Source organism: Arthrobacter sp. Soil_C_60 (assembly GCF_057656375.1).
The window spans coordinates 1-50365 of sequence record NZ_JBDGKM010000012.1; the positions used below are offsets into that span (position 1 = coordinate 1).

Here is a 50365-nt window from a genome sequence, read left to right on the forward strand (position 1 = left end):
GGAGAGTAGGTCACCGCCGGACATCTTTTGAGCGTGAAGGGCTCCACCATGACGGTGGAGCCCTTCACCCATTTAAGCCGCAAATAAGTTGGGTCGATCCCGCTAGGCTTGGGGTATGAGCCCATCGCTGTTCTCGCACGCTGCTGAGGAACCTCAGCCTTCCAAAGCCTTGGAACCGATTACCTTTGAAGTCACGGTTCCGCACCCGCCGGAACAGGCTTTCGAGGGTTTCACCGACCTCATCCATCTCTGGTGGCCGGTAGATACCCAGAGCATCTTTGGCCACGGCGCACATATTGAGTTCGAAGAGACAGTCCTGACAGAGACATCGGACCGGGACGAGGTCCGCAACTGGGGCGACATTCTTGAATGGGAGCCGGGCCGGCTGCTATCCCTGACCTGGCATCCCGGAGCCGGGCCCTTATCAGCCACCAGACTCGAAGTCCGGTTCACTGCGGAGGGCCAAAGCACCCTCGTCCGGCTGCGACACTCAGACTGGGACCAAACAGCCGATGGCGCAGAACGCCGACTAAAGTACCAGCAGGACTGGCCTTCCGTGCTGAGCAAATATGCGAGGTTCATGGGAGCCATTCGCTGAACTAACGCTCCCCGGACATCGATACGGCATGGACCTCTGGCTCTGACAGTTTTCCGCGCCGTGCACAGCTCGCCTCCTCGGACCGAAAATATTGAACGACGAGATTCGGAAGGCCCTACTTAATGACTGACTCAATCATTAGCGCATTGCAAGCTGCACTGCCAGCAGAACAGGTGAGCGTACGGGAGGACGTACTGGCCGCGCATGCGCTGGACCAAGGTCCCGTGATGGCCCACGAGCTGCCCATCGCCGTCGTGTGGGCGCAAAGCGTCGAAGACGTGCAGGCCGTCATGAAGGTGGCCTACACGCACAGTGTTCCGGTAGTTTGCAGAGGCGCCGGTACAGGAGTGTCCGGCGGGGCCCATGCCACGACCGGCTGCCTTGTCCTGAGCCTGGAACGAATGGACCGAATACTCGAGGTCCACCCCGAGGACGAAATTGCCCGTGTGGAGCCCGGAGTCATCAACGCCGATCTGAACACGGCAGTGGCGGAATACGGGCTGATGTATGCTCCCGATCCGGCCAGCTACAAAATATCCACGATCGGCGGCAACGTGGCGACGAACGCCGGAGGCCTGCGCTGCGCCAAGTACGGCGTTACCCGTGAATCAGTCCTGGCTCTCGACGTCGTCCTTGCTGACGGCACGCTTATCCGAACCGGGCGACGGTCCTTCAAGGGCGTAGCGGGATATGACCTGACGGGTCTTTTTGTGGGATCCGAGGGCACCTTGGGCGTCGTGGTGGGAGTTACGGTGCGGCTGCGCTACCTTCCTGCCGATGTGCAGACGATTGCCGCATTCTTCCCCGAGGTGACGACGGCGGCGGCCGGTGTCCTGGCGGTCGGCAAGGCGCGTGTGCAGCCGGCCATCATGGAATTGCTCGACGGCAATACGCTGGTCCAGCTGGACGCAGAACAGGGCTCTGACCTGCGCCAGCGTGGCGGTGCGCTGCTGTTGATCCAGACCGATGGCTTTGCGGCAGAGACCGAAGCGAAGATCGTCCGGCAGGTGCTGGGGGATATCGGTGCCACCGTCACCGCTGAAGTCAGCGAGGAAGCAGTCCGATTAGTGGAGCTGCGCAGGCACAGCCGGGGCGCGGAGGTGGACGATGTCTTTCGTGTGGGTGAGGATGTTGCCGTGCCTCGGTCGCAGCTGGTCCATTACATTGCGGAACTCGAACGGATAGCCGCCGACCACGAAGTGGGGCTCAAAGTTGTGGCGCATGCGGGCGATGGGAACCTCCATCCAACCTTTTGGGTATCGGCCGGAGAGGTCGAAAAAGTCCCGGTGCTCAACGCCGCTTTGGATGAGTCCATCGAGGTGGGCCTTGCGCTGGGCGGTACCATCACCGGCGAACACGGCGTCGGTCAGTACAAAGTGCGTTGGCTCCCGCTTGAACAGCGGGAGGAAGTGCTGGAGCTGCAGCGCGGGATCAAGGCATTGTTCGATCCGAAGGGGCTGCTGAACCCGGGCAAGGCCTTGCCGGAACGGATCGAGGCGTAGGCTGTGGTTGTGCGTAAAGAGACATTATGGGAAGCCCAGAAGCGTGAGAACCCGGGCCATTCGGCCTGGTACATCAAGCGCTTCGAGAACATGCGGGCCCAAGGAAACGACCTTCACGGCGAGGCCCGGCTGATCGATGCCATGGCAGAGCGCGGCAGCAGGATTTTGGACGCCGGCTGCGGTCCGGGCAGGCTGGGCGGTGAGCTGGCGGTCCGCGGGCACCACGTGGTGGGTGTCGACGTGGATCCGGAACTGATTGAAGCCGCGCGGCGCGACCACCCCGACGTCAACTGGTTCGTCGGGGACCTGGCGGAGCTGGATCTGCCTGCACAAGGGATTACCGAAGCCTTCGACCTGATCGTCTGTGCGGGCAACGTGCTCACCTTCCTGGCACCGGGGACCGCTCCGGAAGTCCTGGCCAGACTGGCGCGGCATTTGGCGCCGGAAGGCCGGCTGGTGACCGGGTTCGGCGCGGGCAGGGGATACGACTTCGACACGTTCATGGCGGACGCCGCCGGTGCTGGCCTAGCCGCGGACCACAAGTCCGGGACCTGGGACTTGCGCCCCTTCAGACCGTCATCGGACTTCCTGGTGGCTGTCTTCAGCCTGGCCGCGTAAAGTCAGCGGGCGCGCCCCGGCAGGAGGCTCCACGACGGCCATACGGTTCCGGGGCCTCCACGCCGTTCCGTGGGGCTCCCGGGCCGGGCCTATTCGTCGTCGTCGTTGTCGAGTGCGTTCGCGGCGAGTAGCCGGGCGGTCTTGTCGTCGGGGTTGAGTAGAATCGCCGCCTCGTCCCGGCGGTGGCGCAGCACGTCGTCGATGTAGGCCTGGACTGCCTCCGCCAACGGCACGTTGCGGCGCTGGCTTTCAGAGATGTACCAGCGGTGCTCGAGCACTTGGTGGACCACCTCGGCCGGTTCCAGCTTGCCCGCCAGCTCGCGCGGAATGGCCCGCACTACCGGCTCGAAGACGTGGCGGACCCACGCGTGGGCGCTGATTTCCTCGTCCAGATCCGGATTGTTGTCCGCCCGGTAGCCGTCCAGGTCATTAAGCAGCCGCCGCGCCTGGTTTTCCTGCACGTCCAGCCCGGTCAGGCGGATCAGCCGGCGCTGGTGGTGCCCGGCATCCACGACCTTGGGCTGGAGCTGGATCTGGGACCCGTCCGGCGTCGTTTTGATGGAGAACTCTTCGACGTCGAAACCCAGATCATTCAGTCTGCGGATACGGGCATTGACCCGCCAGCGGTCGCCCAGCTCGAAGGACTCCTTCTCGGTTAGTTCTGCCCAGAGCTTGCGGTAGCTGTCCATGATCCGCTCGCTGGTGGCCAGCGGGTCGACCTTGTCCTCGATCAAGCCGCCTTCGAGCAGATCCATCAGCTCGCCGGCAATGTTGACCCGTGCTATCTCCAGGTCGTACTCGCGCTGGCCGGTGGAGAGCTTCGGGTACAGCTCGCCCGTTTCCGCGTCCACCAGGTAGGCGGCGAATGCACCGGCATCCCGCCTGAACAGGGTGTTGGAGAGGGACACGTCGCCCCAGTAGAAGCCGACAAGATGCAGCCGGACCAGCAGTAGGGCCTGGGCATCGATCAGCCGGGTCAGCGTGTCTTTGCGCAGGGTCTGGGAAAACAGCGCACGGTAGGGGAGCGAGAATTTCAGGTGCCGGGTGACCAGCACCGGATCCAGCTCCGCACCGTCCGTGGTGTGCCGGCCGCTGATGACGGCTACCGGCTCCACGCAGGGCACGTCCAGCCGCTGGAGCTTGCGGAGCATGTGGTATTCGTGCCGGGCGATATGCTCGCTGGTTTCCTTGATGGCAATCACGGAACCGCTCAGATGCGCGAACCGGACAATATGCCGGGAAATACCGCGCGGAAGAGCGGCCAGGTTTTTCGCCGGCCACTCTTCCAACGCGATATGCCAAGGCAGGTCAAGCAGGCTCTCGTCCGTGGTGGCAGAGGTGATGTTCAGCGAACCCAGAACTGCGGCCGCTCCGCCATTGTGCGGGCGCGGCAGTTTTCCCACCTGGCCGAAGTCGGTGGGTTCGTTGTGCCAGTTGGCGTCCATCTGCACCGATCCGTCGAAAGCGCTGCCGGAACTCAGGCCTTGTCCGCCTCCAGCGGCCGGTCCAGATCAGCCAGGGATGCGTGGGGTGCCGCCGGCGCATTATCGCCTAGCCGGAGGCCGGTCTGGGTGTCGAACAGGTGCACGTGGCCCTGCTTCGGACGCACGTACACGGTGGTGCCGGCCTTCGGCGGCGTGCGGCCGTCCACGCGGCCCGTGATGTCGTGGCGGCTGCCGTTGACTTCAGTATGGCCGTACACGTAGGCGTCGGCACCGAGTTCTTCGACCACATCAATCTCCACGGCCAGACCCTGGCCGTCCGGGGCCTGCTCCAGATCCTCCGGACGGACTCCGAGCATGACGGTGCTGCCGTGCGCCGCACCGAGAACGTCCCGCGGCACAGGATAGACCGTTCCGCCGAACTGGACGCCGCCGTCGGCCACGGGCAGTTCCAGCAGATTCATGGCCGGCGAACCGATGAACCCGGCCACGAAAATGTTGGCCGGGGTGTCGTAGAGGTTGCGCGGGGAGTCCACCTGCTGCAGTATGCCGTCCTTGAGCACGGCGACGCGGTCGCCCATGGTCATCGCTTCGACTTGGTCGTGGGTGACATAGACGGTGGTGACGCCGAGGCGCCGGGTCAGCGAGGCGATCTGCGTCCGGGTCTGGACGCGCAGCTTGGCATCCAGGTTGGAGAGCGGCTCGTCCATCAGGAAGACCTGCGGATTACGGACAATCGCGCGGCCCATGGCTACGCGCTGGCGCTGGCCGCCGGAGAGTGCCTTCGGCTTGCGGTCCAGATATTCCTCGAGGTCCAGCAGTTTGGCTGCCTCGCGGACGCGCTGGGCGCGCTCCTCCTTGGCGATGCCCGCGATCTTGAGGGCAAATCCCATGTTGTCCGCCACGGACATATGTGGGTAAAGCGCGTAGTTCTGGAACACCATTGCAATGTCCCGGTCCTTCGGCGGAACGTCGGTGACGTCGCGGTCGCCGATCAGGATCCGGCCCGAGTTCACATCTTCCAGGCCCGCCAGCATCCGCAGGGAGGTGGACTTGCCGCAGCCCGAGGGGCCGACGAGGACCAAGAACTCGCCGTCCGCGATTTCCAAGTCAAGCTTGTCCACCGCCGGCTTCTCTGTGCCCGGGTACAAGCGCGTAGCATTATCGAACGTTACCGTTGCCATGGTGTTTCCCTTCACGGGCAGGTACGTGCCCGACGATCCGTTGTGATGGGTTGATATTCAGTTAGGTGAGCTGGCTCACGGAACCAAGTATGGCATGCGGAGGCAAATTCCGAGGTTTTGCGGGCGGAGGCTCAGTTTTGTGGGGAGGCCCGGCGCAGTTCCGCCAGGGTCTCGAGTACCCGGGCAAAAGCGTCCGGGGAGTCCACCCGGAAAGCCGCTCCCGACTCTCCGGGGCCGATTTTCACACCTAAATCCTGCGGCTGCAGGGCCTTGATGGCGTCCTCGTCCGTGACATCGTCGCCCGCGAAGAAGACCGCCGTAGCCTCCGTAAAGGCGCGCAGGAGCTCCAGTCCCTGCCCCTTGTCGGAGCTCAGGACCGAGGTCTCGAGCACCCGCTTGCCGTCCGTCAGGTGCAGTCCCTCGATGGAGGACAGCTGGCGGCGTGCTTCCTCGGTGGCCGCTTCGGCCACCGAATCTTCCGCGGTGCGGGTATGGAGAACGACGCCGGCCGGCTTGGCTTCCAGCCTCGTTCCGGGGTAGGTAGCGACCACCTCTTCAACCACCGCGGTGGCCTGGCGCAGCGCCAACGCCTGTGCCTGATCCAGGGTCAGGGCGGGGCTGCCGGGGCCGGTAAAGACTTCCGCGCCGTGGGAACCGATGAGCAGGGTTCTATCGTCCGGCGAGGCAACCAGCCGCAGACTCTCGAGAGCGCGGCCGGAAATGAACGCCGTCGTTGTTTCGGGTAGTTCGAGCAGTTCCCTCACGGCAGTGGCGGCGGCTGGCAGTGCCCGAGCGTCTTCGGCACGCGCGACAATTGGCGCCAGCGTGCCGTCGAAGTCCAGCGCCACGAGCAGCCGCGGCGTGCTGCTGATTTTCTCCAGCGCACGCCGCAGCGCCGGATCCAGCTCCCCGCGGTTCTCGCTCGTTGCGGCAGGGTTCTCATTCATTGCCGCGTGCTCCTTACTCATTGCCGCTCCCCGCGGTTTTGCCCAGCGTTTCGCCATCGAGGGCGCGCAGGAAACTCTGGGACCATTGCTCGACGTCGTTCTGCAGGATCTGGCGGCGCATGACGCGCATCCTGCGGGTGGACTCGCCGGGCGCGATTTCGACGGCGCGCATGATCGCGTCTTTGAGCCCGTCGATATCGTGGGGGTTCACCAGGATGGCTTGTTTCAGGTGGTCGGCGGCGCCGGCGAACTCGCTGAGCACCAGCGCACCGTTGACGCCGGTCCGCGACGCCACGTATTCCTTGGCCACCAGATTCATCCCGTCGCGCAGGGCCGTGACCAGCATGACGTCAGCCGCAAGGTAGAGCGCCACCATCTCTTCCTTCGGATAGCTGTGGTGGAGGTAGCGGATCGCAGTGTTGCTCAGGGTGTCGTAGGTGCCGTTGATCCGGCCCACAGCGCCCTCGATCTCCTCGCGCAGCAGCCGGTAGGACTCGACGCGCTCGCGGCTGGGGCTTGCCACCTGGATCAGGGCCGCATCCTCCACGGTGACGCGGCCGTCTTCGAGCAGTTCGCCGTACGCCTTGATCCGGTGCTGGATGCCCTTGGTGTAGTCCAGCCGGTCCACGCCCAGCAGTACCGTCTTGGGATTGCCCAGCTCCTCGCGGATCTGCCGGGCCCGTTCGATCACCTCGGGGCTCTTGGCCAGCTGGTTGATCTGGTCCACGTCGATCGAGATCGGGAAGGCGCCCGCGCGGCAGATTCTGTCGCCGTCGTCGGTCCTGATGTTCACATGCTGGGACTTGATTGTGTGTCCACTGAAACGCCGGACGCAGCGTAGGAAGTTGCTTGAGTCGCTGGGACGCTGGAAGCCCACCAGGTCCGCTCCCAGCAGCCCCTCGATCACCTGGCGGCGCCAAGGCAGCTGGGCAAATATCTCCAACGGGGGGAAGGGGATGTGGTTGAAGAATCCGATCTTCAGGTCGGGCCGCAGCTCGCGCAGCAGTTTGGGGACCAGTTGCAGCTGGTAATCCTGGACCCAGACGGTGGCTCCTTCCGCCGCGGATTCGGCGGTGGCCTCGGCGAAGCGCCGGTTGACTGCCTTGTAAACCTCCCACCAGGTGCGGTGGAACTCCGGCGGGGCGATGACATCGTGGTAGAGCGGCCAGAGCGTCGCGTTGGAGAATCCCTCGTAGTACAGCTCCACATCATTGGCACTGAGCTCAACCGGCACCAGACGCATATTGTCGTGGTCGAAGGGCTTCAAGACTTCATCCGCGGCACCGTGCCAGCCGATCCAGGCCCCCTCCGTTTTCGCCATCACCGGTGCCAGGGCGGTGACCAGGCCTCCCGGCGACCGACGCCAGCTGTTGTCGCCGTCCTCGCCTGTAACGCGGTCTACCGGCAACCGGTTGGAGACTACGATGAAGTCATAGTCTCCATAGCCGGATCCGTCCGACGCGCCAGAATTGTTCGCCTTGGTTTTCGCCATGTGACTCTCCTGACCGTAGTGAATCCTGATATTGACTCTATAAGACAGGAACCATCCGGCCGGCCCGGTGCGTTAATAATGAGTGTAAGTGCGGTGAGCTCCACCACGAGAGCACTGCGAATATTGTAGTTTCAACTAAGCTGTTGCTCGGGCGGCCGGACGTGGCCGTCAGCAGAGCCGAAAGACTTGAGGACATATGGCATCCCAGAACACCCCCAGGCCCACCAAGGCCGAGCGCACTGCCGAGGCGCGTGAAAAGGCCCGTCAAATGCGTGAAACGCAGCAACGCAAGGAAAAGCGCAGTTCGCTGCTGGTCCGCTGGGGTGTTATCGGAGCTGTTGTCGCGATCGTCGCCATTGTTGCCATCATCGTGGCCACCAACCAGCGCGGCGACTTCCCGGATGCCGGCCCCACTCCAGCCAACGGCAACGAATACGGCGGCATCACGCTGACGTCCAGCACCGAGCTGGAGCCGACCACACAGACCACGGTGGACGTGAACAGCATCGACGCCGAGGCAGAGCCGCCGGCCGTGCCCAGCGGCATCGCCGAGGCCCCCGCGGGCGAGCCGGCCCAGATCGTCATCTACGTGGATGCTGCCTGCAGCCACTGTGCCACCTTCGAAGCCACTTACAGCGATCAGCTGAAGGAGTGGCTGGACAATGGCGACGCCACGGTTGAATACCGCGCTGTGGCATTCCTCGACCAGCCGGCCACCGGGAACTACTCTTCCCGCGGCGCCAACGCCCTGGCTTGCGTGGCCGAGTCTTCGCCGGAGAACTACCTCTCCTTCATGGAACTGCTCTTCGAGAAGCAGGTACCCACAGGTCTCTCAAGCGATGAGCTCGCGGCCACTGCTGCCGAGGCCGGTGCCGAAGGTGCAGAAAGCTGCATCCAGGACGGGACCTACCGCCCCTACGCCGCGTACACCGATGCTCTGGCCCGTGCTGACGGCGTCGGCGGAACCCCTGCTGTTTACGTCGACGGCCAGGTCTGGGACAACGCCGGCGACTTCGTTGAGTTCGCCCAGCCGGTCATCGACGCCCGCTCCTAGTTCACATTCCGAAGGGGACGCCCGGTTGGATGCTTTGCGTTTCGCGCGAAGCGCCCAACTGGGCTAACCTTATCTAGCTGGAATTTCCAGCAGAGCTGGCTGCGAAGCCAGCACGCCTCCTTAGCTCAGTTGGCCAGAGCACCTGTCTTGTAAACAGGGGGTCGCCGGTTCGAATCCGGCAGGGGGCTCCACCGCGAGAGGCTTCGGTTCCTGAAGGTTGGGGACTGGAGCCTCTTTCGTTTTTGGGCAGGTCCCGGTTTGCGCGGCCGCCCTGATGACTCTCCATGTGGCCCGGCGGATGGGCAGTGCTTCCCCGGCAGCTCATCGAGGGGAAGAATGAAACGATGACGGGCGCGTACGTTCAGGCGGTAGTACCCGGGAGCGCAGATCGATGAAACCTCTGCCGGTTGGTCTCATTCTGGTCATCGGTGGGACATTCATCGGCGCCCTCGTCGGCGCGCTCTACGGGTTCGTGCCCACAACATTATTTGTGTTCGCCAACGCGCCGGCACCAGGTCGGGCCGGCGGCGCCGACATGGGGCATTTTGCCTTGATCCTCGGTGCCATTGCCGGGGCGTTCATGGGGATCACGGCCAGCGTCGCATCAATCACGGTGCTTCTCATCGGCGGGCGTTGGCTGCAGGACAGGCGGTGGATCAGGGCGGTTGTTGCCGCGGTCGGAGCACTGCTGGGTGCAGCTCTCGCGTTCATCCTGATGATGACAGTGCTGGGTGGCGGGGTTCCGTCCTGGGCTGAGCTGCCCTCGGCCGCACCAATCTTCCTCGCCGCGGCAATGTTGGCGGCCGTGGCCGTCCTGCTTGTTGACCAAATATCGGGAGCAAAACCGGACACGCCGGAGCGTCATCCTTGACCAGAGGGAGAGAAATGGTTAAAGGATTTCCAAAAAACGTTCCATCGTGAGAAGTAAGCATCTAAGCTTCTACTTGTGCTAAAAACTGTTAAACCATTCATTGCCTTGACTGTGCTCCTGATGATGCTCCTGTCGGGCATAGCGCCGGCGTCCGCGGTGACCCGGACGGCCAGCGACCCCTTCGTCAAAGAGGTGCTGCGGCTAATCAACGAGGAGCGTGCGGGCCATGGCCTGTCACCGGTGGTCTGGAACCAGAGCGTCGGCAATGTCTCCCAGCAATGGGCGGAAGAGCAGAACAACCGCATCAACCGGGACAAGTACAGCCTCTCGACGATCCATCGTCCGGGGTATGGAAGCCTGCAAATCCCCGACGGTTACGACTGGTACACGGAAATCATCGGCATCAACAACAACGCCCAGCAGATCGTGGACTGGTGGATGAACTCTCCCGTGCACAAGGCAGGCATGTTGAGCCCAAGCGCCACGGACATCGGCATTGGCTACATGAAGACGACCAAGTCCGGCTGGTACGGCATGTACGTCGTCGTTGCCAATATCGCCGGCTATCCCGATACGCGTGCGGAACTGCCGCCGCATCCCGGTATCGACATGGCGTCCTTCAAGGACGGCGACATTGCCGCCGTCGATTCCGCCGGAAACCTTTATGCCTATCCCACCGCCTTCGGCGGCGACCTGTGGCGGCGCAGCTATATCGCCTCGGGGTTCAAGGGCGCGCTTGAAGTTGAAGTTGCAGACTGGAACGCTGACGGCATCCAGGACATCGTGGCGAGATGGAGCTCAGGGAAGCTGACCGTGCATTACGGGCTGGCGCGAGGAGGTCTGGCGGCTGCCCGTACCGTGGGCAGCTCCGGCTGGGCCAACTATGACATTACGGTGACCGATTGGAAGCAGGGGGACCTGTACCCGGCGATCGTTGCCAAGAACCAGTCAAACGGCAAGCTCTACTACTACAACAATCCTTACGGCGAACGGCACGGCTCCCGCTTACAGATCGGCGCCTCGGGATGGGCGAACCTGGAAATATTCACGCTTGACTTCGACTACGACGGCAGGATGGACCTGGTCGCCAAGACCCCGCGGGGCCAGCTGAAGCTGTACCGCACCCACGGCAATGCAAGGTTCGTTTCCGAATACCGCAGGATTATCGGCGCGTCCGGCTGGAACACCATGCACCATCTCTCATCCATCAACAATCATCTGGGAAATAGCAGGCCGGGCATTCTGGCTCGGGATAAGTACGGGAACCTGCATCACTACCCGGTCTCGCCGAACCAGGTCAACCGGCGCAGCACCATCGGCCAGGGCGGCTGGGACACACTCATGCTCGGTAGCTAGGAGCGGGCTTGATCCGTCCAGGTTTCGCGGTTTCGCCCCCAGTCTCAGCAGGTCCGGCTTATAGTGGCGGAGAGAGCGCCAAGGAGGCGGATTGTGAGCGAAAATAAACCGGAGCTGGATCCGGAGATTCACCAGCGTGAAGACGGCGTGGTTATTGAACCCGGGTCGGAGATTGACGAGGATCTGCATGACACGGTGCCCCCGGCTTCCGAGGGACTGGGCGACGCAAGGTCTGACGGCGGTGCCCGCGGCGCTGGGTCACCGGCCTAGGCCCTGCGCCCGTCCGGTCAGGAAGCCTTGGCTAGGGACGGGTAATGGCTCCAGTTGCCATGGTCCACTTCGAGGACCGTACCGTGCTCGCCGTAGAGGACGTTGACCGATTCTCCGAAGTGCTCGCAGTCTTCATCCGGGCACGTGTCCGAGAGGTCTCCGGCGTAGTCGTTGGCGAACCGCTGTTCCCATTCGTCTACTTTGGCCATGGCCCAGGCGTTGCCGCCATCCGCCAGGACTTCAAGCTCTTCGATGCTGTACCGCCGGCCCCGCTGGGGATGCCGGGCGGCTGCGGTTCCGCTGCCGTGTTGCATTGATCCGGTGCTGGATGTGTTCTTCGTGGTCATGCTCCCAATTTACGTCCCGCTACTGACAGTATTTGGTCCCGGCGTCGGCGCGTCCGGTATCAGGGACGCTCAGGCCGAATGCCCGGCGTCCAGATCCAGCACCTGGGAAAAGTGCAAGGGCTCTGTTCCCGGATCAGCCTCTACCTGGGAAGGGGCCAGCAGGAAGCCCACATGGTCGCCCAGATCAAAGTGGTGCAGAACGTCCGCGATCATTCGGCGGGGGCAATCCGTCAGGATCGGAACGCCGCCCGGTCCCTGCCGCCAATTGCAGGAGGCAAACTTATCCACCTCATCGCCGGTACTTTCCCCGAACAGGGCAGCAAGCCCACGTTGGCCGGAACCGGGGACATGAACGCCGAGCACGGTGGCGTTCCGCGCCACGCGGTAGGTGTGGTTCTGCTTTGAGAGGCACATCATGAACCTGACGGGGCTGATGCTGCACTGGGTGGCAAATCCGACCAGGCAGCCGGACAGCGACGTCTCGCCGCCTTCGGTCGAAGCGGCCGTGACGATGTACATCGGATAATCTTGCCCGGCGACAAAGGCATCCGTATCCACTTCAGTGCTCATGGGTCCTCCCACCTCTCGTCAATGCCAGATACCGGTGCCCGGCGGTTCAACGTCCATGCTACGGGTGTGCCGTGTCGGTCTAGGAGCCGTCCTCGTCATGAGGAAACACCGGTTCTTCAGGGTCGCTGCCACGGAGGAAGAACGCCCCGACGGCGCCTGCCAAAGTGGCGAAAACGGCCACCGAATAGACAGCCAGCAGCACTTCCAGCAGGCGGGCGAAGCCATCGGCGGCAGTCAGCTCGCTGCCAGTAATGGTCGACATGGCTGCTTGTTGCAGCGCATCCCCGTAGCGCTGGTAGGAACCGGATACATAGAGCAACTGGCTGGAGACCATAATGACCATGGCAGTGACTGCTGCCAGCCAGCCGATCCGGCTCGAAAGCAGTCTGCCGGCTGAACGTCCGCCGCGGATCCCGGCCGAGAGCACACTGCCGAATCTGGCCAGACGTGCCGCCCGGAACACCCGGAGCGCCTGCAACGCACGGAAAAAGCGCAGGAAGGGCACCAACAGGAAAATGATCTGCCACCAGTTGCGCTTCCAGAACCGGCGCTGGAACCTGGCGATATAGGCGCGCAGCAGGAATTCCGCGACGAAGATACTCCAGAAAAGCCAGCCGAGAACCGACAGGAACGTCAGCAGCCCGGGCCGGGTGGCCAGCATCTGGCCGAGGACGACGAACACAAACAGCAGGCCCAGGACGCCCATCGGCCGGTCGAGCCGGGCGGCCAGTGCCTCGGCTCGGTCCAGCCGTGCCGCTGTTTCCAAATCGTCGCGTGGCTGCGCCATCTACCCTCCAGCTCGTCCGTGCTGTGAACGCCCGGTCACATGCCGTGCCATTCCCTGCCAACGCTAGCGACTGGACAGGGCCTCGACCAGCCGCTGAATCCAGGTCCTGCCAAGGCACGGGCCGGTTTTGCCCATTCTCCGCCTGGGCCTTGACGTCATTACGACGACGGCGTTGGCTGGTGACAGTGCGAAGGAGACAATGATGCGGCTGCATTTCCAGACAAGGCCAGTACCCAACGGCGCGCCTGCAGACAGCGGTGGCAGCGGTGCTGGCAGCGGTGGCAGCGGTGCTGGCAGCGCCAGGGAGTACAGCCGCAACGTAAGGCGGACCGGCGCAGCGGCCGCGGTCGCCGCCGTCGTGCTTCTATCCGGTTGTACCGCAACGGAGCAGGAGCCGGGCACGCAGACGGAGGGTGCAGCCTCATCCCCGGCAGCAGTAGAGGCGCCCGAACAAGGCGGCAGCGAAGGCGTTTCCATCCCGGACATCGTTGCCAGCGTGGAGCCATCCGTGGTGACCATCTTTACCGCGAGAGGTGGCCTGGGCAGCGGCGTCATCTACAGCGCGGACGGACTGATCCTGACGAACGAACACGTGGTCCGCGGGGTGGATGAGGTTGAAGTTGGTTTTGCCGATGGCAAGCGCGAGGCCGGTACCGTGGTGGCGGAGGACCCGGTGACGGACCTGGCCTTGGTCCAGGTGGAGCGGACCGGGCTGCCCGCGGCGGAATTCGAACCGTCGCTGCCCAGGGTGGGGGAGTTGGCGGTGGTGATCGGGTCTCCGCTCGGCTTCGCGAACACGGCGACGGCGGGGATCATTTCGGGGCTGCACCGCGAAATTCCCGGCTCGGCTTCCAACAGCCAGTCGCTGGTGGACCTGATCCAGACCGATGCTCCGATCAGCCCGGGCAACTCGGGCGGGGCCGTGGTCAACGGCGAGGGGAAAGTCATCGGCATCAGCGAGGCCTACATCCCGCCGCAGGCGGGGGCTGTAGCGCTGGGCTTCGCGATTCCGGCGGCGACTGCGATGGAGGTTGCCGAACAACTTCGCGAGGACGGCAGCGCCGAGCATGCGTTCATGGGGCTCGGGCCTGCGGGCATCACGCCCCAGATCGCGGAGCAGTTGGGCCTGCCGGATACGCAGGGCGCGCTGGTGCTGTCCGTTATGGACGGTGGTCCGGCCGCGGAAGCCGGACTGGAGCCCGGAGATGTGATTGTGGGGCTGGGCGGCGAAGAGATCCAGACACCCGAGGACCTGCTTGCGGCCTTGCGCGGCCATGCACCGGGCGACAAGGTGGAGGTGGAGATCAGCCGGGGCGGTGAAGCCAGCCAGCTCACCGTCACGCTCACGGACCGTCCCTCCGCCGAATGAGGCGGAGACACAGCAGGCCGCATGACGGCAACGCACCAGCAGGATGGGGCAACGCAGAGCAGCCGGAATAGAACAGGCTGCGGGCCGTTATGACTGGTGTGCCGCTAACGAAAATTCCCGTCTCCATTCTCGACCGTGCCAACTCCCGTTCCGGAGGAACCGAGGCGGAGGCCTTGAGGGCGACGGCGAACCGGGCACGCCGGGCGGAGTCACTGGGGTACCACCGGTTCTGGGTAGCCGAACACCATGGCGTGCCGGGGATTGCCGGTTCGGCACCCACGGTCCTGATGGGGATCATTGCCGCGCAGACGGAGCGGATCCGCGTCGGCTCCGGCGGCGTGATGCTGCCCAACCACCAGCCGCTGGTGGTCGCCGAACAGATTGGGACGCTGCAGGCGCTCTTTCCCGGCCGGATTGATCTTGGGGTGGGCCGCTCCGTCGGGTTCACTCCGGCTGTCCGGCAGGCGCTGCGGCAGGACAAGGACGGCGCGGACCGCTTCGAGACGGATCTGGCCGAGTTGCTGGAATTCCTGACCGGGGAGGCCGCGGTCACCTCCCGGCCGTACGACGGTGGTGCTACACCGCCTTTCGTGCTGGCCACCGGCCAAGGTGCCGACATCGCTGCCAAGGCGGGACTCGCCGTCGTCGTTGGTGGTCCTGCCTACACCGGGCGCACGGGAATGCCGGCGGCGCTGGCCCGGTACCGTCGGAATTTCCGCCCCTCCCGGTGGTATCCGGAACCGTATGTCGTTGTTTCGGCCAATGTTGCCGTGGCGGCGACGGCCGGGCAGGCTCGCGAGCTCCTTCTCCCAGAGGCCTGGGCGCTGGCCCAGTCCCGCACCCGTGGCGAGTTCCCGCCGCTGGAACCGGTGGCAACTATCCTCCAGCGCCAGCTGACGGGGCGGCAGCAGAAGCTGATCGACGAAAGCCTTACCTCATCGATCTACGGCAGTCCTGGGGAGGTCGCGGAGCAGCTCGCCCGCTTGCTCGACGCTACCGGCGCCGACGAGTTCATGGTCACCGGGAACACCTTCGACCCAGCTGCGCTCGCAGACTCGGACGCCGGACTGGCGGAGCTGATGGGGCTGCACAGCCGCAGCCCCGCTTAACCAGTCCGCCCCCGTTCCAGTGAGCGGGAGCGGACCGGCAAGGAAGTGCCAAGGATCAGGACTGGGAGACGCGGCCCGCCAGTTCGGTGGCATCGTCGGGGATGGACGGTGCTGACCGTTCATCGGCTACGTCCGGCGCATCTTCCATGCCGGACGACTTCATGAAGTAAGCCACCAAGCCGGAGATGAGGCACCCGGCTGCAAGGTACACAGCCACCAGGTACCAACTGCCCCCGCCGAAGCCGACCAGCGCTGCGGCGATGAACGGGGTGAAGCCGCCGGCGATTGCACTGGCCACCTGGTAGCCCACGCCAGCGCCGCTGTTGCGGTGCTCCGCGCCGAACATCTGGGTGATCAGCGGCTGCTGGACGCTGACAGCCATGTCGTGGGCAACGTTGACCAGCAGAATGGAGAAGACGATGACGCCGACCAGGGAGCCTGCCTCCAGGAAGATGAAGAACGGCACGGAGCTCAGGACACCGATCACGCTCGCAGCCAGGTAGATCTTCCGGCGTCCGAACCTATCGGACAGATACGCGAAAGTGGGAATGCTGATCATACCGATCGCGCCCACGATCAGGCCGATGTTCAGCATGAAGCTGTTGTCCATGCCCAGTGTGTTCACCGAATAGCTCAGCGCAAACGTCGTCACGATGTACATGGTGAATAGCTCGATCAGGCGCAGGCCGATGATCTGGAAGAAGGCCTTGGGGTTCTCCTTGATCGCGTTGACGATCGGGAGCTTGTGCTTGCCCTCCGCACGCTCCTCTTCCGGAGGAGCTTCGAACGTTTCCACCACCTTGCTCCGGATGATCAGGCCGACGCCGACCAGCACGATGCTGGAAATGAAGGGTACGCGCCAGCCCCACTCAGCGAACTCATCGCCGGCAACGTTGCCCATGATGGTGACAAAAGCGGTGGCGAGCATCAGGCCTACGGAAAAGCCGATCTGGACGCCGCTGGAGTAGAGCGCCTTCTTGCCCTTCGGCGCGCTTTCCACCGCCATCAGGGCGGCGCCGCCCCATTCACCGCCGACGGCGAAGCCCTGCACGGCGCGCAGCAGCACCAGTGCCAGCGGGGCGAGCCAGCCGATCGTCTCGAAGTTGGGGATCATGCCGATGCCGGCCGTGGCGAAGCCCATGATCGTCATGGTGATCACCAGGGTCCGCTTGCGGCCAATCCGGTCGCCGTAGTGCCCAAAGACCAGGCCGCCCAGGGGGCGGAAGAGGAAGCCGACGCCGAAAGTTGCGAACGCGGCCAGCACGCCGATGGCGGGCGAGACGTCCGGAAAGAACTGGGTGTTGAAGACTGTGGCGGCAACGAGGCCGTAGAGCAGGAAGTCATACCACTCGATGACGGCACCGGCGAAGCTGCTGACGGCCGCCCGCCGGGCCTGCATCTGGGGGTTCTGAATCTTGGTCATAGGCTCGTACTTTCACTAGGGATGGAGTCTCTTGTGCGCAATGTGAACAGCTGTGCGCTTTGTGGACTGCTAAGTGATCGTAGTCACCTTTCGGCTTGCTGGTCAATAGTGTTAACCGATTGGTCAGCGAAGGATGCATGACCGGTGAATCCGCGCTCGGGGCAAGGCGGCCGGGGAGGGATCGGGAACTGGGCGCGCGGCAGCTCGGCGCTGGCACCGGGTGGCGCAGATGGTGCAGCCGGGTGCTCAATAACGACGGCGGCAACCGCCGAAGGTCTGTGTCACGCGGACAGGGGCAGGCCCAATGCGAGGGCGTTGCCGGTGGGCTGCTGACCTGCCGGGGCGGCGGAGAGCGGGCCGCGCTGACTAAGGCCTAGGCGGTGCGCTGGCGTCCGCCGAAGTCGTCGGCGATACGCTCCGCTGCCGCTTGCAGCCGGGGCAGGATCGTTTCGGCGATGGTCTCTTCCTGACCGCGGTGGGTCTGCAGCGAGACATTGAGCGCGGCGATCAGGTCTCCGCCGCGGCGCACCGGAACAGCCAGCCCGCGCAGGCCGTCGTCGAGCTCCCGGGAGACCAGGGACCAGCCGCGCTCGGCCGTGCGTTCCACCTCTTCCCGCAACTCGGCGATACTGCTGACCGTGTGCTGGGTGTACTTGGTGATCTCGATGCCGTCGAAGAACGCTTCGCGGCTGGCCAGCGGCAGTCCGGCGACGAGTACGCGGCCCATCGAAGTGGCCCAGGCCGGGAACCGGGTTCCCACGTTGACTGAAACCCTGAGCATCCGCGGCGCCAGCACCCGGGAAATGTAAACCACGTCGGTGCCGTCCAGGATGCACAGCGACGCCGTCTCATCCAGGTCCACGGCCAGTTGCTTCAAATGCGGTTCGGCGATTTGCGGCAGGGTCAGGCTGGAGAGGAAGGTGGCGCCGATGTCCAGCGCCCGCGGGGTCAGTTCGAAGACACTGCCGTCATTGCGCAGGTAGCCCAGGTCGGTCAGCGTCAGCAGGAAGCGACGGGCCGCGGCGCGGCTGAGGTCTGCCTTCGCGGCGGCCCTGGTGATGGTCAGGCGCGGTTCGTCGGCGCTGAATGCCAGCAGGATTGCGAGGGTCTTCTCCGCCGACTTGACCCAATAGGCAGGGGTCTCCTCGCTGACGGCTTCGTCGAGCTGTTCCATGGTCCTAACTTTCCTTGCGGGCAATCCCAGTGATTCTAGCCGTGTTTGCTCAGCAGGTACTGCGCGGAGAGGCGGACCGGGGCGTTGGGCGCGCCGTAACCGTCGTAGCTGCTGCGGCGTTCGACAACTTCGAAGAACACGCTTCCCACGGTGGCTGTGTAGAAGTGCAGGAACTCGCCCTGGTCGTCCCTGTCGTAGAGCAGGTTCAGTTCCTGCAGTGTGGCCAGCAGCTCCGGAGCCAGCCGGAAGCGGGCCTGAAGGTCCGCGTAGTAGTTGGCCGGGATCTTCAGGAACTCGAGCCCGCTGGCTACCGCGTTGCGGGCCAACGCGATCAGGTCGGTGCAGGCGAAGGCGATGTGCTGCGGGTAGGCCGACTCTGCCGAGGGGCCCGGCTGTTCCATCACCAGCGGGGCGATGTTCAGCGCGAGGCGGACGTTGCCGTCCTCGGTGCGCATGACCTGGCTGCGCACCAGGCCTACCGGGCTGGGGACCTCGGTGGACGGCCGCGGGGCCAGGGACAGCGTGCTTTCGTAGAAGAGGACGCTTTCGTCGAAATGCTGCCAGGGCTGGGCGAGATTGACGTGATCGATATGTGTGATCAGGTCCTGTCCCGACCGCTTGGCGCCGTCGGTAGCGAATTCGTCCGTCCAGGCCGCCGTTCCGTCCGGCGTCGCCTCGCAGAGGAAGATTTCCGTGGAGTCCGGTGCCTTAACCGCCTGGAGCACGGCCTCATTGGCCTGGCTCTGGCGCGGCACGGCGGTGGCCTTGAGCTGGAGGGCGCGGGAGGCGGCGACCAGCGGGTCTTCGACGTCGAAGGCCAGGGCCGCGATGGTTGGTTCAAGCCCGCGGGCCTGCTGTTCGTTGATGATGATGCGGGCCTGGCCCTGCGTCCACAGCTGCACCGGCTTGGTGCGGTGCCGGCCCCGGAACGTGAAGCCGAGCTGGGAGAGCAGTTGTTGGACGTGCTCCGTGTTCTCCGCTTTGACCTCGGCGAAGTTGAAGCCGGTGGGTTCGGCGACCTGCGGCAGGGTGGCCAGCTGCATCGGGAAGCGGGCGTCCGGGCCGTCGGTCTCGAGGAGGTGGACCGACGTGCGTTCCTCGAGCCAGATCAGTGAACGCATGGCATCGACGGCGGTGCGTTCCTCGTCGGCCTGGCGGAAAACGTCGTTGAAGATCTCCAGCGACACCGGCCCGTTGTAGCCGCTGCGGACCAGGTGGCCCATGAACTTGTCCAGTTCCCAGGCTCCCTCGCCCGGGAAGACCCGGTAGTGCCGGCTCCAGGAGAGGATGTCCATGCTCAGCTGCGGTGCGTCGGCCAGCTGGACGAAGAAGATCTTCTCCGCCGGGATCTTTTCGATTCCGGCCGGATTCCAGCCGCGGGAGAGGATGTGGAAGCTGTCCAGGCAGGTGCCGATGTTCGAGTGGTCCGCCAGGTCCACGATCCGCATGGCATGTTCGAAATCGTTGACGAACGTGCCCCAGGCCAGTGCCTCGTAGGCGATGCGGATGCCGTAGCGGGCGGCGAGGTCGCCGAGGCGGCGGAGCTGGGCCGCGGCGAGTTCGTCGTCGTCGATCGTGGCGGTGCCGACGTTGCTGCAGAGCAGCATCAGGTCCATCCCGAGGCTGCGCATCAGCCGGAACTTCGCCTCGGCGCGGTAGAGGTTCTCCGCCAGCAGCTCTTCGGGCACGCCCTCGAAATCCCGGAACGGCTGGTACAGGTCCAGGCTGAGGCCGAGCTGGGCGGCCAGGGTCCGGATCTCCTCGGGGCTGTGCGGGGAGACCAGCAGGTCCTGTTCGAAGATTTCGATGCCGTCGAAGCCCGCGTTGGCGCAGGCGTGCATCTTTTCTTCGAGCGTTCCGCTCAGGCAAACGGTGGCAATGGAGGTGCGCAACAGGGGACCTTTCGGAGGCAATGGAGAAATGCTAGAGGCCTTGGGCCAGGAGTTCGAGGAAGTGTCCGCGCATGCGGGCCGGATCCGGCTCCAGCCCGGTGATGTACCGGAAAGCGTCGACGGCCTGGCCGACAGCCATGTGCCCGCCGTCGAGCACGCGGCAGCCCTTGGCCGCGGCGGTATTGATCAGTTCGGTCTCCACCGGGCGGTAGATGACGTCGGCGACCCAATGTCGCGGCTCAAGCAGCTCGGTGTCCAGCGGCAGGCCCGGGTGGTTGTACATGCCCACCGGCGTGGCGTTGAGGAGCCCGTCGGCATCGGCGAGGACGGCGGGGAGGTCTTCCGTCGGCGCGGCGGCGACTTGTTGCTGGGGGAAGAGCTCGGCCAACGCGGCGGCGCGTTCGGTGGCGCGGGCCGGGTCAAGGTCCAGCAGCGTCAGTCTCCGCGCGCCCTTCTTAAGCAGGGCGTAGGCGACGGCGGAACCGGCGCCTCCGGTGCCCAACTGCACCACCGAACCGAGTTCCGCGTCCGGCAGCCCGTTGTCCATGCCCATGCTGAAACCGGAAAAATCCGTGTTGTGGCCGAGGAACTTGCCATCCCGGATCAGGACGGTATTGACGGCGCCAAGCCGGCGGGCGTCGTCGGAAATCTCATCCAGGTGTTCCATCACCAGCTGTTTGCAGGGATGCGTGATGTTGAACGCGTTGTAGCCGAGCTCGCGGCCCTGCCGCAGCAGTTCGCCGACATCTTCCCCCGGACGGCCGAGCGATGTCAGGTCAATGGGCCGGTACAGGTAGCGGATGCCGTGGTGGTCGGCCTCGCGCTCGTGCATGGGCGGCGTCAGCGACACCGTGATCCCGTCGCCGATCAGGCCGACTAAATAGGACTCCGACACCGTGCTCATGTGACTACCTTCCCTCGTTCGGTTTCTGCACAATTGTACGCATATCGCACAGGAGATGGAAGACCGGAAGCGCGGAAGGGGTGCGGGGGATGGGCGAAGCTGGACCTCGGTGGATTGAAGGTAGGCAGTCCATGTCTTGCGCATGGCCTGTGAGGTGGGCTACCTTTTTAACGACCGTTCGATTTGTGCACACTCGTGCGGAATGCGCACAAACTACTTAGGCGGGACAGTCCGCCTCCGACCGTTTCCCCGGTCCGCCAGATCCCGCAGCAGTTGCAAGGAGCACTTCATGACCGCCGTTCACCAAGAGGATGAGGCTTTTGCCCATCACGGCAAGACGCCGAAGCGGGCTGCCATCGCCAGCTTCATGGGCAGCGCCGTCGAGTACTACGACTTCTTTATCTTCGGCTCCGCCGCGGCCCTGATCTTCCCGCATGTGTTCTTCCCGGACGAAAGCGCGAATGCCGGGATCATGTCGCTGGCGACCTTCGGCTTCGCCTACATCGCCCGCCCGGTCGGCGCCATTTTCGTGGGGCACTTCGGCGACAGGATCGGCCGCCAGAAGGTCCTGATGTTCACGCTGGTGCTGATGGGTGCCTCCACGTTCATCATCGGCTGTATCCCGGACTTCCAGACCATCGGCTGGTGGGCGCCGGCCATCCTGGTACTTTGCCGCCTGATGCAGGGGCTGTCCGCCGCCGGCGAGCAGGCCGGTGCCAGCTCGCTGACGCTGGAGCATGCCCCCGACAACCGCCGGTCCTTCTTCACCTCCTGGACCCTGACCGGTACCCAGGGCGGCCAGATCCTCGCGGCCCTGGTCTTCATCCCCGTGGTGGCCCTGCCCGACGAGATCAAGTACGGCATTGGCTGGCGCATCCCGTTCTGGCTCAGCGCCATCGTTGTCATCGTCACCTACTTCATCCGCCGTTCGCTGCACGAAACCCCCACCTTCGAGGCCGCCAAGGCCAACAACGAAATCGCGAAGCTCCCGGTTGCCGTGCTGCTGAAGAGCCACTGGCGCGACGTCCTGCGCGTGATCTGCTGCGCGTTCATCGCCGCCGTCTCCACCGTCTACGGCACGCTGGCGATCAAGTACGGCGCCGAGGTCGGCAGCGTCGATGAAGGCATTACGCTGTGGCTGGTGGTCGCCGGCAACATCGGTGCCCTGTTCACCCAGCCGCTCTTCGGCAAGCTCGCGGACCGGATCGGCCGCAAGCCGGTCTTCATCTACGGGGCCGTCGGCAGCGCGGTCTTCATGCCGTTCTATCTGCTCTCGATGGAATCGGGCAACACGCTGCTGCAGTTCACCCTGTCCGTGCTGACCTTCTCCTGCGCCTACGCCGCGGCCAACGCCGTCTGGCCCTCGTTCTACGCCGAGATGTTCAGCGCCAAGGTCCGCTTCTCCGGACTGGCCATCGGCACCCAGCTGGGCTTCCTGATGGCCGGGTTCGCCCCGTCCATCGTGGCGGCCATCGGCGGGATCCAGGAAGGCGGCTGGGTTGCCACCAGCATCTTCACCGCGGCCATCTGCGCCATCGCGGCAATCTCCGCGCTGACCGCCCGGGAAACCTACAAGGTTCCAACCGAAGAGCTGGGCAAGCGCAAGCCGGTCACCGTCTAAATCAGATGCAGTAAAAGCCAGCGAACGACGCCGGCGGGAGACTTTTGTTCAAGTCTCCCGCCGGCGTCGTGCTTGGTTGGGCATTAGTTGGTTGGTCCTGGCTGGTTGGCCTGGTTTGTTGGTCTATTCCGCGGCGAGCTGCTCGCGGACGGCGGGGGCAACTTCCTTGCCGTAGAGCTCGATGCTGCGCATCAGCTTCTCGTGCGGGAGTGTGCCGAGGCTGTACTTCATGTCCCAGCGGTCCAGTCCCAGCCCTTTGGCTACCTTGACGATCTTGGTGGCCACGGTCTCGGGTGAGCCGACAAACAGGGCGCCGTCCGGGCCGGCCTCCGCCTCGAACTGTCCGCGCGTCATGCGGCTCCAGCCGCGCTCGCGGCCGATGCGCTCCTGCATGTCCACGTAATGCGGCCACATCTCTTCCTTGGCCTGCTCGTCCGTGGCGGCGATGTAGCCGGGGGAGTGGGCGCCGACGGGCAGCCGGGGCTGGCCGAACTGGTTCAGGGCCTTGTGGTAAAGCTCCACGAAGGGCGCGAAGTTCATCGGGGTGCCGCCGATAATGGCGAGCATGAGGGGCAAACCGTAGTGGGCGGCCCGCACCACGGACTGCGGCGTGCCGCCCACGGCGATCCAGGTGGGGAGGGAGCCCGAGGCCGTCGGCGGGTAGACAGTCTTGTTGTCCAGCGGCCCCCGCGTCTGCCCGGCCCAGGTGACCGGCTTTTCCTTGCGGAGTTCGGTGAAGAGCTGGAGCTTTTCGTCGAACAGGATGTCGTAGTCGGCCAGCTCCAGGCCGAACAGCGGGAATGACTCGGTGAAGGAGCCGCGGCCCAGGATCACTTCGGCGCGTCCGTTGGAGACGGCATCGAGCGTGGAGAAACGCTGGAAGACGCGCACCGGGTCATCGGAGGAGAGCATGGTGACGGCCGAGCCCAGCCGGATGTTCCTGGTCTGGCCGGCGATGGCTGCGAGGACCACATCCGGTGCGGAGATGGCGAAGTCCTCGCGGTGGTGCTCACCGATGCCGATAAAGTCCAGTCCGACCTCGTCCGCCAGCACCGCCTCGGCGACGACATTGCGGATCACCTGGTCCTGCGGGAGAGGCCTGCCGTCGGCGTCGTAAGTAACGTCCCCGAATGTATCCAGACCCAGTTCGATTTTCCGTGCCACGCTGCGGGTGCCTTCCTGAAGATTGATCAATGCGTTTGCATCATTCTTGGCAACCGCGGGGTAAGGGATCTTATTCCGGCCGGGTTAATCCGGCCGTGCCGCGGGGTTCTTCATCGGTGCCACGAACGTGCCGACCGGCCGCCGGATCCACCACAGCCCGGTCGCCTTCTTTTCCTGCCGGGTGGAGTACCGGTAGTGGTAGACCAGCGCCCTGACCTGCCGGGGCTGTTCGCCATGGAACGGATCGATTCGGAGTAGTTTGAGGGTCGCCCGGTCTGCGGCCAGCAGGCGCCGCAGGAACGGAATAAACCAGCTGTCGCCCGGTGCGCCGAGGGCCAGGAACCACATCAGCCAGTCCAGCCTCAGGTGGTAGGGCGCGAACTGCCGCGGCATGCGTCCCGGGTCCCCGGGCTTGCCCTTGAACTCGTATTCCTGCCAGCTGACGCCGTCCGCCGATCCTTCGACGATGATTTCGTAGCGCTCGCGGGTGATGCTGCCGAAGGCGCCGTAGGCATTGGCCAGGTGCCAGCGGTTGAAGCTGGTGTTCATTAACTGCCGCTTGGAGACCAGATTGCGGGCCGGCCAGTAGCTTAGGTAGACCATCAGGGCGGTCATGGCCAGGACGACGACGGCGAACCAGATCGGCGTGGGCGCGTAGTCCGGCGTGAGTTCCGGACTGCCGGGCAGTACCGCGGAGATGGCGTCGTCGCTAAGGGCCGCGGCGGCGGCCAGGATGGTCAGCCAGTTCAGCCACGCGAAGTTGCCCGAAACCACCAGCCACAGCTGCGTGACGATAATGATGGCCGCGGCAATGCTGCCCACGGGCTGCGGGAAGAACAGGAAGAACGGCACCACCAGCTGGGCGAAGTGGTTCCCGATGACTTCGGCCTTGTGCAGCGGCTTGGGCAAATGATGGAAGTACCTGCTGGCCGGGTTCGGCATTGGCTGCGTCTCGTGGTGGTAGTACAGAGCGGTCAGGTCCCGCCAGACCCGGTCCCCGCGGATCTTGATCATGCCGGCCCCGAATTCCAGCCGGAATGTGAGCCAGAGGAAAAGCCAGAGCACCGTAACCGGCGGCGCGATTTCGTTGGAGCCTAGGAACGCGGCCAGGAACCCGGCCTCGAGCAGGAGTGTCTCCCAGCCGAAGCCGTAGAACGTCTGGCCAACGTTCACGATGGACATGTAGAGGCCCCAGAGCAGCAGGAAAGCAAGCATCGGCAGCCACGGCGGCCCCAGCTGCGGCAGCCCGGCCACCAGGGCTGCGGCCACGGCGGCGCCGGTCCACGCGACCGCGAGCAGCAGCTTGTCCGAATACCGCCAGCTGAACAGCGTCGGACCGCGGGCGGCGGAGCGGGCCAGATACCGCGGCACGGGCAACAGTCCATGCTCGCCGAGCAGGGCACGGAACTGCGCGACGGCGGAGAGGAACGCGATCACGTAGACGGCGGCGATCCCGCGCTGCAGCACCTGCCGCGCGACCTCGAAACCCTCGGCGTCCAACCAGTTCATGTACTTCCAACGTTAGGACCGCCGGCAACACTGTCAAGGCTTACCCGGCCCGAGGGGTTACATCCCCCGTAGCCCCGGGCCACAATGAAGGCATGAGGGATGCGGCGCAGGCAGAACACAGGCGGGCCGTCCTCGGAACCGCGGCCTTCGGGGTGGCTCCGGTGGTGGCCGCCGGTGTTGTGCCCTGGCTGCTCACCTGCTGGCAGGCCCGGGTCCCGGTGCCCGGCGGTTTGCCGGCCAGAGCCGCCGGTGCGGTGTTCGCCGCCGGAGGCGCCGCCGTCGTTGTTGAATCTTTTGTGCGGTTCGCGCGGGAGGGCCTGGGTACGCCTGCACCGATCGCGCCGACGAAGTACCTGGTGGTCACTGGGCCGTTCCGCTACGTGCGCAACCCGATTTACGTGGCGTTGCTGTCAGTGGTGCTCGGCGAGGCGCTGATGCTGGGCCGGCCCAAGCTGCTCGGCTACTGCGCCGTGATGTCCGTTCCCGTGGGGCTTTTCGTCAGGCTGTATGAGGAGCCGGCCTTGGAGCGGCAGTTCGGTGATGAATACCGGCGCTACAAGCGCAACGTGCCAGGTTGGCTCCCGCGGCTGACGCCGTGGCGTGCGGAGGGAAGAAGCGGCATCGAAAATTAGCCATCCGGCCCGTCGAGGATAGCGCAGCGGACGCCGCATGTGATGCGTTTCTCGACGCTTTCACGGCTTGCGGCAATGGCCGTGTGGGAGGATGAAACCGGCCAAAAATTCACCCCGAAAACACAGGAACGGAGGGGCAGTGCAGGACAAGGACGGCCAGCAGGATTCAGGTACTCCGATGTCGCCGCGGGTCGGCAGCCTGCCCATCATCAAGATCCCCCGCAAGCCCGCCGACATGCCGGAAAACGGGGCCGGCGGGGAGGCCGGAGAGCGCCCGGAACCGGGTTCGGGGACACCGCCGACGGCGAAGCAGTCGGTCGGCAAAAACGCGCCCCCGAAGCGCGGGGGAACCAAGCCCAAGGCCAAGCCGGCTATCCCCAGGAAACCGGTGGCCAAAGAGGCCAAACCGGTTCCGTTCGGCACCGCTCCGCTGCCGATGCCCAAGGGCCAGCAGCGCACCAACGCCGCTGCCCGCCGGATGCTGCGCAAACTGGTGCAGGGCGAGGCGCCGCCCACGGCCCCGATGAGCATTGTTGAGCGGCTCGCGGGGAGCCCGTACGCCAACCCGATGATCCAGGCCGCCGGTGTGGATACCTCCGCCCGGCTCACCCTTGATTTTGCGCTGGATCTGGCCGAGACCATGTTCCGCTACGGCGCCGGCGCCCTGGAAGTGGAAACGAGCATCATTGCCGTGACCGCTGCCTTCGGCCTGCGCGAGATCGACGTCGACATCACCAACCAGTCAGTGCTGATCAACTATGCCAAGGCGGACACAGTACCGCTGACCCTGATGCGCGTGGTGCGGTCCTGGACGAACAACTACGCCGGTTTATCCCTGGTCCACCAGCTGGTCACGGACATCGTCAACGGTGGTGTGGGGCGGACCGAGGCCAAGGAGCGGCTGCAGGAGATCGCCGCCCGGCCCAAGCCGTTTGCCAAATGGATGGCCATCGGCGCCGGCGGCGTTTTCGCCGGTTCCATCGTGGCGTTCCTCGGCGGCGGGATCTTCGCATCGCTGGTGGCGATGCTGTCAACCGTGCTGATGGGTCTGCTGGGCCGCAAGCTGGGCAAATGGCGGGTGCCGGACTTCTTTGTTACCGCGATCGGGTCCTGTCTTGCCACCGCGGTTGCCTTGCTCTTCTGGCAGCTGCAGGTTCCGTTGAGCCCGTCGCTGGTGATCGCGGGCGGGATACTTTACCTCCTGCCGACAGGCCGCCTGGTCTCTGCGACCCAGGATGCGATCAACGGCTTCCCCGTCACGGCGGCCGGCCGTTTTCTCTCCGCTTTCCTCACCTTTGCCGCTATCGCCTCCGGTGTGGCCGTCGGCCTGGTGGGCGGTGAACTGGTGGGCGTCAGCCTGCCCGAGGTCTTCGTCGATGGCGAGGGCGAGTACCCCTATGTGGTGCGGGCGCTGCTGCTTATGGTTGCCACCATGGCCATCTGTATCACCGAGCAGACCAAGCTCAGCATGCTGGTGCCGACGGCCTTGGTTGGTCTCGTGGCATTGCTGCTCTACGACCTTGTCCTTATGGCCGGCATCGGCGAGCGGATAGGCCCGGCGCTGGCCGCCGTCGTTATTGGTTTCCTGGGTCGCATTGTCGGCTTGCGGATGGGCTCGCCGCAGCTGGTTGTCGCGGTGCCCGCCATCCTGTTCCTGCTGCCCGGACTGTCGATCTTCCGCGCCACCTACGATCTGACCGTCAATGTGGATGACCCCTTCGTGGGCGTGCTCAACCTCTTCGGTGCGCTGACGGTAATCCTGGCGATCTCGGGCGGCACGGTCCTCGGCGACAACCTGGCCCAGCCCTTCACCCGGGACATGGGCTCCAACGAAGGCCGCCGCAGAAACCGCCGCCGCTAACCGGTGGGGCGGAGCCGTACTCAGCCAGGCTGTTCAGGTGGCCGGGTAGTTCTCCGGGAAGATCTGCCCGACCTCGGTCCGCTTTTCCGCCTGGAACGCGTCCTCAGCCCGGCCGTAGGCCCAGTAGCCGGAGATGGAAACCTGCTTGCGGTGCAGCCCATGGTCCTTGAACAGTACGTCGCGCAGCGATTTGATGGCCCCGCGCTCGCCGTGCACAAACGCGTCCACTTCACCGGCCGGCCAATCCAAGCCTGCCACCGCATCCCGCAGGAGCGTAGTGGTGCCCGGGATCTGGCCTTGGCGGAAGAGCCAGTGGAACTGGAGGCCGGCGGGGGCGTTGAGTTCCTGGATGTCCGCTGCGGAGTCCACCTCGATCAGGGCATGTCCCGTCGCGTGTGCCGGCAGCGCTTCGATGGCGGCGCCGATGGCCGGCAGCGCGGAATCATCTCCGGCCATCAGGTACCAATCGACGTCGGGGTTGGGGGAGTAGGCCCCGCCCGGGCCGGTGAACATGACCCAGTCCCCGGGCTGCGCCTTCAGCGCCCACGGGCCTGCCAGTCCCTCGTCGCCATGCACAACAAAGTCGATGGCGATTTCCCCGGCGGTCCGGTCCACGCTGCGGACCGTGTAGGTACGGGTGACCGGCAGCTTGTCCGCGGGCAGGGTCTCTTTCAGCTCGGCGACGTCCACCGGGAGCTCAACGTCCAGTTCCGGGTCGAGGAAGAAGATCTTCACGTACTGGTCCGTGGCGTCTTTGGCCTCAAACTTCCCAAACCCCTCGCCCCCGGCGAAAACCCGGACCATGTGCTCGGAGAGGCGCTCGGTCCGCAGTACCTGAAGGTTCGTCTGGGGCTTTCGGGGGCGGGCGGGACGGGCCGCGGGCTGGGCAGTCATGAAACGGCTCCTGAATACGCAAGGCGTGGGAAGGCGGATGGGGGTACTACTAAGGACAACCTAACCCACCGCCGGTTTTGTTCCCAACCACTATTACCGCGGCAGCCGCCAGTCCACCGGGTCCGCGCCCTGCGCCCTGAGCAGTTCGTTGATCCGGCTGAAGGGGCGGGAGCCGAAGAAGCCGCGTGAGGCGGATAACGGACTGGGATGTGCGGATTCTATCCGCGGCACCGCGTCCAGCAAGGGTGTCAGGTTCTGGGCATCCCTGCCCCACAGGACCACTACCAGCGGACCGCCCCGCGCTACAAGCGACCTGACCGCCAGCTCAGTCAACTCTTCCCATCCCTTGCGACGGTGCGCCCCGGTCTTGCCCGCCTCCACCGTGAGGACCCGGTTGAGCAGCAGCACCCCCTGATCCGCCCAGGCGGTCAGATCCCCGTGCGGTGCCGGGGGAATGCCCAGGTCCGAGTCCAGCTCCTTGTAAATGTTGGCCAGGCTGCGGGGCAACGGCCGAACATGCCGTTCCACCGCGAAACAGAGGCCGATCGAATGCCCGGGCGTGGGGTAAGGATCCTGCCCGACCACAAGGACTTTGACGGCCGAGAGCGGTCGCTGGAAGGCCCGCAGAATATTGGCCGGCGCCGGCAGGATTTCACCGCCCGCTGCGCGCCGCTGCTCAAGGTAGGCAGCCAGCCCATGCACCGTTTGCGTCACCGGCGCCAGAACCTCGGCCCACTCGGGGTGCATGACCTCGTCCAATCCGGCCGGTGCAGAGAACGGAAAAGGCTCCCGCATGTCCACCGCTGATCCGGTGGCCGGAAGCTGGAACAGTGCGCCGTCGTCGTCAGTCATCTTCCTATGGTCGCTGATCGCCGCCCTGGCGGGCCAACCGCCGTCCGTCGCGGGACGCCATGCGCGGGCCCGCGGCGTGCACAAATGACAGGCCCGTGATTCGTTACCATGGTGGAGGACAGTTTCCCCTGTAAACAAAACGGAAGTGATGGTGTGTCTTGGCTGGTTCCGTCGATGCCAGTGCGTTTTCCCTTGACGCCGAGCTGGATTCACCGAGCCAGCTGAGCGAACGCGACCAGAAAATGCTGGCGCTGGAACGGCAGTGGTGGAAGTATGCGGGTGCCAAGGAACAGGCCATCCGTGAGCTCTTCGACATGTCCGCTACGCACTACTACCAGATCCTCAACGGCCTGATCGATACCGAAGAGGCGCTGGCCCATGATCCGATGCTGGTCAAGCGGCTGCGCAGGCTGCGGACGTCCCGCCAGCGCGCGCGGACTGCCCGCCGGCTGGGTACGGACGCCTAGCCTCGGGTCCAGCCGTTCGACTGCGCAGATATTTTCGATACAACTAAGGACGCACTCTTAGCGATGACCAAGTATTCCCGGGACGAGTTTGACCAGGTGCCCGAAACTTCAGACCGCCACGGCGTCCACCGGGCCCACATGGCCGCGTCGAAATCCAGCGGACTCGGCCTGATCATCCTGGCTACCGTGCTGGCGCTCGCCGTCGGCGTACTGTCCTTCTTTGTCCTGCCGCTGCTCGGAGCAGGCGGCGCAAGCACGGGGCTCCAAGCCACCGCGGCGCCCTCGGCCAAGTCGGCATCCCCGAATGCGGCTGAGGAAACGACCGAAGCCACGGATAGCGCCGCCGAACCAACTGTGGACGCAGCGGGGACGGCCACAGAGCCTGCCGGAGAGCCCACGGAGGACGCCACCACGGAGCCCGCCGAGAGACCGACCGAGGAGCCCGTCGACGAGGCTGCCGAAGCTGCCGCTGCCGTGAATAAAGCTGATCCGGTGCTGATCTTCAACAGCGTCGGCGTCACCGGGCTTGGCGGCGCGGTCTCGCAAACGGTCACGTCCGACGGCTGGGCCGTCGGGGTAGTGGATAACTGGCAGGGCACGCCCATGGCCAACTCCGTGATCTTCTACAACCCCGGCCAGAGCGCCAACGCGCAGGCGCTGGGCGAACTCCTGGGCATCTCCGACCTGCGCGAGACCGGGCAGGGAGCAGTCTCCGAGTATGTCACCGTGGTGCTGGGTCCTGGATTCCAGCAAAACGGCTGACCACGTCCCTGTTTGGCCCGTCCGGAGATACGGCCGCGGCCACTGTTACACCTCCATAACATTCTCTGTGCCGGCGCTCACACCAGTGCTGCGGCATGGGTAGAGTGAGCGCATCTCCGCCGCCGGAAACAGAGGCGGCGGGGCCAGGTCTAGAAATATGGAGAGCAATATGGCGCAGGGAACCGTCAAATGGTTCAACGCGGAAAAGGGCTACGGCTTTATCACCGTCGATGAAAACGAAGCTGACGTATTTGTGCATTGGTCCGCCATCCAGATGGACGGTTACCGCTCCCTTGAGGAGGGCCAGCGCGTTGAGTTCGAAATCGGGGAAGGGCAAAAGGGTCCGCAGGCTGAGGAAGTAAAGCTCGCTTCCTGATCTTTGCCAAATTACGACGGCGGCGTGCGGCTATTGATTTAGCCGCACGCCGCCGTCGTATGCAGTTCTAAACACCGCTCTCGCTGCTTGGGCGGGATGCCTGCTACTCCTTGAGCGGAACACCCTTGGCATCGCGGCGGAACATTTCGGCTCCGACCAGGATCATGATGCCTTCGACGAAGCCCCAGATCGCACCGAGACCGAACGTGACGATGGTGACGACGATCTGCACGATCCCGATGCCGACGTAGCCCAGATAGAAGCGGTGGATACCCAGTCCGCCGAGCAGAATTCCCAGCAAGCCGCCGATCAGGCGGGACTTTTGTTCCGGGTAGCCGGCGTAATACGGCTGGCCCGGCTGCCCGTAGGGAACCTGGCCGTACTGCGGCTGCGCGTAGGGATTCTGGCCAAGCGACTGCTGGCCGTGAGGCGGTTGTCCATAGGGCGCCTGTCCCTGCGGCGGCTGGCCCTGTTGTGGCTGGCCGTACGGTGGCTGGCCCTGCGGTGCTTGGCCGTACGGAGGCTTTCCTCCGGGCGCCTGTTCACCGGGCATATTGCCCAGGGGCTGTGTGGGATTGGTGCCCGCACCCCGCAACGGCTCGGTGGGATTCTCCCCGCGGGATGGTCCGGCATGGTCCTGCCCGGCTTTGTCCTGCTTGCCGTCCGGATTTTCCGACATGTTCTTTTCCTTCGGTATGTGATGGTGCTGCGTGACTACCTACAATCTACGGCCCGGCATGCGCCGGTTCTATCGGGGGCCACCCTGATCTTCGTGTCAGTGGCGGTCAGGGTGTTACGCGCTCGGTGAAGCTGTCCAAGTAATCCTGGCTGCAGCTTGCACTCGAGGGTGGTGAGTGCTAATTATTGTGTTAGCACTCTCGCTGGTTGACTGCTAAGCAGTCGGCCGACGGGGGAGAGTGAAAAAATCCAAACCACTGGGATGAGGGTGGCGGTGCGGCGTAAAGAGATCGCCGTCGTCGTTACCCGTCCGTCGCGGGCATCGCAGTGGTTAGCAGTCCTGGTTTATCCAAGGCTGCGCCCGCTGTCTACTGTCCAGAAGGGACGTATGCCGCCATGGCAAAGATCATTAGCTTTGACGAAGAGGCCCGCCGCGGCCTCGAGCGTGGACTGAACATCCTCGCTGACGCAGTTAAGGTCACGCTCGGCCCGCGTGGTCGCAACGTTGTCCTCGAAAAGAAGTGGGGCGCTCCCACGATCACCAACGATGGTGTTTCCATCGCCAAGGAGATCGAGCTCGACGATCCGTACGAGAAGATCGGCGCAGAGCTCGTCAAGGAAGTTGCCAAGAAGACCGACGACGTCGCCGGTGACGGTACCACCACCGCAACCGTCCTCGCCCAGGCCCTGGTCAAGGAAGGCCTGCGCAACGTTGCCGCCGGTGCCGATCCGCTGAGCCTCAAGCGCGGTATCGAAAAGGCTGTTGACGCTGTCACCGCCGAACTGATCTCTTCCGCCAAGGAAATCGAGACCAAGGAGCAGATTGCTGCTACCGCCTCGATCTCTGCAGGCGACCCGCAGATCGGTGAACTGATCGCTGAAGCTCTCGACAAGGTCGGTAAGGAAGGCGTTGTCACCGTCGAGGAGTCCAACACCTTTGGCCTGGAGCTCGAGCTCACCGAAGGTATGCGCTTCGACAAGGGCTACATCTCCGGCTACTTCGTCACCGACGCAGAGCGCCAGGAAACGGTCCTCGAAGACCCGTACATCCTGATCGTCAACTCCAAGATCTCCAACGTGAAGGACCTCGTTGCAGTTCTGGAGAAGGTCATGCAGTCCGGCAAGCCGCTGCTGATCATCGCCGAAGACATCGAGGGCGAGGCTCTGGCCACCCTGGTTGTCAACAAGATTCGTGGCACCTTCAAGTCCGTTGCCGTCAAGGCTCCGGGCTTCGGTGACCGCCGCAAGGCTCAGCTGGCTGACATCGCCATCCTGACCGGTGGCCAGGTCATCGCCGAAGAAGTTGGCCTCAAGCTGGAGAACGCAACCCTCGAACTGCTGGGCCAGGCCCGCAAGGTTGTTGTCACCAAGGACGAGACCACCATCGTTGAAGGTGCCGGCGACGCCGAGGAGATCGCAGGTCGCGTTTCCCAGATCCGCGCCGAGATCGACAACTCCGATTCCGACTACGACCGCGAGAAGCTGCAGGAACGTCTGGCCAAGCTGGCCGGCGGCGTTGCAGTCATCAAGGCCGGTGCCGCAACCGAAGTTGAGCTCAAGGAACGCAAGCACCGCATCGAGGACGCTGTCCGCAACGCGAAGGCTGCCGTTGAAGAAGGCATCGTCGCCGGTGGCGGCGTTGCCCTGATCCAGGCCGGCGCCAAGGCGTTCGCCAACCTGAACCTTGAGGGCGACGAAGCAACCGGCGCCAACATCGTCAAGGTTGCCATCGATGCTCCGCTGAAGCAGATCGCCTTCAACGCTGGCCTCGAGCCGGGCGTTGTTGCCGACAAGGTCCGCGGTCTGCCTTCCGGCCACGGCCTGAACGCTGCAACCGGTGTCTACGAAGACCTGCTGGCTGCCGGTGTGAACGACCCGGTCAAGGTGACCCGCTCTGCTCTGCAGAACGCGGCTTCCATCGCCGGCCTGTTCCTCACCACCGAGGCCGTTGTCGCTGACAAGCCCGAGAAGAACGCTCCGGCCATGCCCGGCGGCGACGACATGGGCGGCATGGGCGGTATGGGCGGCTTCTAGGAATTCCGGCGCAAGCCGCTTCCAAGCCGGTCATCATCTGACCAGTTCCAACAGGAAGGCACGGTTCCCGATCGGGAGCCGTGCCTTCCCGGGTTAAGCCTCGGCCAGTTCGGCGCTCAGGTTCTGCCGGGCCTGCGCCAGCCAAAGCTTGCGGGCGGTGTCCGTCCGATACAACGGCTCCAAGGCCAGCAACCGGCGGACGACGGCGGCGCGGCCGGCTGCGAAATCAGCGTCACCGACGTGCGCGTACTCTTTCCGGACTGCGGCGAGGTAGCGGCGGTAGTTGTCCGGAGGGCTGCCGAGAATCGACAGGTCCGCATCGCACAGCATGGCTCCGGACGCGTCGTCGTCAGCCGGAGCATGATGCGCGGTCAGCAGCACCAGACGGACGCACTCAGCAACCTCCCCGGGTCGGCAGCCGGCGCTGGTCAGCTTCCCGTGTGCCAGTGCCGCGGAATCTTCCTCATCTTTTCCTGCCACCCCTTTATAGACGGCGTCATGGAACCAGGCGGCCAGCCAGACGGCCCGGGTTTCCTCTCCCGGTCGCTCTCCGTGGTCCTGAAGCGTGCGCAGTGCCTCGATGACCGCCAGCAGGTGCGAATGGTCGTGGTAGTGCCGGTGGTCCTCGCCCCACCTGGAAATGAGCTCCCGGCCCAGTCGTTCCTGACCGGGGAGCAAGGCGTTCCAATGCTGCAGCAGTACGTGCTCCAGTTTTCCGGGTCTGCGGCGCGCCGGCACCCGCAGCCCGCTGGCGATCAGTCGACGCACCAACTCACCGCCGGAAACGGCGACAGCACCCCGGGCGACAAGTTCCGCATGGCGTTCTGCCGGTACATCGTAATGGTCGAGATCAAATGCCCTGCTGGGGATCTCTGCAGCCGCCGCAAACTCGTGCAGCTGGTCCAATGAGGAGTCCGAGACCAGATGGGAAAAATGCGTTCCGTGGGCCGGCCACAGCGGGGGATCGATAAGAATTGCCACCCTGCCAGCCTATGTCCGATAGGACCTTGCCGATCTGAAAAGATGGAGACTATGACGATTACTGCTGCCGCCGACGGTTCTGCCCTCGGCAACCCGGGCCCTGCTGGCTGGGCCTGGTACATTGACGAAAATTCCTGGGCAGCTGGAGGCTGGCCGCACGGAACCAACAACCAGGGCGAGCTCATGGCGGTGCTCGATTTGTTCCGTGCCACCGAACACCTGCCGGAAGAGCCCCTGCACATCCTCTGCGACAGCCAGTACGTCATCAACTGCATTACCAAATGGATGCCGGGCTGGAAACGCAAGGGCTGGCGCAAGGCCGACGGCAAAGCCGTACTCAACGTGGACCTCCTCAAGCAGATCGACCAGGTCATCAAGGGCCGCAGTTACAAATTCGAATGGGTGAAGGGCCACGCCGGGCATGACCTGAACGAGGCCGCCGATGTCCGCGCCCGGGCAGTAGCCTTGGCTTTCCAAAACGGATCGGTCATTCCTCACGGGCCGGGGTTCCAAGGCCGGGCGGCCTCAGCCGCCATGGATACTCCCGCCGTCGCCCAATCGGCCGTCCGTGTTCCCGAGCCCCGTCTGCCTCAGCGGGCCGAGAGCACTGAGAGCCCGGAGCCCGATCTGTTCTCCGAGCTGGAGGACTTCTCCGCAGCGGGCGCACAGGAGCCTGTCGAGGAACTGGTCGTCAGGCTGGAACAGGAACTCCTCAGCCCCGGCACACGAGCCGACTTCGGACGGCTTGCCGTGCTCCTGCACCCGGACTTCACCGAGATTGGGCAGTCGGGCCGGATGTGGACCAGGGACGACACGATCAGTGCACTCCAAGGCGATCCGGAGACGGAATCAACTGTGGAGGTCTTCGCCGCTGAACGGCTTGGCGAAGACAGCGTCCTGCTGACTTACCGCAGCAGCTCGCGAACCGGCTCGGCTCTGCGCAGCTCACTGTGGCTCCGCGAGGGGGAACAGTGGCGGCTGCGGTTCCATCAGGGAACGCCGGAACAGAGCTAACCGGCAGTGGCGGCGCGGGGTCCAGATGGGGGATTCCGGCCCGACTGCGTTCTTGGTCACGCCATGAACATGCGTGCGTTGGCTTCTTCGGCCTGAGCATACTGCTGCGATGCCTGGGCCAGTGCCGTATTGATGCTGGCCAGGGACTCTTCAACCTTCAGCTGCGTTGCACGCCAGTCAGTAATCAACTGCTGGAAGTTCGCGGAAGCGGAGCCCGTCCACAACGATTCCAATTCCCGCAGCCCGGACTGCATGGTGTTTACCTCGGCCTGCAGCCGGCCGATGGTGCCCTGGACCGCCATGCTCTTGGCGTTCAAGGCCTCACTGTCCACATGGAATACAGCCATGATGTTCCCTTCGAAGTAGTTGATCCAACGGATACTTCGAGGCTAGGGAGCGTAAGGAGTGCAGGCGAGGGCCCAGCGTGCGATTGTGGATAACGCGGAGGTGAAGCACGAAAGTGGAGGACCATAGTCCCGCGGCTATTTCGGCTTCCGCAGGCCCAGGGGCACCGTCCACTGCCCGTGTGGATCAGTTGTATTCGAAGACGCTGCGGTCGTCGTCGGGCGCTGGCTCATAGGGAATCCGAATGGACATGGTCGCCCCGCCGCCTTCCGTGTCGAGCAGTCGCACAGTGCCGTCATGCTGGGCGACCAGTGCCGCGACGATGGCCAGGCCAAGTCCGGTACCGCCGGTCTCGCGGTAGCGTGAGGAATCCGCGCGGTAAAATCGCTCGAAGACCCGGGCCGCTTCTTCCTCCGATATGCCGGGACCGTGGTCGCGGACCTCGATCACGGAGTCCTTTTTGTCGTCGATGACCGGTTCAACGCCGACCGCGATTTCGATCGGCGAACCCTCAGGCGTGTAGCGGAGTGCATTGGTCATCAGGTTAGCCACGACCTGACGCAGTCTGCCTTCGTCCCCGACAATGGGCGCAGACTGGGCCCCCGCCCCGTCGAGCCCGATGACCTTGATGTCCCGGTCCGGGGCGCTGGCGCGGGCGTCCATGGCGGCATCGTTGCCGAGCAGCAGCAGGTCCAGCGGCTTCGCCTCCAGCGGACGCTGTTCATCCACACGGGCCAGAGTAAGCAGGTCTTCCACGAGCTGGCCCATTCGGGTGGCCTCGCTCTCGATCCGGCCCATGGCCGCCCCGACATCGTCCTGGGTCTGCAAGGCCCCATGGCGGTAGAGCTCGGAGAAACCACGGATGGTCACCAGCGGAGTGCGCAGCTCGTGGGAAGCGTCCGCGACGAACTGGCGCATCCGCCTTTCGGAAGCCGCGCGGCCGGCGAAGGCCGTTTCAATGTGGGCGAGCATCGCGTTGAGCGAACTGGAAAGCTTGCCGATCTCCGTGTTCGGATTGCTCACTTCGACACGGCGGGTCAAGTCGCCAGCGGCGATGGCTGCTGCAGTTTTTTCGACTGTGCTCAGGGGTTTAAACGCTCGCGTGATTGCCAACCACGCGATAGTCGAAGCCGCCGCCGTGGCAAAGAGGCCGAGCAGAAGCGCGCTGGCAGTGAGTCGTTCCACGGTCTCATTCACTTCTTTATACGGAAGCGCAACCGCGATTGAACCGTCAGCTATGTGAAAGACCCTTACTCTCCAACCGTCACTGTCGTCACTAGTACCGGGCACATCAAACGGCAAACCTTCCGTTCGTGCGACTTCGTCAATCGGCATTCTAGGGATAACGGGCAGGTCGACTGTAGAGCTGCTGTTCGTCTCTTGGTTCCTGATCGGGAAGAGCTTCTGAATGTGGTCACCGTCAGGGCTCATCAGGACAGCGGAGTATCGGAAAGTCCCCGAGTTGGCATCACGAATGATCTGCCTGCTGATGTTTTCGGCATTGTTGCGGATGTCCGTGTCCATCTGATTGATCAGATCGTTCCTCAGGAATTGGACCATCAGCGCCGATGTCAGAGCGATGGTAGCGGCCATCAGCACACAGATGATTGCAACCAACTGTGTGCGAAGCGAGGCCGACTTCCACCGTTGGATCACGGTCAGCGCTTTTCCGCCGTGCGCAGCAGGTACCCCACACCACGCTTGGTCTGAATGAGTGCCGGAGCCTCGGGATTGGCGTCGATCTTCCGGCGCAGGTAGGAGATGTAGGACTCCACGATGGACGCATCGCCGTTGAAGTCATACTCCCAGACATGATCCAGGATCTGCGCCTTGGACAGCACCCTGTTCGGGTTCAGCATCAGGTAGCGCAGCAGCTTGAATTCGGTGGGGGAGAGGTCGATGACCAGCCCGCCCCGGCGGACCTCGTGCGCGTCGTCGTCGAGTTCCAGGTCGTCAACCTGGATGACGGCGTCGTCTTCGAGCAGCGGCTGGGTCCGGCGCAGCACGGCACGGATCCGGGCCACCACCTCGTCCAGGCTAAAGGGTTTTGTGACATAGTCGTCGCCGCCGACGGTCAGGCCGGTGACTTTGTCATCGGTGTCGTCGCGGGCGGTGAGGAAGACGACCGGGAAGTGCCGTCCCGCCGCGCGCAACCGGCGCGTCACGGTGAATCCGTCCATATCCGGCAGCATGACATCCAGCACCGCGAGGTCAGGGTTGTGTTCCTCTGCAGCGGCGAGGGCATCACGGCCGTTTGCGGCGGCAACAACTTCGAACCCGGCAAAGCGCAGGGAGGTTGAAAGCAGTTCCCGAATGTTCGGTTCGTCGTCAACTACGAGGAGTTTTGCTTCAGGTTCGTTTTTCTTCACGCTTGTCAGTATGCTCACAGATTCTGGGAGTTGTCTGTACATATCTTGGGTGCTGCCCCGGTGCCAGCCGTTACCCAGCCGTATGGAATAACGACGGCGGGGCCTCCTATTGTGCGGACCTAGCTTTCGACATCTGGTCCTCAAGCCCCATCGCGGCGGCTGAAAATCTCTACCGGAGCGAGCGTTCCCGTTCGGATCGCCTGCGTCAAATGTCCCATCCGGACGGGTCCTTCCGGTCCTAGCACCACCTGCATGCCGGCCAGCCGAGGATCGTTATCGGCCAGCCGGGCCTGCGCACGGGTCAGGAATTCCAACGCGAAACCGTGCCGGTTGCGTTCGCCCGTCACGGTGAAACCCGCTTCCTCCAGTTCCCGGATATAGTCCTGGGGCGAACGGAGGAAGGACGTTTCGGCGCTCGCCGCCCACGGCAGGGGGAACTGCGGTTCGCCCTCCCCGGTGAGCATGATGTCGTAGACCGCGAAGACCCCGCCGTGCCTGAGCACGCGGTGGACTTCGCGGAACAAGGCGTCCTTGTGTTCGACGTTCATTCCGACGTGCATCATGGTTGCCGCGTCGAATTCGCCGTCGCTGAAGGGAAGGTCCAGGCCGCTGGCCTTGGAGAAGCTGACCTGGCCGGTCAGGCCGCAGCGCCGGGTCAGGGATTGGGCCGTGGTCACGAAGGACGGGGTGAGATCCACGCCGTGTACCGTGGCGCCGAACCGGTGCGCGAACAAGCGTGCCGGTCCACCGATACCGGAGCCAATGTCCAGCACCCGCATGCCGCTGCCGATGCCGGCGCCGCGGGCCACGTCCTCGGCCGCTTCAGCACCGCCGATGTGGAATTGGTCCACCGCGGCCAGATCATCCGGCTCGAAATGGTCCGGATCGAGGCCGACAGCGGCCACCCCGGCGAGGATGGCATCCTCCAGATCCGGCTTCGCGTAATGCTCGGCGACAACTTGTTCAGCGTCCACGGCGGCCTCCCCACTGGTTTTGATGGCTGAAATTCTACGCCGCGCCGGCGTCTCCGGACCGGCTCAGCTCCCCGTCTTTCCCACGTCTTTGGCATCGAGAATGGTGTAGGCATAGCCCTGTTCGGCGAGGAACCGCTGGCGTTTGGCGGCAAATTCCTGGTCCAGCGTCTCCCTCGCCACCACGGTGTAGAACCGCGCGGCCCGGCCGTCCGACTTGGGCCGCAGCAGCCGTCCCAGCCGCTGGGCTTCCTCCTGCCGCGAGCCGAACGAACCGGAAACCTGGATCGCCACCGCGGCCTCGGGCAGATCAATCGAGAAGTTCGCGACCTTGGAAACCACCAGGGTGTGCAGGGAGCCGGAGCGGAATTCGTCGAAGAGCCGCTGGCGTTCCTTCACCGAGGTCTCGCCTTTGATCAGCGGCGCGTCCAGCCGTTCGGCGAGCTCGTCCAGCTGGTCGATGTACTGCCCGATCACCAGCAGTTGCTCGCCCTTATGGTGGGCCACCAGCTGTTCCACCACACCGTTCTTGGTATCGGAGGTGGCGCAGAGACGGTACTTATCGGCGTCGTCGGCCATTGCGTACGCCACGCGCTCGTCGCGCGGCAGATCCACCCGGACCTCCACGCAGTCCGCCGGCGCAATATAGCCCTGCGCCTCGATGTCCTTCCACGGGGCGTCGTAGCGCTTGGGCCCGATCAGCGAGAAGACCTCGCCCTCTCGGCCGTCCTCGCGCACCAGCGTCGCCGTCAGGCCGAGCCGCCGCCGGGCCTGCAGATCCGCGGTCATCCTAAAGATCGGCGCCGGCAGCAGGTGCACCTCGTCGTAGATGATCAGGCCCCAGTCATTGTTGTCCACCAGCTCCAAGTGGGGATAGAGCCCGCCGCGGCGCAGCGTGAGCACCTGGTACGTCGCGATGGTTACCGGCCGTACCTCCTTGAGCGAGCCCGAGTACTCGCCGATCTCGTCCTCGGTGAGCGTGGTGCGCTTGAGCAGCTCGTCCTTCCACTGCCGCGCGGAGACCGTGTTGGTCACCAGGATCAGCGTGGTGGTCTGGCTCGTGGCCATCGCCGCGGCGCCCACCAGCGTTTTGCCCGCACCGCAGGGAAGAACGACGACGCCGGAACCTCCCGCCCAGAAGTTCTCCGTGGCCACCTGCTGGTAGGGGCGGAGCTTCCAACCGTTCTCCTCCAGCGCGATCGGATGCGGCGTGCCGTCCACGTAGCCGGCCAGGTCCTCGGCGGGCCAGCCGAGCTTGAGCAGCAACTGCTTGAGCTGGCCACGCTGCGAGGAATGCACCACGGTGGTCTCGCCGTCGATCCGCGGGCCGAGCAGCGGCTGGATCTTCTTGGCGTGCATGACCTCCTCAAGCACCGGGTAGTCGTCGGTGCGCAGCACCAGCCCGTGCTGCGGGTCCTTTTCCAGCCGCAGCCGGCCGTACCGGGACATCGTCTCTTCGATGTCGATCAGCAGTGCGTGCGGCACGGGGAAGCGCGAATACAGCAGCAACGTGTCCAGCACCTGTTCGGCATCCAGGCCGGCAGCGCGCGCATTCCACAGCCCCAACGGCGTGATCCGGTAGCTGTGCATGTGCTCCGGCGCGCGCTCGAGCTCGGCGAAGGCCGCGATGGCGTGGCGCGCCTCGGTGGCCTGCTCGTGGTCCACCTCCAGCAGGATGGTCTTGTCGCTCTGGACGATCAGCGGCCCGTCAGCCATCGGTGGTGCTCCTCTTCTTGTCGCCGGTCTCGTCGACCAGCTCGATGTCCATCACACGGTGGATCGAGACCACGCGCTCGCTGTCGCGACCCGCGTCGAAGACGCGCAACCGCCCGCCACCTACGGATAGCGGCTGCAGGACCTCGTGCCGGTGGGCCCCGTTGGGTTCCACAATTCCGATCCGCACCGGCCGCTTGAGCCGGATCGCCTTGCGCAGGGTCTCCAGGGCCAGCAGCGGTTCCGCCTCCGCGCCTGCGGCGGACTTGGCCGGCGTGCCCGCTCCGCGCAACCGGTCCAGCTGGGCCTGCAGGTCTTCGTCCGTGAGCAGCCAGGGATTGGTCCGGACCGGGAAAGACGACGGCGCGCTGCCAGCTACGCGGGTGATCCCACCTTGTGCAGGGGCACTTCCCGCCGCGCCGCCGGCGCCGCCCGCCGCGGTGAGGGCAACGCCGTCGTCGTCCTGATCCGGTGCGGGGGAATAGCCGAGCTCGCGCAGGGTGTGCAGCAGTTCGCGGGCGCTCGACTTCGACGCCAGCACGGTAGGCGCCAGCCTCCGCAGCCCCAGCAGCGCGGCCCGCGGATCCGCCAGCAGCGCGTCCAGGAGTTCGTGGTCCTCGCTGCGCAAATAGGAGGACATGCTGCCCACCCGGACGGCACCGTGCCTGGCGGCGGTGTCCTCAACAAGGTAGCGCAGGGGCTGCGGCACCTCGGTGGCCGAGTGGCGGGTCAGGAAGGCGAGGATGCCCTCGGCGTCCTGCCCCGCATCCAAGGCGCGGCGGACGGAATCCGCGGAGAACCGGTAGATGGCGGCCGGACCCTGCCCCTCGGCGGTGGAAAGCAGCGCCAGTTCACGGTTCACCGCCGGCTCGAGGTAGCCCGGGGCCACTGCGGTCAGGTCCGCCTGCAGCAGGAAATGGCTCAGCGGTTCCGGCAGCTGCCGGTCCAGCAGCTCCGCGGCCTCCTCCGGCTCGCCGGCGGCCAGCGCGGCACCTAGTTCGGTCAGCGCACCGGAGCCGAGCAGGCCCAGCCGCGCGGACTCAACCAGCATGCCCGGGACCAAACGCTCGAACCGGCGACGCAGCCGCGGCTGGTGCCAGCAGAGGTAATCGGTGAGCAGGGACTCCGCCGGTGCCGCCACCGAGGCGCCGTCGCCGATTGGGACGGAGAGTTCGGCGAGGGCGGCAAGCAAACGACGGCGGACGGCGGGTGCGTCGGGACGCGACGCTTCCGCGGCGAGGGCGTTAATGCCGGGCTTCGCCGCGTCCGGCCGGGAGTCCGGCCTCACGCCTGGCCGGGATCCTGGGCGGGCGTCTGGCCGGGAGCCCGGCTGGGCCGGGGACCCCACCAGCGCGGGCGCGCGGTCGAGCGCTAGCCACGCCGTGGCCAGCAGCAGCCACTGATGGTGACGGTCGGACGCGGCGTAAGTGCCGGCGTCGTTGGTCCTCCACTTACTGGTATCCACGTCCAAGGTGAGCAGCCCGGCCGCGGCAGTCAGCTCGAGCAGCCAGGACACCTCGGCTGTGCCGATGCGGAGCTCGTCCGCCAGCCGCTTGATTTCCCGCACGCCGACACCGCCGGCGCGCAGGGTTGCCACCGGCGTCGTGTCCGCGAGCACCAGGAGCTCGGAGACCAGCCGCAAGGTCTCGGCGACGGCGGAATAGGCGGCATTGTCGCGCAGACTGGCCCGGACCGTCCGCGCCGCCCCGGTGCCGGACCTCGCGGCTTCCTCCGTCCCGGGCCCGGGGGCCGCGGTTTGCCAGGGGTTAATCAGGGCGCCGCCGCGGGCCGCGATCCCGGCGGCGCGCGGCAGTTCAACGTGGCTTGCATCCACCGGCACCAGCAGACCGCGGGCGAGCAACCACTCCACCGGCGAGGCCCCGGCGTCGTGCACTGGAAGATTCCGGAGCGCCTGGGGGACCGTGCCCACCGGCGAGCGGCGGAACCGCTCCAGCAGCTCGCCGGTCTTCGGCGGCGCCTCAGCCAGCAGCGCCTCCCAGGTGCCGGGAGCGCAGAGCCACAACTCGAGGGCCCGGGCAGCCGCGGAAGCCTTGTCCGCCGGAGATAACTCTGTATCACTGTCAGCACCGTCGGCACCGTCGGGCAGCGGGTAGCCGGCACCCCTGAGGGCAGCGACGACGGCGACCATCCGTTCGCCCGCCTCGGGGCTGGCGGCAGCGAGCTTCGCATAGGTGCGGCCCAAACCGGCAGGGTAAGGACCCAGCACGTCAGCCAGGCTGGCCACCGGGAGGAATCCATCCGGCTGGTCCAATCCGGCCGGAACCGGTACCAGCAGGCCCAGCGAGTGCAGCTTGGCGAGGTAGCCGTCCAGCTGCTGCATGCCGGTGTTGCCCGGCTGCTGCACGGTGGTGTCCGGCTCAGGGACGAGCAGCGGTGTGAGTGCGTCCGCGTCGATGCCCGTGCCGGCGTCGACGTCGGTGCACAGGACTATCGTTTCGAGCAGGTCCAGCTCCGGTCGGGAGAGTTTCTCCAGCGCCCGCTGCAGGCTGATTCTGGTGCACGCCCTGGCAGCGAGGGCGGAAAAATCCGGCACCGGCGGCAGGCACAAATCCGGGCGGGCGCTCAGCAGCGCCCGCAGCTGATTGTCGCTGCGGGCAGCCAAATCATCGGCCAACGCACGGATGGAGGACATCAGATTAACGTTACCCCGGCCGGCAAGCCCTGAAACTGGCTGGATGGCGCGGGGATCAGGACCCAAGCAAGATCAGAAGCTGCGCCGGCGCCTGATGCTGCGCAGGATCAGGAAGCCCATCAAGAGGAACGCCACGGGGAAACCGGTCCAGGCGATGGCCAGGAACCCGGGCCAGGCTTCGTTCCCGAAGAGGGCGCTGACTAGGATCACGGTCAGGCTGGCAAGCCCCGCGAGGGATACGACGGCGGCAATCGTCACCAGGGTGATCAGGAGCCTGCCCGTCTCCGGGCGGGCCGCGGAACTGGACGACGGAACAGGGGCGGACATGCAGATAACGCTAACAGCGGACATGTTGCCGGCAAAGTCCGGGACGGCTGTCGGAACAAGCTAATCTAGATAGAGACTTCCCCGTCTATGGTTACCGTACCGCCAGCACAGATCGCTGGCACCGGAACCTGCACGGGACATGAAAAGCGCAGCAGCGGGCGATTACCCTGCAACGGAATCGTAGAACGAGGTAACTGAAGTGCCCATCGGCAAGGTCAAATGGTTTGACACGGAAAAAGGTTTTGGATTCCTGGCCACGGATGAGGGCCAGGAAGTGTTCCTGCATGCCTCCGCGCTTCCGGCCGGCGTCACCGAGGTCAAGGCCGGCACCCGCATGGAGTTCGGCGTAGCCGAGGGACGTCGGGGAGCGCAGGCCCTTTCGGCCCGCATCATCGATGCCAAACCATCGGTCGCGAAGGCTGTCCGAAAGCCGGCGGAAGACATGGCCGTCATCACCGAGGACCTCATCAAGCTGCTCGACGACATCTCCAACGGGCTCCGCAAGGGCCGCTATCCCGACAAGGCACACTCGGCCAAGGTCGCTGCCGTGCTGCGCCACGTCGCGGATCAGCTGGACGTCTGAGCCGGCGGAGTCTATACATGAGCAGCGCTGAGACAGAAACGGAATCTGCAGTGGAACCAACAGTAGACACCGCCGCGGAAAGCCCTGCTCCGGTACGACGGCGGCCCGCTGCCAAGCGGCCCGCAAAACTGGATGCACTGCTGGCCGCTGCCGTGGACCGTGCCCGTCAGGGCGTGCTCGAGATGGCCCCGGCAGAACAGGTCGGCGACCATGTGGGCGTGGTTGCGGAAGCCGAACGCCTGGTGGTCCACCGGTTCGAATCCAAACTGCCCGGCTACATCGGCTGGCAGTGGTTCGCCTCCCTCGCGCGTGCCCCGCGGAGTAAAGAGATCACGGTCTGTGAAATCGGTCTGCTGCCCTCGGAAAAGTCGTTGCTGGCGCCGGACTGGGTTCCGTGGGCCGAACGGGTCCGTCCCGAAGAGGCCGCAGCGGAAGCCGAGAGCATCGCAGACGAAAACAACGACGGCGAAAACAACGACGGCGCCGGCCAGGCTCCGGACGAAGCAGCGAACGACGTCGATGACGCCGCTGAAGCTCGACCAGTCGACGAAGCTGCCGCTCCAGCAGTGGATGAATCCGCTGGCCAAGCATCGGCTGACCCGGATCCCTCAACTTCGGACTCCGCAACGTCGGAGAACACAGGCTCCGCAACGTCGGAGAACGCGGGCTCAGCGGACGCAGTGCTTGAGCCCTCGTCGTCAGAGCACTCGGCCGACGAACTCGTTACGGACGAACTCGCCTCGGATGTAAAGACAGCTGAGGCTAACGCGGAGGCAGTTGAGTCCGCCCCGGAGACAATCGACTCCGGCTTCGAGGCACCTGAGACCACCCCACACCCGGAGGCAACCGCCTAAACCATCCGCGGCCATGTGAATCCTGCGGCAGAAAGGAGCGCCTGTATAGATGTTCCGTTCGCTGCAGTTCTTCAACTACCGCATCTGGTTTGTCGGGGCGATCGTCTCCAACATTGGCACCTGGATGCAGCGGACCGCCCAGGACTGGCTGGTCTACGACATCCTGACCAAGCAGGACGCCGCTGCCATGGGCATCGTCATGGCGCTTCAGCTTGGCCCGCAGCTGCTCATGGCGCCATGGTCCGGATTGATCGCGGACAGTTTCAACCGGCGCCACCTGCTCATGATCACCCAGATCTCCATGGCATTGCTGGGCCTTGGGCTGGGCATCATGGTGATCACGGGCGTTGTGGAGCTCTGGCACGTCTACGCCTTCGCCCTGGCCTTGGGCATGGTGTCCTCCGTGGATGCCCCGGCCCGGCAGACCTTTGTCTCGGAGCTCGTCCGCGATGACTTCCTGCCCAACGCCGTCGCGCTGAACAGCACTTCCTTCAACCTGGCCCGCATGGTGGGACCGGCCGTGTCCGGCGTGCTCACGGTCGCCGTCGGGCCTGGTTGGGTTTTCCTCATCAACGCGGGCACGTTCGGGGCGATGATTGCCGCACTGCTGGTGATCCGAGGCAGTGAGCTGCGTTCGCTGCCCAAGGCTGCCAAGGGCAAGGGCAGGATCCGCGAAGGGTTCCGCTATGTGCGCCACCGGCCGGACCTGATGATCGTCATGACGGCGATCTTCATCATCGGAACCTTCGGACTGAACTTCGCCATCTATATTGCCGCCATGGCCCGGACCGAATTCGGCGGGCACGCCGGCGACTTCGGCCTGCTGTCGTCTGTCATGGCCATCGGCTCGGTCATGGGGTCACTGCTTGCTGCCCGCCGCGACCGGCCCCGGCTGCGATTCATTTTCGGGGCCGCGGCAGCCTTCGCGGTCGCCTGTACGGCGGCCGCTCTGGCACCCAACGCCTGGTTGTTCGGCCTGGCCCTCGTGCCCATCGGAGTGTCCGCGCTGACCATCATGACCGGCGCGAACGCCTACGTGCAGACCAACACGGATCAGGTGATGCGTGGACGCGTGATGGCGCTGTATATGGCGATCTTCATGGGCGGAACCCCGATCGGTGCTCCCATCGTCGGCGCCGTCACCGACGTTTTCGGACCCCGGTGGGGTCTGGGCGTGGGTGCGCTTGCCGGACTGGCCGCGGCACTGGTCGGCTTCATCTGGGCATGGCGCGCCAAACAAATGCGTTTCCAGTTCGACGGTACTGCCAAACGGAAGCTGCGCATTACCTACCTGCAGCAACGGCCGTAGGCTGCCCGAACCCTTGCCGGCGCCCGCGCAACACAAACAACAAGGCACCCTGGGAAAACCAGGGTGCCTCGTGCTGCAGTTGGCAGGAATCAGCCGTTCAACTGCTCAATCACGTAGTCCACGCAGTTGAGCAGGGCACTGACGTCCTCCGGCTCGATCGCGACAAAGGTGGCAATGCGCAGCTGGTTGCGGCCGAGCTTGCGGTACGGCTCAACATCCACCACGCCGTTGGCACGCAGGACCTTGGCGACGGCGGCGGCGTCGACCGAGTCGTCGAAGTCCACCGTGGCAATGACGTTCGAACGGTGCTCGGGATTGACCACGTACGGAGTTGCCACGTCGGACGCTTCCGCCCAGCTGTAGACGCGGCCGGCGGAATCGGCCGTGCGCTTCGCGGCGAACTCCAGGCCGCCGTTGCTGTTGAGCCACTCGATCTGGTTGTTCAGGGTCACCAGAGTGGTCAGCGCCGGCGTGTTGTAGGTCTGGTTCTTCAGCGAGTTGTCGATCGCCGTCTGCAGGTTGAGGAAGTCTGGGATCCAGCGGTCGGTGCCGCCGATCTTTTCGGCCCGTTCCAGCGCTGCAGGGGAGAACATGCCCAGCCAGATACCGCCGTCGGACGCGAAGTTTTTCTGCGGCGAGAAGTAGTAAACGTCGCTCTCGGAGACGTCCACGTGCAGCCCGCCCGCGGCAGAGGTGGCGTCGACGAGCACCAGCGACCCTTCGTCTGCGCCGTCCACGCGCTTGACAGGAGCGGCAACACCGGTGGAGGTTTCGTTCTGCGCCCAGGCATAGACGTCTACGCCGGCTTCGGCCTTCGGGGTGGGCAGGGAACCGGTCTCGGCCTTGATGATGGAGGATTCCGCCAGGAAGGGGGCGTTGTTCGTGGCCGCGGCAAACTTCGAGCTGAATTCACCGAAGGAGAGGTGCTGTGCCTTGTTCTCGACCAGGCCGAAAGTTGCGACGTCCCAGAAAGCAGTGGCCCCGCCGACGCCGAGGATAACTTCGTAGCCCTCGGGAGCCTGGAAGAACGTCTGCAGGCCCTCGCGCACGCTGCCCACAAGGTTCTTGACCGGTGACTGGCGGTGGGAGGTGCCGAGCAGATCCCGGCCGGCCGCCACAACAGCGTCGATCTGTTCGGAGCGGATCTTGGACGGTCCGGCACCGAAACGACCGTCCTGGGGCAGCAGGTCTGCGGGAATGCTTATTGACTGGTTGTCGCTCATAAGGGCTTCTTCCTGGCGGGCTTACGCTGATCTCTAGACAGTTCGCCTTCGAACCTCCTCACATTCTGTCGCAGAGGTCCTGCCGTCCGATACTTGAGACTCGCATATTTCGTATGCTGGACCTGTGATGCTGGCGCGTGGCGTAATCTGTCGTGCGTCTGGTGCAACACCGGAATTATCGGCACTTGGGGCAAACAAGATAACCTTAGTTGGGGGACCACGACGCCGGTGCGTCGGCTTTCGGATCTATCCCGCCACCTGCGCTGAGGAGCAAGAATTCCAGTGACTGATCTCATCGACACAACCGAGATGTACCTTCGGACCATTCTCGAGCTGGAAGAAGAGAACATCGTTGCCCTGCGGGCCCGCATTGCGGAGCGCCTGCGCCATTCCGGACCTACCGTTTCCCAGACCGTGGGGCGGATGGAGCGTGACGGCCTAGTGGTTGTTTCCGGAGACCGGCATCTGGAGCTTACGGAGAACGGCCGGCGCCGCGCCACCGAGGTGATGCGCAAGCACCGGCTGGCCGAGCGGCTCCTTGCGGATGTCATCGGTCTGGACTGGGCTTATGTCCACGACGAAGCATGCCGGTGGGAGCATGTGATGAGCGAGCGCGTGGAGCAGCGCCTCTATGAGCTGCTCGGCAAACCTACTGAGTCGCCATACGGCAATCCCATTCCGGGGCTCGAGGCCCTGGGTGGAAAGCCTGCTGAGCAATTCATCAACGGTGTTGTTAACCTCACAGAGGCCATGCGGAAGTACCAACCGTCGGACACCGTGACGATTATCCGGCTGGCCGAGCCGATCCAGGTGGAGCCGGAATTGCTCCTCCAACTTGATGAAGGTGGCCTGAAACCCGGGGCCAAGCTGCAACTGGAAACCGTTGGCGAATACATTTCAGTTCGTGTCCCAGGCATCGAGGGCGCACTCGAACTGCCGCCCGAGGTGGCTGCCCACATCTTTGTGGCGTTCGATCCCGTCCCAGCCGGAAACGCTTAACCCTGTTGTCCACAGGTATGGATAAAGGAATTATTACTCTGAAGGGTTTCCCTTTATAGTTGTTGCTTGACGCCGATGCATTGGCGTCACCTGATCCGTAGCCGAACCCTGTCAGCGGATCAGCGACCCGCATTGACAGGGGCGGAGGACCCACCATCGGCAGCCTACCCAGCTGCCTAGGGGTGAAGCCACGCTTGATTTCGGTACCAGCTGCTTTCCGCACTGATACCGCACGTCTTGTGGCCGAGTTATCTCTTACTCGAATCCGACAGCTAACTTCGCAGGCTTATAGGAGAGGGAAGACTTTTGTCAGAACAAAGAGCCACGGGACGGCGTCGTTCGGCCGCCCCGGCAGGTAGGTCGCGTCCGCGTTCAGGAAGCACCGGCCGTCGACGTGCCGAAGCTGCTCCGTCGCCCGTAACCGCAGTAGTCCGAGGCGCTGGCCACAAGGCCGCTATCGTGGCGACCGCATCCGGCATGGCGCTTACTGTCCTGCTGCCCACAACCGCAGGTGCCTCTGCGTCCGGCGAACCCACCGTTGATGCGGCAGCAGCCGAGGTCACAGCCGTCGCCGCCGCACCCGTAACGGCGGCAGCGGAAGTTGATCTGCACTTCCAGCGCGCCGGCCTGACGAGCAATTTTGACCCGGACGCCAAGCTCGAACAGGTCATGGTGGCATCCGGCAGTGATGCCACGGCCGTCAGCAGTGAAGGTACGCTGTCCCAGCCAATGGAGATGGACAGCATGAAGATGACCTCGCCGTTCGGCATGCGGGTCAATCCCGTGACCGGATATGCCGGTGAAATGCACACCGGCCAGGACTACGGCGCAGCCTGCGGCTCGCCGGTCTACTCTGCCGCTGGCGGCACGGTCAAGGAAGCCGGCTGGTTTGGCGGCTACGGCAACCGCGTAGTGGTGGACCACGGTAACGGTCTTGAGACCACGTACAACCACCTGACAAGCATTAGCGCCAAGGTTGGCGACACCGTCAGCCGTGGGGAGTTGTTGGCCCAAAGCGGTACGACCGGTAATTCCACCGGCTGCCATCTCCACTTTGAGGTAGTTGTCAATGGCGACATGGTTGACCCTAAGGGCTGGCTGTAACCAAAGACACACCATTCCGTGACCGGAATGTGACTTAGACGATGAAACGTTATAGTGTCGAACCCGTGCCGAAGACCGGTTAGAGGTTTGGCACCTCCGGGTGGATTGCCTAGCTCTGCCACTTCCCGGGGTCCGTTCGCAACGATTTCGCATGGCAGGGG

At 64.7% G+C, this 50365-nt stretch carries 48 protein-coding genes, 1 tRNA gene and 1 riboswitch; of the genes, 24 read left to right on the plus strand and 25 right to left on the minus strand.

Going from position 1 to position 50365, the window contains the following annotated elements:
* The first annotated feature begins 115 nt into the window (after positions 1 to 115).
* The 3 genes from AC3A4M_RS19375 (at position 116) to AC3A4M_RS19385 (ending at position 2718) form a co-directional block, all read left to right on the plus strand.
* Positions 116 to 598, plus strand: coding sequence for an SRPBCC domain-containing protein (locus AC3A4M_RS19375; RefSeq protein ID WP_498737828.1), 483 nt, complete (start codon positions 116 to 118; stop codon positions 596 to 598).
* A gap of 122 nt (positions 599 to 720) precedes the next feature.
* Positions 721 to 2100 (plus strand): FAD-binding oxidoreductase, encoded by a 1380-nt coding sequence (locus AC3A4M_RS19380; protein WP_498737830.1) that lies wholly within the window; start codon positions 721 to 723, stop codon positions 2098 to 2100.
* 9 nt (positions 2101 to 2109) lie between these two features.
* A complete protein-coding gene (locus AC3A4M_RS19385) occupies positions 2110 to 2718 on the plus strand; it encodes a class I SAM-dependent methyltransferase (protein ID WP_498737831.1) in 609 nt (202 codons plus the stop codon).
* 89 nt (positions 2719 to 2807) lie between these two features.
* Here AC3A4M_RS19385 and AC3A4M_RS19390 read toward each other — a convergent pair whose 3' ends face one another.
* From AC3A4M_RS19390 to AC3A4M_RS19405, 4 genes are all read right to left on the minus strand, one after another.
* Complete coding sequence (locus AC3A4M_RS19390; RefSeq protein WP_498737833.1) at positions 2808 to 4163, minus strand: DUF4032 domain-containing protein; 1356 nt, start codon at positions 4161 to 4163, stop codon at positions 2808 to 2810.
* A gap of 32 nt (positions 4164 to 4195) precedes the next feature.
* A complete protein-coding gene (locus AC3A4M_RS19395; RefSeq protein WP_498733865.1) occupies positions 4196 to 5344 on the minus strand; it encodes an ABC transporter ATP-binding protein in 1149 nt (382 codons plus the stop codon).
* A gap of 131 nt (positions 5345 to 5475) precedes the next feature.
* The gene (gene otsB / locus AC3A4M_RS19400; RefSeq protein WP_498737835.1) at positions 5476 to 6291 is read right to left on the minus strand and encodes a trehalose-phosphatase; all 816 of its coding nucleotides are present in this window, start codon (positions 6289 to 6291) and stop codon (positions 5476 to 5478) included.
* Positions 6292 to 6304: 13 nt separating this feature from the next.
* A complete protein-coding gene (locus tag AC3A4M_RS19405) occupies positions 6305 to 7783 on the minus strand; it encodes an alpha,alpha-trehalose-phosphate synthase (UDP-forming) (protein WP_498737837.1) in 1479 nt (492 codons plus the stop codon).
* Between the two features lie 196 nt (positions 7784 to 7979).
* Here AC3A4M_RS19405 and AC3A4M_RS19410 point away from each other — a divergent pair, with 196 nt between their 5' ends.
* The 5 genes from AC3A4M_RS19410 (at position 7980) to AC3A4M_RS19430 (ending at position 11334) form a co-directional block, all read left to right on the plus strand.
* Positions 7980 to 8837 carry a DsbA family protein gene (locus tag AC3A4M_RS19410; protein WP_498737838.1) on the plus strand — a complete coding sequence of 286 codons (858 nt, stop codon included), beginning with the start codon at positions 7980 to 7982 and terminating at the stop codon, positions 8835 to 8837.
* Positions 8838 to 8951: 114 nt separating this feature from the next.
* A tRNA-Thr gene (locus tag AC3A4M_RS19415) sits at positions 8952 to 9028 on the plus strand.
* Positions 9029 to 9228: 200 nt separating this feature from the next.
* Positions 9229 to 9708 carry a hypothetical protein gene (locus tag AC3A4M_RS19420; protein ID WP_498737840.1) on the plus strand — a complete coding sequence of 160 codons (480 nt, stop codon included), beginning with the start codon at positions 9229 to 9231 and terminating at the stop codon, positions 9706 to 9708.
* 111 nt (positions 9709 to 9819) lie between these two features.
* The gene (locus tag AC3A4M_RS19425) at positions 9820 to 11064 is read left to right on the plus strand and encodes a CAP domain-containing protein (RefSeq protein ID WP_498738010.1); all 1245 of its coding nucleotides are present in this window, start codon (positions 9820 to 9822) and stop codon (positions 11062 to 11064) included.
* A gap of 93 nt (positions 11065 to 11157) precedes the next feature.
* Positions 11158 to 11334 (plus strand): hypothetical protein, encoded by a 177-nt coding sequence (locus AC3A4M_RS19430; RefSeq protein ID WP_498737842.1) that lies wholly within the window; start codon positions 11158 to 11160, stop codon positions 11332 to 11334.
* A gap of 17 nt (positions 11335 to 11351) precedes the next feature.
* Here AC3A4M_RS19430 and AC3A4M_RS19435 read toward each other — a convergent pair whose 3' ends face one another.
* The 3 genes from AC3A4M_RS19435 to AC3A4M_RS19445 form a co-directional block, all read right to left on the minus strand.
* Positions 11352 to 11681, minus strand: coding sequence for a hypothetical protein (locus AC3A4M_RS19435; protein WP_498737844.1), 330 nt, complete (start codon positions 11679 to 11681; stop codon positions 11352 to 11354).
* Between the two features lie 69 nt (positions 11682 to 11750).
* A complete protein-coding gene (locus tag AC3A4M_RS19440) occupies positions 11751 to 12251 on the minus strand; it encodes a flavin reductase family protein (protein WP_498737846.1) in 501 nt (166 codons plus the stop codon).
* A gap of 79 nt (positions 12252 to 12330) precedes the next feature.
* Positions 12331 to 13038, minus strand: a complete 708-nt coding sequence (locus tag AC3A4M_RS19445; protein WP_498737848.1) for an ion transporter — start codon at positions 13036 to 13038, stop codon at positions 12331 to 12333.
* A gap of 127 nt (positions 13039 to 13165) precedes the next feature.
* Here AC3A4M_RS19445 and AC3A4M_RS19450 point away from each other — a divergent pair, with 127 nt between their 5' ends.
* Both AC3A4M_RS19450 and AC3A4M_RS19455 read left to right on the plus strand, forming a co-directional pair.
* Positions 13166 to 14407 carry a S1C family serine protease gene (locus tag AC3A4M_RS19450; RefSeq protein ID WP_498737850.1) on the plus strand — a complete coding sequence of 414 codons (1242 nt, stop codon included), beginning with the start codon at positions 13166 to 13168 and terminating at the stop codon, positions 14405 to 14407.
* An 89-nt stretch (positions 14408 to 14496) separates the two neighbouring features.
* Entirely contained in the window at positions 14497 to 15516 is a 1020-nt protein-coding gene (locus AC3A4M_RS19455; protein WP_498737852.1) for an MsnO8 family LLM class oxidoreductase, read from the plus strand.
* Positions 15517 to 15571: 55 nt separating this feature from the next.
* Here AC3A4M_RS19455 and shiA read toward each other — a convergent pair whose 3' ends face one another.
* Complete coding sequence (gene shiA / locus AC3A4M_RS19460; protein ID WP_498737853.1) at positions 15572 to 16939, minus strand: shikimate transporter; 1368 nt, start codon at positions 16937 to 16939, stop codon at positions 15572 to 15574.
* A 137-nt stretch (positions 16940 to 17076) separates the two neighbouring features.
* Between shiA and AC3A4M_RS19465 the strand changes: the two genes are divergently transcribed.
* Positions 17077 to 17316, plus strand: a complete 240-nt coding sequence (locus AC3A4M_RS19465) for a hypothetical protein (RefSeq protein WP_498737854.1) — start codon at positions 17077 to 17079, stop codon at positions 17314 to 17316.
* Here AC3A4M_RS19465 and AC3A4M_RS19470 read toward each other — a convergent pair.
* Genes AC3A4M_RS19470 through AC3A4M_RS19480 form a run of 3 tightly spaced genes read right to left on the minus strand, consistent with a single transcriptional unit; the run spans position 17313 to position 20909 of the window.
* Complete coding sequence (locus tag AC3A4M_RS19470; RefSeq protein ID WP_498737856.1) at positions 17313 to 18113, minus strand: IclR family transcriptional regulator domain-containing protein; 801 nt, start codon at positions 18111 to 18113, stop codon at positions 17313 to 17315. The two genes, AC3A4M_RS19465 and AC3A4M_RS19470, sit on opposite strands and share 4 nt — an antisense overlap.
* 35 nt (positions 18114 to 18148) lie before the next feature.
* A complete protein-coding gene (locus AC3A4M_RS19475; protein WP_498737858.1) occupies positions 18149 to 20005 on the minus strand; it encodes a bifunctional sugar phosphate isomerase/epimerase/4-hydroxyphenylpyruvate dioxygenase family protein in 1857 nt (618 codons plus the stop codon).
* Between the two features lie 31 nt (positions 20006 to 20036).
* The gene (locus AC3A4M_RS19480) at positions 20037 to 20909 is read right to left on the minus strand and encodes a shikimate dehydrogenase (RefSeq protein ID WP_498737859.1); all 873 of its coding nucleotides are present in this window, start codon (positions 20907 to 20909) and stop codon (positions 20037 to 20039) included.
* Positions 20910 to 21198: 289 nt separating this feature from the next.
* On the opposite strand from AC3A4M_RS19480, the gene AC3A4M_RS19485 reads away from it, so the two are divergent.
* Complete coding sequence (locus AC3A4M_RS19485) at positions 21199 to 22530, plus strand: MFS transporter (RefSeq protein WP_498737860.1); 1332 nt, start codon at positions 21199 to 21201, stop codon at positions 22528 to 22530.
* Positions 22531 to 22653: 123 nt separating this feature from the next.
* On the opposite strand, the gene AC3A4M_RS19490 is transcribed toward AC3A4M_RS19485, so the two are convergent.
* Both AC3A4M_RS19490 and AC3A4M_RS19495 read right to left on the minus strand, forming a co-directional pair.
* Positions 22654 to 23694: an LLM class flavin-dependent oxidoreductase gene (locus AC3A4M_RS19490; RefSeq protein WP_498737862.1), complete on the minus strand. Its 1041-nt coding sequence runs from the start codon at positions 23692 to 23694 to the stop codon at positions 22654 to 22656.
* 84 nt (positions 23695 to 23778) lie between these two features.
* On the minus strand, positions 23779 to 25203 hold the full coding sequence (locus AC3A4M_RS19495; RefSeq protein WP_498737864.1) for a lipase maturation factor family protein: 1425 nt from the start codon (positions 25201 to 25203) through the stop codon (positions 23779 to 23781).
* A gap of 92 nt (positions 25204 to 25295) precedes the next feature.
* On the opposite strand from AC3A4M_RS19495, the gene AC3A4M_RS19500 reads away from it, so the two are divergent.
* Together AC3A4M_RS19500 and AC3A4M_RS19505 are read left to right on the plus strand one after the other, a co-directional pair.
* Positions 25296 to 25835 carry a methyltransferase family protein gene (locus tag AC3A4M_RS19500; protein ID WP_498737866.1) on the plus strand — a complete coding sequence of 180 codons (540 nt, stop codon included), beginning with the start codon at positions 25296 to 25298 and terminating at the stop codon, positions 25833 to 25835.
* A gap of 139 nt (positions 25836 to 25974) precedes the next feature.
* Complete coding sequence (locus AC3A4M_RS19505; protein WP_498737868.1) at positions 25975 to 27696, plus strand: threonine/serine exporter family protein; 1722 nt, start codon at positions 25975 to 25977, stop codon at positions 27694 to 27696.
* A 33-nt stretch (positions 27697 to 27729) separates the two neighbouring features.
* Here AC3A4M_RS19505 and AC3A4M_RS19510 read toward each other — a convergent pair whose 3' ends face one another.
* Together AC3A4M_RS19510 and AC3A4M_RS19515 are read right to left on the minus strand one after the other, a co-directional pair.
* On the minus strand, positions 27730 to 28590 hold the full coding sequence (locus tag AC3A4M_RS19510; RefSeq protein WP_498737870.1) for a siderophore-interacting protein: 861 nt from the start codon (positions 28588 to 28590) through the stop codon (positions 27730 to 27732).
* 93 nt (positions 28591 to 28683) lie between these two features.
* Positions 28684 to 29385 carry a uracil-DNA glycosylase gene (locus AC3A4M_RS19515; RefSeq protein WP_498738012.1) on the minus strand — a complete coding sequence of 234 codons (702 nt, stop codon included), beginning with the start codon at positions 29383 to 29385 and terminating at the stop codon, positions 28684 to 28686.
* A 215-nt stretch (positions 29386 to 29600) separates the two neighbouring features.
* Between AC3A4M_RS19515 and AC3A4M_RS19520 the strand changes: the two genes are divergently transcribed.
* From AC3A4M_RS19520 to AC3A4M_RS19530, 3 genes are all read left to right on the plus strand, one after another.
* Positions 29601 to 29909 carry a DUF3263 domain-containing protein gene (locus AC3A4M_RS19520; protein WP_498737872.1) on the plus strand — a complete coding sequence of 103 codons (309 nt, stop codon included), beginning with the start codon at positions 29601 to 29603 and terminating at the stop codon, positions 29907 to 29909.
* 63 nt (positions 29910 to 29972) lie between these two features.
* Positions 29973 to 30671, plus strand: coding sequence for a LytR C-terminal domain-containing protein (locus tag AC3A4M_RS19525; RefSeq protein WP_498737873.1), 699 nt, complete (start codon positions 29973 to 29975; stop codon positions 30669 to 30671).
* Between the two features lie 169 nt (positions 30672 to 30840).
* A complete protein-coding gene (locus AC3A4M_RS19530; protein WP_139006727.1) occupies positions 30841 to 31047 on the plus strand; it encodes a cold-shock protein in 207 nt (68 codons plus the stop codon).
* 103 nt (positions 31048 to 31150) lie between these two features.
* Here AC3A4M_RS19530 and AC3A4M_RS19535 read toward each other — a convergent pair whose 3' ends face one another.
* Positions 31151 to 31726 carry a TM2 domain-containing protein gene (locus AC3A4M_RS19535; protein WP_498737875.1) on the minus strand — a complete coding sequence of 192 codons (576 nt, stop codon included), beginning with the start codon at positions 31724 to 31726 and terminating at the stop codon, positions 31151 to 31153.
* A gap of 395 nt (positions 31727 to 32121) precedes the next feature.
* On the opposite strand from AC3A4M_RS19535, the gene groL reads away from it, so the two are divergent.
* Complete coding sequence (gene groL / locus AC3A4M_RS19540) at positions 32122 to 33759, plus strand: chaperonin GroEL (RefSeq protein ID WP_074699749.1); 1638 nt, start codon at positions 32122 to 32124, stop codon at positions 33757 to 33759.
* Between the two features lie 93 nt (positions 33760 to 33852).
* On the opposite strand, the gene AC3A4M_RS19545 is transcribed toward groL, so the two are convergent.
* Positions 33853 to 34740 carry a DUF4031 domain-containing protein gene (locus AC3A4M_RS19545; protein ID WP_498737877.1) on the minus strand — a complete coding sequence of 296 codons (888 nt, stop codon included), beginning with the start codon at positions 34738 to 34740 and terminating at the stop codon, positions 33853 to 33855.
* A 51-nt stretch (positions 34741 to 34791) separates the two neighbouring features.
* Here AC3A4M_RS19545 and AC3A4M_RS19550 point away from each other — a divergent pair, with 51 nt between their 5' ends.
* Positions 34792 to 35754, plus strand: a complete 963-nt coding sequence (locus AC3A4M_RS19550) for an RNase H family protein (RefSeq protein WP_498737878.1) — start codon at positions 34792 to 34794, stop codon at positions 35752 to 35754.
* Positions 35755 to 35810: 56 nt separating this feature from the next.
* On the opposite strand, the gene AC3A4M_RS19555 is transcribed toward AC3A4M_RS19550, so the two are convergent.
* The 7 genes from AC3A4M_RS19555 to AC3A4M_RS19585 all read right to left on the minus strand — a co-directional run bounded on the left by AC3A4M_RS19555 (position 35811) and on the right by AC3A4M_RS19585 (position 44132).
* On the minus strand, positions 35811 to 36101 hold the full coding sequence (locus AC3A4M_RS19555; protein ID WP_074699746.1) for a WXG100 family type VII secretion target: 291 nt from the start codon (positions 36099 to 36101) through the stop codon (positions 35811 to 35813).
* A gap of 184 nt (positions 36102 to 36285) precedes the next feature.
* Positions 36286 to 37284 (minus strand): sensor histidine kinase, encoded by a 999-nt coding sequence (locus AC3A4M_RS19560; RefSeq protein ID WP_498737879.1) that lies wholly within the window; start codon positions 37282 to 37284, stop codon positions 36286 to 36288.
* Between the two features lie 473 nt (positions 37285 to 37757).
* Positions 37758 to 38468 carry a response regulator transcription factor gene (locus AC3A4M_RS19565; protein ID WP_074699744.1) on the minus strand — a complete coding sequence of 237 codons (711 nt, stop codon included), beginning with the start codon at positions 38466 to 38468 and terminating at the stop codon, positions 37758 to 37760.
* Between the two features lie 140 nt (positions 38469 to 38608).
* A complete protein-coding gene (locus AC3A4M_RS19570) occupies positions 38609 to 39442 on the minus strand; it encodes a class I SAM-dependent methyltransferase (RefSeq protein WP_498733815.1) in 834 nt (277 codons plus the stop codon).
* Positions 39443 to 39505: 63 nt separating this feature from the next.
* Positions 39506 to 41155: a DNA repair helicase XPB gene (locus tag AC3A4M_RS19575; RefSeq protein WP_498737881.1), complete on the minus strand. Its 1650-nt coding sequence runs from the start codon at positions 41153 to 41155 to the stop codon at positions 39506 to 39508.
* Positions 41148 to 43805 carry a helicase-associated domain-containing protein gene (locus AC3A4M_RS19580; protein WP_498737882.1) on the minus strand — a complete coding sequence of 886 codons (2658 nt, stop codon included), beginning with the start codon at positions 43803 to 43805 and terminating at the stop codon, positions 41148 to 41150. Before AC3A4M_RS19580 ends, AC3A4M_RS19575 begins: the two co-directional genes overlap by 8 nt.
* 72 nt (positions 43806 to 43877) lie before the next feature.
* Positions 43878 to 44132, minus strand: a complete 255-nt coding sequence (locus AC3A4M_RS19585; protein ID WP_498733809.1) for a hypothetical protein — start codon at positions 44130 to 44132, stop codon at positions 43878 to 43880.
* A gap of 199 nt (positions 44133 to 44331) precedes the next feature.
* On the opposite strand from AC3A4M_RS19585, the gene AC3A4M_RS19590 reads away from it, so the two are divergent.
* The 3 genes from AC3A4M_RS19590 to AC3A4M_RS19600 are packed head-to-tail and all read left to right on the plus strand — an operon-like array spanning position 44332 to position 46878.
* Positions 44332 to 44715, plus strand: coding sequence for a cold-shock protein (locus tag AC3A4M_RS19590; protein ID WP_074699739.1), 384 nt, complete (start codon positions 44332 to 44334; stop codon positions 44713 to 44715).
* A 50-nt stretch (positions 44716 to 44765) separates the two neighbouring features.
* Positions 44766 to 45569: a DUF3027 domain-containing protein gene (locus tag AC3A4M_RS19595; RefSeq protein ID WP_498737884.1), complete on the plus strand. Its 804-nt coding sequence runs from the start codon at positions 44766 to 44768 to the stop codon at positions 45567 to 45569.
* A gap of 49 nt (positions 45570 to 45618) precedes the next feature.
* On the plus strand, positions 45619 to 46878 hold the full coding sequence (locus AC3A4M_RS19600) for an MFS transporter (RefSeq protein WP_498737885.1): 1260 nt from the start codon (positions 45619 to 45621) through the stop codon (positions 46876 to 46878).
* Between the two features lie 89 nt (positions 46879 to 46967).
* Here AC3A4M_RS19600 and serC read toward each other — a convergent pair whose 3' ends face one another.
* Positions 46968 to 48101: a phosphoserine transaminase gene (gene serC, locus AC3A4M_RS19605; RefSeq protein WP_498737887.1), complete on the minus strand. Its 1134-nt coding sequence runs from the start codon at positions 48099 to 48101 to the stop codon at positions 46968 to 46970.
* A gap of 282 nt (positions 48102 to 48383) precedes the next feature.
* Between serC and AC3A4M_RS19610 the strand changes: the two genes are divergently transcribed.
* Complete coding sequence (locus AC3A4M_RS19610) at positions 48384 to 49100, plus strand: iron-dependent transcriptional repressor DtxR (RefSeq protein WP_498733800.1); 717 nt, start codon at positions 48384 to 48386, stop codon at positions 49098 to 49100.
* Positions 49101 to 49189: 89 nt separating this feature from the next.
* Positions 49190 to 49402: riboswitch (cyclic di-AMP (ydaO/yuaA leader) on the plus strand.
* 157 nt (positions 49403 to 49559) lie between these two features.
* Positions 49560 to 50204, plus strand: a complete 645-nt coding sequence (locus AC3A4M_RS19615; RefSeq protein WP_498737889.1) for a M23 family metallopeptidase — start codon at positions 49560 to 49562, stop codon at positions 50202 to 50204.
* Positions 50205 to 50365: the final 161 nt, after the last annotated feature.

Bases quoted from the DNA above. Each gene is read 5' to 3' on its own strand.
- AC3A4M_RS19375 (WP_498737828.1), top strand. From the start codon at position 116: ATGAGCCCATCGCTGTTCTCGCACGCTGCTGAGGAACCTCAGCCTTCC.
- AC3A4M_RS19380 (WP_498737830.1), top strand. From the start codon at position 721: ATGACTGACTCAATCATTAGCGCATTGCAAGCTGCACTGCCAGCAGAA.
- AC3A4M_RS19390 (WP_498737833.1), bottom strand. From the start codon at position 4,163: ATGGACGCCAACTGGCACAACGAACCCACCGACTTCGGCCAGGTGGGA.
- AC3A4M_RS19395 (WP_498733865.1), bottom strand. From the start codon at position 5,344: ATGGCAACGGTAACGTTCGATAATGCTACGCGCTTGTACCCGGGCACA.
- otsB (WP_498737835.1), bottom strand. From the start codon at position 6,291: ATGAATGAGAACCCTGCCGCAACGAGCGAGAACCGCGGGGAGCTGGAT.
- AC3A4M_RS19405 (WP_498737837.1), bottom strand. From the start codon at position 7,783: ATGGCGAAAACCAAGGCGAACAATTCTGGCGCGTCGGACGGATCCGGC.
- AC3A4M_RS19410 (WP_498737838.1), top strand. From the start codon at position 7,980: ATGGCATCCCAGAACACCCCCAGGCCCACCAAGGCCGAGCGCACTGCC.
- AC3A4M_RS19420 (WP_498737840.1), top strand. From the start codon at position 9,229: ATGAAACCTCTGCCGGTTGGTCTCATTCTGGTCATCGGTGGGACATTC.
- AC3A4M_RS19435 (WP_498737844.1), bottom strand. From the start codon at position 11,681: ATGACCACGAAGAACACATCCAGCACCGGATCAATGCAACACGGCAGC.
- AC3A4M_RS19440 (WP_498737846.1), bottom strand. From the start codon at position 12,251: ATGAGCACTGAAGTGGATACGGATGCCTTTGTCGCCGGGCAAGATTAT.
- AC3A4M_RS19445 (WP_498737848.1), bottom strand. From the start codon at position 13,038: ATGGCGCAGCCACGCGACGATTTGGAAACAGCGGCACGGCTGGACCGA.
- AC3A4M_RS19455 (WP_498737852.1), top strand. From the start codon at position 14,497: ATGACTGGTGTGCCGCTAACGAAAATTCCCGTCTCCATTCTCGACCGT.
- shiA (WP_498737853.1), bottom strand. From the start codon at position 16,939: ATGACCAAGATTCAGAACCCCCAGATGCAGGCCCGGCGGGCGGCCGTC.
- AC3A4M_RS19465 (WP_498737854.1), top strand. From the start codon at position 17,077: ATGACCGGTGAATCCGCGCTCGGGGCAAGGCGGCCGGGGAGGGATCGG.
- AC3A4M_RS19470 (WP_498737856.1), bottom strand. From the start codon at position 18,113: ATGGAACAGCTCGACGAAGCCGTCAGCGAGGAGACCCCTGCCTATTGG.
- AC3A4M_RS19480 (WP_498737859.1), bottom strand. From the start codon at position 20,909: ATGAGCACGGTGTCGGAGTCCTATTTAGTCGGCCTGATCGGCGACGGG.
- AC3A4M_RS19485 (WP_498737860.1), top strand. From the start codon at position 21,199: ATGACCGCCGTTCACCAAGAGGATGAGGCTTTTGCCCATCACGGCAAG.
- AC3A4M_RS19495 (WP_498737864.1), bottom strand. From the start codon at position 25,203: ATGAACTGGTTGGACGCCGAGGGTTTCGAGGTCGCGCGGCAGGTGCTG.
- AC3A4M_RS19500 (WP_498737866.1), top strand. From the start codon at position 25,296: ATGAGGGATGCGGCGCAGGCAGAACACAGGCGGGCCGTCCTCGGAACC.
- AC3A4M_RS19510 (WP_498737870.1), bottom strand. From the start codon at position 28,590: ATGACTGCCCAGCCCGCGGCCCGTCCCGCCCGCCCCCGAAAGCCCCAG.
- AC3A4M_RS19515 (WP_498738012.1), bottom strand. From the start codon at position 29,385: ATGCGGGAGCCTTTTCCGTTCTCTGCACCGGCCGGATTGGACGAGGTC.
- AC3A4M_RS19525 (WP_498737873.1), top strand. From the start codon at position 29,973: ATGACCAAGTATTCCCGGGACGAGTTTGACCAGGTGCCCGAAACTTCA.
- AC3A4M_RS19530 (WP_139006727.1), top strand. From the start codon at position 30,841: ATGGCGCAGGGAACCGTCAAATGGTTCAACGCGGAAAAGGGCTACGGC.
- AC3A4M_RS19535 (WP_498737875.1), bottom strand. From the start codon at position 31,726: ATGTCGGAAAATCCGGACGGCAAGCAGGACAAAGCCGGGCAGGACCAT.
- groL (WP_074699749.1), top strand. From the start codon at position 32,122: ATGGCAAAGATCATTAGCTTTGACGAAGAGGCCCGCCGCGGCCTCGAG.
- AC3A4M_RS19550 (WP_498737878.1), top strand. From the start codon at position 34,792: ATGACGATTACTGCTGCCGCCGACGGTTCTGCCCTCGGCAACCCGGGC.
- AC3A4M_RS19555 (WP_074699746.1), bottom strand. From the start codon at position 36,101: ATGGCTGTATTCCATGTGGACAGTGAGGCCTTGAACGCCAAGAGCATG.
- AC3A4M_RS19575 (WP_498737881.1), bottom strand. From the start codon at position 41,155: ATGGCTGACGGGCCGCTGATCGTCCAGAGCGACAAGACCATCCTGCTG.
- AC3A4M_RS19580 (WP_498737882.1), bottom strand. From the start codon at position 43,805: ATGTCCTCCATCCGTGCGTTGGCCGATGATTTGGCTGCCCGCAGCGAC.
- AC3A4M_RS19585 (WP_498733809.1), bottom strand. From the start codon at position 44,132: ATGTCCGCCCCTGTTCCGTCGTCCAGTTCCGCGGCCCGCCCGGAGACG.
- AC3A4M_RS19600 (WP_498737885.1), top strand. From the start codon at position 45,619: ATGTTCCGTTCGCTGCAGTTCTTCAACTACCGCATCTGGTTTGTCGGG.
- serC (WP_498737887.1), bottom strand. From the start codon at position 48,101: ATGAGCGACAACCAGTCAATAAGCATTCCCGCAGACCTGCTGCCCCAG.